The organism is Pseudomonas sp. NPDC088890 (assembly GCF_044900155.1).
Lineage (GTDB): Bacteria > Pseudomonadota > Gammaproteobacteria > Pseudomonadales > Pseudomonadaceae > Aquipseudomonas > Aquipseudomonas urmiensis.
Genome location: NZ_JBJDNG010000002.1, coordinates 372,303 through 427,080 on the forward strand (window position 1 = coordinate 372,303; position 54,778 = coordinate 427,080).

56 protein-coding genes (2 of these 56 only partly in view) are annotated in these 54,778 nt (G+C 63.9%); 30 read left to right on the forward strand and 26 right to left on the reverse strand.

The window, feature by feature from the left end; all coding sequences use genetic code 11:
• Positions 1–126, forward strand: partial view of an SDR family NAD(P)-dependent oxidoreductase gene (locus ACI2JX_RS06575; RefSeq protein WP_404689682.1) — the final stretch only. It extends 615 nt beyond the left edge of the window; 126 of the gene's 741 nt are visible here — the last part of the coding sequence; the start codon falls outside the window, past its left edge; it ends in the stop codon at positions 124–126.
• Positions 127–140: 14 nt separating this feature from the next.
• Here the strand turns inward: ACI2JX_RS06575 and ACI2JX_RS06580 are convergent, their stop codons facing one another.
• Complete coding sequence (locus ACI2JX_RS06580) at positions 141–1,076, reverse strand: LysR family transcriptional regulator (RefSeq protein ID WP_264234403.1); 936 nt, start codon at positions 1,074–1,076, stop codon at positions 141–143.
• Positions 1,077–1,197: 121 nt separating this feature from the next.
• Between ACI2JX_RS06580 and ACI2JX_RS06585 the strand changes: the two genes are divergently transcribed.
• Complete coding sequence (locus tag ACI2JX_RS06585; RefSeq protein ID WP_404689683.1) at positions 1,198–2,319, forward strand: alkene reductase; 1,122 nt, start codon at positions 1,198–1,200, stop codon at positions 2,317–2,319.
• A 340-nt stretch (positions 2,320–2,659) separates the two neighbouring features.
• Here the strand turns inward: ACI2JX_RS06585 and ACI2JX_RS06590 are convergent, their stop codons facing one another.
• The 3 genes from ACI2JX_RS06590 to ACI2JX_RS06600 are packed head-to-tail and all read right to left on the reverse strand — an operon-like array spanning position 2,660 to position 5,235.
• On the reverse strand, positions 2,660–3,409 hold the full coding sequence (locus ACI2JX_RS06590; protein WP_404689684.1) for an ABC transporter ATP-binding protein: 750 nt from the start codon (positions 3,407–3,409) through the stop codon (positions 2,660–2,662).
• 3 nt (positions 3,410–3,412) lie between these two features.
• Positions 3,413–4,243 carry an ABC transporter permease gene (locus tag ACI2JX_RS06595; RefSeq protein WP_264234406.1) on the reverse strand — a complete coding sequence of 277 codons (831 nt, stop codon included), beginning with the start codon at positions 4,241–4,243 and terminating at the stop codon, positions 3,413–3,415.
• Entirely contained in the window at positions 4,243–5,235 is a 993-nt protein-coding gene (locus tag ACI2JX_RS06600) for an aliphatic sulfonate ABC transporter substrate-binding protein (protein WP_312155061.1), read from the reverse strand. The genes ACI2JX_RS06595 and ACI2JX_RS06600 overlap by 1 nt, the downstream gene beginning before the upstream one ends.
• A gap of 280 nt (positions 5,236–5,515) precedes the next feature.
• On the opposite strand from ACI2JX_RS06600, the gene ACI2JX_RS06605 reads away from it, so the two are divergent.
• Positions 5,516–6,340, forward strand: coding sequence for a substrate-binding periplasmic protein (locus tag ACI2JX_RS06605; RefSeq protein ID WP_404689685.1), 825 nt, complete (start codon positions 5,516–5,518; stop codon positions 6,338–6,340).
• 2 nt (positions 6,341–6,342) lie between these two features.
• On the opposite strand, the gene ACI2JX_RS06610 is transcribed toward ACI2JX_RS06605, so the two are convergent.
• Both ACI2JX_RS06610 and ACI2JX_RS06615 read right to left on the reverse strand, forming a co-directional pair.
• The gene (locus ACI2JX_RS06610) at positions 6,343–6,507 is read right to left on the reverse strand and encodes a hypothetical protein (RefSeq protein WP_225915593.1); all 165 of its coding nucleotides are present in this window, start codon (positions 6,505–6,507) and stop codon (positions 6,343–6,345) included.
• 139 nt (positions 6,508–6,646) lie between these two features.
• Positions 6,647–7,249 carry a TetR/AcrR family transcriptional regulator gene (locus ACI2JX_RS06615; protein ID WP_264234409.1) on the reverse strand — a complete coding sequence of 201 codons (603 nt, stop codon included), beginning with the start codon at positions 7,247–7,249 and terminating at the stop codon, positions 6,647–6,649.
• Between the two features lie 120 nt (positions 7,250–7,369).
• Here ACI2JX_RS06615 and ACI2JX_RS06620 point away from each other — a divergent pair, with 120 nt between their 5' ends.
• A complete protein-coding gene (locus ACI2JX_RS06620) occupies positions 7,370–8,569 on the forward strand; it encodes an MFS transporter (protein ID WP_404689686.1) in 1,200 nt (399 codons plus the stop codon).
• A gap of 151 nt (positions 8,570–8,720) precedes the next feature.
• Here the strand turns inward: ACI2JX_RS06620 and ACI2JX_RS06625 are convergent, their stop codons facing one another.
• Positions 8,721–9,545, reverse strand: coding sequence for a sugar phosphate isomerase/epimerase family protein (locus ACI2JX_RS06625; RefSeq protein ID WP_404689687.1), 825 nt, complete (start codon positions 9,543–9,545; stop codon positions 8,721–8,723).
• A 327-nt stretch (positions 9,546–9,872) separates the two neighbouring features.
• Between ACI2JX_RS06625 and ACI2JX_RS06630 the strand changes: the two genes are divergently transcribed.
• From ACI2JX_RS06630 to sodC, 6 genes are all read left to right on the forward strand, one after another.
• Positions 9,873–10,727 carry an IclR family transcriptional regulator gene (locus tag ACI2JX_RS06630; protein WP_264234412.1) on the forward strand — a complete coding sequence of 285 codons (855 nt, stop codon included), beginning with the start codon at positions 9,873–9,875 and terminating at the stop codon, positions 10,725–10,727.
• Positions 10,724–12,427 (forward strand): FAD-dependent oxidoreductase, encoded by a 1,704-nt coding sequence (locus ACI2JX_RS06635; RefSeq protein WP_404689688.1) that lies wholly within the window; start codon positions 10,724–10,726, stop codon positions 12,425–12,427. The genes ACI2JX_RS06630 and ACI2JX_RS06635 overlap by 4 nt, the downstream gene beginning before the upstream one ends.
• A gap of 93 nt (positions 12,428–12,520) precedes the next feature.
• Complete coding sequence (locus ACI2JX_RS06640) at positions 12,521–13,036, forward strand: sigma-70 family RNA polymerase sigma factor (protein ID WP_368971259.1); 516 nt, start codon at positions 12,521–12,523, stop codon at positions 13,034–13,036.
• Positions 13,033–13,980, forward strand: coding sequence for a FecR domain-containing protein (locus ACI2JX_RS06645; RefSeq protein WP_404689689.1), 948 nt, complete (start codon positions 13,033–13,035; stop codon positions 13,978–13,980). Before ACI2JX_RS06640 ends, ACI2JX_RS06645 begins: the two co-directional genes overlap by 4 nt.
• A 66-nt stretch (positions 13,981–14,046) precedes the next feature.
• Complete coding sequence (locus ACI2JX_RS06650) at positions 14,047–16,443, forward strand: TonB-dependent siderophore receptor (protein ID WP_404689690.1); 2,397 nt, start codon at positions 14,047–14,049, stop codon at positions 16,441–16,443.
• Positions 16,444–16,569: 126 nt separating this feature from the next.
• Positions 16,570–17,085, forward strand: coding sequence for a superoxide dismutase [Cu-Zn] SodC (sodC, locus tag ACI2JX_RS06655; protein WP_264234417.1), 516 nt, complete (start codon positions 16,570–16,572; stop codon positions 17,083–17,085).
• 33 nt (positions 17,086–17,118) lie between these two features.
• On the opposite strand, the gene ACI2JX_RS06660 is transcribed toward sodC, so the two are convergent.
• On the reverse strand, positions 17,119–18,708 hold the full coding sequence (locus ACI2JX_RS06660) for a rhodanese-related sulfurtransferase (RefSeq protein WP_404689691.1): 1,590 nt from the start codon (positions 18,706–18,708) through the stop codon (positions 17,119–17,121).
• Positions 18,705–19,313, reverse strand: coding sequence for a cysteine dioxygenase (locus tag ACI2JX_RS06665; RefSeq protein WP_264234419.1), 609 nt, complete (start codon positions 19,311–19,313; stop codon positions 18,705–18,707). The genes ACI2JX_RS06660 and ACI2JX_RS06665 overlap by 4 nt, the downstream gene beginning before the upstream one ends.
• A gap of 259 nt (positions 19,314–19,572) precedes the next feature.
• Between ACI2JX_RS06665 and ACI2JX_RS06670 the strand changes: the two genes are divergently transcribed.
• The 6 genes from ACI2JX_RS06670 (at position 19,573) to ACI2JX_RS06695 (ending at position 26,111) form a co-directional block, all read left to right on the forward strand.
• Positions 19,573–20,643, forward strand: coding sequence for an LLM class flavin-dependent oxidoreductase (locus tag ACI2JX_RS06670; RefSeq protein ID WP_264234420.1), 1,071 nt, complete (start codon positions 19,573–19,575; stop codon positions 20,641–20,643).
• 81 nt (positions 20,644–20,724) lie between these two features.
• Positions 20,725–21,681 (forward strand): ABC transporter substrate-binding protein, encoded by a 957-nt coding sequence (locus tag ACI2JX_RS06675; protein ID WP_404689692.1) that lies wholly within the window; start codon positions 20,725–20,727, stop codon positions 21,679–21,681.
• Positions 21,678–22,145 carry a tripartite tricarboxylate transporter TctB family protein gene (locus ACI2JX_RS06680; protein ID WP_264234422.1) on the forward strand — a complete coding sequence of 156 codons (468 nt, stop codon included), beginning with the start codon at positions 21,678–21,680 and terminating at the stop codon, positions 22,143–22,145. The genes ACI2JX_RS06675 and ACI2JX_RS06680 overlap by 4 nt, the downstream gene beginning before the upstream one ends.
• 9 nt (positions 22,146–22,154) lie before the next feature.
• On the forward strand, positions 22,155–23,657 hold the full coding sequence (locus ACI2JX_RS06685; protein ID WP_264234423.1) for a tripartite tricarboxylate transporter permease: 1,503 nt from the start codon (positions 22,155–22,157) through the stop codon (positions 23,655–23,657).
• A 148-nt stretch (positions 23,658–23,805) separates the two neighbouring features.
• Positions 23,806–24,768: a Bug family tripartite tricarboxylate transporter substrate binding protein gene (locus tag ACI2JX_RS06690; protein ID WP_404689693.1), complete on the forward strand. Its 963-nt coding sequence runs from the start codon at positions 23,806–23,808 to the stop codon at positions 24,766–24,768.
• 20 nt (positions 24,769–24,788) lie between these two features.
• Positions 24,789–26,111 carry an LLM class flavin-dependent oxidoreductase gene (locus tag ACI2JX_RS06695; protein ID WP_404689694.1) on the forward strand — a complete coding sequence of 441 codons (1,323 nt, stop codon included), beginning with the start codon at positions 24,789–24,791 and terminating at the stop codon, positions 26,109–26,111.
• A gap of 24 nt (positions 26,112–26,135) precedes the next feature.
• Here ACI2JX_RS06695 and ACI2JX_RS06700 read toward each other — a convergent pair whose 3' ends face one another.
• Together ACI2JX_RS06700 and ACI2JX_RS06705 are read right to left on the reverse strand one after the other, a co-directional pair.
• Positions 26,136–26,729 (reverse strand): DUF4157 domain-containing protein, encoded by a 594-nt coding sequence (locus ACI2JX_RS06700; RefSeq protein ID WP_404689695.1) that lies wholly within the window; start codon positions 26,727–26,729, stop codon positions 26,136–26,138.
• Positions 26,716–27,279, reverse strand: coding sequence for a TetR/AcrR family transcriptional regulator (locus tag ACI2JX_RS06705; protein ID WP_186553470.1), 564 nt, complete (start codon positions 27,277–27,279; stop codon positions 26,716–26,718). Before ACI2JX_RS06705 ends, ACI2JX_RS06700 begins: the two co-directional genes overlap by 14 nt.
• A gap of 89 nt (positions 27,280–27,368) precedes the next feature.
• Between ACI2JX_RS06705 and ACI2JX_RS06710 the strand changes: the two genes are divergently transcribed.
• Together ACI2JX_RS06710 and ACI2JX_RS06715 are read left to right on the forward strand one after the other, a co-directional pair.
• The gene (locus tag ACI2JX_RS06710; RefSeq protein WP_404689696.1) at positions 27,369–28,100 is read left to right on the forward strand and encodes an SDR family oxidoreductase; all 732 of its coding nucleotides are present in this window, start codon (positions 27,369–27,371) and stop codon (positions 28,098–28,100) included.
• A 27-nt stretch (positions 28,101–28,127) separates the two neighbouring features.
• Positions 28,128–28,718 (forward strand): 2-hydroxychromene-2-carboxylate isomerase, encoded by a 591-nt coding sequence (locus ACI2JX_RS06715; RefSeq protein ID WP_368971248.1) that lies wholly within the window; start codon positions 28,128–28,130, stop codon positions 28,716–28,718.
• Between the two features lie 139 nt (positions 28,719–28,857).
• Here ACI2JX_RS06715 and ACI2JX_RS06720 read toward each other — a convergent pair whose 3' ends face one another.
• From ACI2JX_RS06720 to ACI2JX_RS06745, 6 genes are all read right to left on the reverse strand, one after another.
• A complete protein-coding gene (locus ACI2JX_RS06720) occupies positions 28,858–30,090 on the reverse strand; it encodes a DUF1835 domain-containing protein (protein ID WP_404689697.1) in 1,233 nt (410 codons plus the stop codon).
• 145 nt (positions 30,091–30,235) lie between these two features.
• Complete coding sequence (locus ACI2JX_RS06725; protein ID WP_264234430.1) at positions 30,236–30,529, reverse strand: hypothetical protein; 294 nt, start codon at positions 30,527–30,529, stop codon at positions 30,236–30,238.
• An 8-nt stretch (positions 30,530–30,537) separates the two neighbouring features.
• Entirely contained in the window at positions 30,538–31,083 is a 546-nt protein-coding gene (locus ACI2JX_RS06730) for a cupin domain-containing protein (protein WP_186553465.1), read from the reverse strand.
• 108 nt (positions 31,084–31,191) lie between these two features.
• A complete protein-coding gene (locus ACI2JX_RS06735; RefSeq protein WP_404689698.1) occupies positions 31,192–32,397 on the reverse strand; it encodes an MFS transporter in 1,206 nt (401 codons plus the stop codon).
• Between the two features lie 86 nt (positions 32,398–32,483).
• A complete protein-coding gene (locus ACI2JX_RS06740) occupies positions 32,484–33,017 on the reverse strand; it encodes a cytochrome b (protein WP_404689699.1) in 534 nt (177 codons plus the stop codon).
• The gene (locus tag ACI2JX_RS06745) at positions 33,014–34,066 is read right to left on the reverse strand and encodes a catalase family peroxidase (protein ID WP_404689700.1); all 1,053 of its coding nucleotides are present in this window, start codon (positions 34,064–34,066) and stop codon (positions 33,014–33,016) included. Before ACI2JX_RS06745 ends, ACI2JX_RS06740 begins: the two co-directional genes overlap by 4 nt.
• Positions 34,067–34,191: 125 nt before the next feature.
• Between ACI2JX_RS06745 and ACI2JX_RS06750 the strand changes: the two genes are divergently transcribed.
• Positions 34,192–34,713 carry a sigma-70 family RNA polymerase sigma factor gene (locus tag ACI2JX_RS06750; RefSeq protein ID WP_404689701.1) on the forward strand — a complete coding sequence of 174 codons (522 nt, stop codon included), beginning with the start codon at positions 34,192–34,194 and terminating at the stop codon, positions 34,711–34,713.
• Positions 34,710–35,462 carry an anti-sigma factor family protein gene (locus tag ACI2JX_RS06755; RefSeq protein WP_404689702.1) on the forward strand — a complete coding sequence of 251 codons (753 nt, stop codon included), beginning with the start codon at positions 34,710–34,712 and terminating at the stop codon, positions 35,460–35,462. The genes ACI2JX_RS06750 and ACI2JX_RS06755 overlap by 4 nt, the downstream gene beginning before the upstream one ends.
• Before the next feature lies 1 nt (position 35,463).
• On the opposite strand, the gene ACI2JX_RS06760 is transcribed toward ACI2JX_RS06755, so the two are convergent.
• Positions 35,464–36,192, reverse strand: coding sequence for a DUF899 domain-containing protein (locus tag ACI2JX_RS06760; RefSeq protein WP_368971243.1), 729 nt, complete (start codon positions 36,190–36,192; stop codon positions 35,464–35,466).
• A gap of 218 nt (positions 36,193–36,410) precedes the next feature.
• Complete coding sequence (locus tag ACI2JX_RS06765; RefSeq protein ID WP_368971242.1) at positions 36,411–37,070, reverse strand: HAD family hydrolase; 660 nt, start codon at positions 37,068–37,070, stop codon at positions 36,411–36,413.
• Positions 37,071–37,163: 93 nt separating this feature from the next.
• On the opposite strand from ACI2JX_RS06765, the gene lexA reads away from it, so the two are divergent.
• From lexA to ACI2JX_RS06785, 4 genes are read left to right on the forward strand one after another with little or no spacing between them, the layout of a single operon-like run.
• The gene (lexA, locus tag ACI2JX_RS06770) at positions 37,164–37,781 is read left to right on the forward strand and encodes a transcriptional repressor LexA (RefSeq protein ID WP_186553457.1); all 618 of its coding nucleotides are present in this window, start codon (positions 37,164–37,166) and stop codon (positions 37,779–37,781) included.
• Entirely contained in the window at positions 37,781–38,398 is a 618-nt protein-coding gene (imuA, locus tag ACI2JX_RS06775) for a translesion DNA synthesis-associated protein ImuA (RefSeq protein ID WP_368971241.1), read from the forward strand. Before lexA ends, imuA begins: the two co-directional genes overlap by 1 nt.
• A gap of 9 nt (positions 38,399–38,407) precedes the next feature.
• Positions 38,408–39,826 (forward strand): Y-family DNA polymerase, encoded by a 1,419-nt coding sequence (locus ACI2JX_RS06780; RefSeq protein ID WP_404689703.1) that lies wholly within the window; start codon positions 38,408–38,410, stop codon positions 39,824–39,826.
• A complete protein-coding gene (locus tag ACI2JX_RS06785; protein ID WP_404689704.1) occupies positions 39,823–42,903 on the forward strand; it encodes an error-prone DNA polymerase in 3,081 nt (1,026 codons plus the stop codon). The genes ACI2JX_RS06780 and ACI2JX_RS06785 overlap by 4 nt, the downstream gene beginning before the upstream one ends.
• A gap of 93 nt (positions 42,904–42,996) precedes the next feature.
• Here the strand turns inward: ACI2JX_RS06785 and ACI2JX_RS06790 are convergent, their stop codons facing one another.
• Together ACI2JX_RS06790 and ACI2JX_RS06795 are read right to left on the reverse strand one after the other, a co-directional pair.
• Positions 42,997–43,818, reverse strand: a complete 822-nt coding sequence (locus tag ACI2JX_RS06790; RefSeq protein WP_368971238.1) for an aldo/keto reductase — start codon at positions 43,816–43,818, stop codon at positions 42,997–42,999.
• Complete coding sequence (locus ACI2JX_RS06795) at positions 43,806–44,711, reverse strand: LysR family transcriptional regulator (RefSeq protein WP_404689705.1); 906 nt, start codon at positions 44,709–44,711, stop codon at positions 43,806–43,808. The genes ACI2JX_RS06790 and ACI2JX_RS06795 overlap by 13 nt, the downstream gene beginning before the upstream one ends.
• A gap of 120 nt (positions 44,712–44,831) precedes the next feature.
• On the opposite strand from ACI2JX_RS06795, the gene ACI2JX_RS06800 reads away from it, so the two are divergent.
• The 3 genes from ACI2JX_RS06800 to ACI2JX_RS06810 all read left to right on the forward strand — a co-directional run bounded on the left by ACI2JX_RS06800 (position 44,832) and on the right by ACI2JX_RS06810 (position 47,791).
• Complete coding sequence (locus ACI2JX_RS06800) at positions 44,832–45,530, forward strand: CoA transferase subunit A (RefSeq protein ID WP_264234443.1); 699 nt, start codon at positions 44,832–44,834, stop codon at positions 45,528–45,530.
• Between the two features lie 34 nt (positions 45,531–45,564).
• A complete protein-coding gene (locus tag ACI2JX_RS06805; RefSeq protein ID WP_186553450.1) occupies positions 45,565–46,221 on the forward strand; it encodes a CoA transferase subunit B in 657 nt (218 codons plus the stop codon).
• Positions 46,222–46,372: 151 nt separating this feature from the next.
• Positions 46,373–47,791, forward strand: a complete 1,419-nt coding sequence (locus ACI2JX_RS06810; RefSeq protein ID WP_368971236.1) for a short-chain fatty acid transporter — start codon at positions 46,373–46,375, stop codon at positions 47,789–47,791.
• A 42-nt stretch (positions 47,792–47,833) separates the two neighbouring features.
• Here the strand turns inward: ACI2JX_RS06810 and ACI2JX_RS06815 are convergent, their stop codons facing one another.
• The gene (locus ACI2JX_RS06815; RefSeq protein ID WP_404689706.1) at positions 47,834–48,727 is read right to left on the reverse strand and encodes a dihydrodipicolinate synthase family protein; all 894 of its coding nucleotides are present in this window, start codon (positions 48,725–48,727) and stop codon (positions 47,834–47,836) included.
• 33 nt (positions 48,728–48,760) lie between these two features.
• Positions 48,761–49,543 (reverse strand): aldolase, encoded by a 783-nt coding sequence (locus tag ACI2JX_RS06820; protein ID WP_368971234.1) that lies wholly within the window; start codon positions 49,541–49,543, stop codon positions 48,761–48,763.
• A 155-nt stretch (positions 49,544–49,698) separates the two neighbouring features.
• On the opposite strand from ACI2JX_RS06820, the gene ACI2JX_RS06825 reads away from it, so the two are divergent.
• Together ACI2JX_RS06825 and ACI2JX_RS06830 are read left to right on the forward strand one after the other, a co-directional pair.
• Positions 49,699–50,241: a helix-turn-helix domain-containing protein gene (locus tag ACI2JX_RS06825; protein WP_404689707.1), complete on the forward strand. Its 543-nt coding sequence runs from the start codon at positions 49,699–49,701 to the stop codon at positions 50,239–50,241.
• A gap of 10 nt (positions 50,242–50,251) precedes the next feature.
• A complete protein-coding gene (locus ACI2JX_RS06830) occupies positions 50,252–51,034 on the forward strand; it encodes a helix-turn-helix domain-containing protein (RefSeq protein ID WP_404689708.1) in 783 nt (260 codons plus the stop codon).
• Between the two features lie 104 nt (positions 51,035–51,138).
• Here the strand turns inward: ACI2JX_RS06830 and ACI2JX_RS06835 are convergent, their stop codons facing one another.
• Entirely contained in the window at positions 51,139–51,723 is a 585-nt protein-coding gene (locus tag ACI2JX_RS06835) for a LysE family translocator (protein WP_404689709.1), read from the reverse strand.
• A gap of 277 nt (positions 51,724–52,000) precedes the next feature.
• Here ACI2JX_RS06835 and ACI2JX_RS06840 point away from each other — a divergent pair, with 277 nt between their 5' ends.
• A complete protein-coding gene (locus tag ACI2JX_RS06840) occupies positions 52,001–53,572 on the forward strand; it encodes a TerC family protein (protein ID WP_404689710.1) in 1,572 nt (523 codons plus the stop codon).
• On the opposite strand, the gene rarD is transcribed toward ACI2JX_RS06840, so the two are convergent.
• The gene (rarD, locus tag ACI2JX_RS06845; RefSeq protein WP_264234451.1) at positions 53,535–54,422 is read right to left on the reverse strand and encodes an EamA family transporter RarD; all 888 of its coding nucleotides are present in this window, start codon (positions 54,420–54,422) and stop codon (positions 53,535–53,537) included. The genes ACI2JX_RS06840 and rarD overlap by 38 nt on opposite strands.
• Before the next feature lie 33 nt (positions 54,423–54,455).
• Positions 54,456–54,778 carry the end of an EAL domain-containing protein gene (locus ACI2JX_RS06850; RefSeq protein ID WP_404689711.1) on the reverse strand. 1,258 nt of this gene lie beyond the right edge of the window, so the window shows 323 of its 1,581 coding nt (coding positions 1,259–1,581); its start codon lies off the right edge, out of view — the gene reads right to left on this strand; its stop codon occupies positions 54,456–54,458.

A 54,778-nucleotide genomic window follows, 5' to 3' on the forward strand; every position in this document is an offset into this window, starting at 1 on the left:
ATCCCCATGGGGCGCTTCCTCAAAGCCGAAGAGATCGCCAACATGGTGACTTGGATCGCGGGGCCGGAATGCAGCTTTACCACAGGCTTTGTCTTCGATCTGAGCGGGGGTAGGGCGACTTATTGAGGCCGCTGTTTGCTTCACGGGACACTGCGGTTGTGCGTGCCATGCGACGCCAAGCGTGGCAGCAGGTAATCGAGCAGGGCCCTGACCTTAGGCAGGCTCTCGCGGCTCTTGAGCCATACCAGGTTCATCGGCAAGCCATCGGTGGCCAGCTGTGGCAGCACCTCGACCAGCGCGCCTGAATCGAGGTGGCGCTGCGTGAGCCAGGTCGGCAGCTGGCCGATGCCATGCCCAGCCAGCACTGCCGCGACTTCCCCTTCACCATCGCCAACGGCAATGCGCGCCTGCACCGTTCGGCGCTCCATCTCGCCCGGCTGGCGCCCTTTGAAATACCAGGGGCTGACCAGCCCGTCCGCCTGGCCGTAGCCCACGCAGTGGTGTGCATCCAGATCGCGCTCGCTGCGGGGGACGCCATGGCGCTCAAGGTAGGCGGGCGCTGCGCAAAAAATCAGCCGTTGCGCGCCGAAGTAGCGATGGCCGAGGTTCGCCGGCCACGCATCCGGCCCGCCTATGCGCACGACGATATCGATGCCTTCGTGAACCGGATCGACGAACCGGTCCGAGAACGAAATGTGCGGCTGCAGCAACGGGTGCAAGCCAATGAAATCGAGGATCAGCGGCAGCACGTGCATCCTGCCGTAGGAGGCCGGCAGGTCGATCCGCACTTTGCCGTGCGGCTCATTGCCCGCGCTGACCAGCGCGTGCTCGACCTCTTCCAAATCTGCCAGTACCGCAGTGCAGGTGCGATAGAACGCGGTGCCTGCTTCTGTCAGTGACAGCTTGCGGGTGGTGCGGTTGAACAGGCGCACGCCCAGTCTGCCTTCCAGACGCGCGACACTTTTACTGACCGCTGAACTGGTCAGGTTGAGCCGCTCTGCTGCTGCGGTAAAGCTGCCAAGGTCAGCAGTCGCGACGAATACGTCGATGCCCTTGAGCCGTTCAGACGAGTACATGCCACGCTCCAATTGATGAATCAAATTCCATTCACTTGAGAAATCTTTGCGCAGATAACCGAAGATTTCTTCAATAGGCTAACCCACACGCAGTATTACTCACTACCTGTGGAGACCTTTCGTGAGCCTGTTCAGCGCATTTCAACTCGGCGATACCGTACTTCGAAACCGCTTCGTCATGGCCCCGATGACCCGTTCGCGTTCACCGGGCGATGTCGCCAATGCACTAACCGCGCTGTACTACACCCAGCGCGCCAGCACCGGCTTGATCGTGTCCGAGGGCACGCCGATCTCGCGCGAGGGCCAGGGTTACTTGTTCAACCCAGGTATCTACACCCCTGAACAGATCGCCGGCTGGCGCCTGGTGACTGATTCGGTACACAGCGTTGGCGGCAAGATCTTCGCCCAGCTGTGGCACGTTGGGCGGGTGTCGCACACCTCGATCCAGGAAGGTGGCAAGGCACCGGTCAGTTCAACCAGCAAAACGGCTGAGGGCGCGTTCGCCTTTGGCTATGCCGACAACGGCGAGCCAGGTTTCGTCTCGACCTCGCAACCACAAGCGCTGTCGAGCGAAGCGGTCGGCCGGGTGGTGCGCGATTTTGCCCAGGCTGCGGCTAATGCGATTGAAGCGGGCTTTGACGGCGTGGAAATTCATGGCGCCAACGGTTACCTGCTGGAGCAGTTCCTCAACCCCAAGGTTAATGACCGCACTGATCAGTACGGCGCGCAGAACCTGGATAACCGCCTGCGTTTCGTCTTCGAAGTGGTCGACGCCGTGTGCCAGCGTATTGGCGCCGGGCGCGTGGGTATTCGTTTCTCGCCGTACGGGCAGTTGATGGACATGCCGCTGTACGATGAGATCGACCAGACCTACAGCGCGCTGTGTGCCGGCTTGGGCGAGCGCGGCATTGCCTATGTCCATGTGATGGACCAGACCCACTTCTTCCTGCGTGCCGAAACGGCCGTAGCGCGCGAAGATGCGCTCAAGGCGTTGCTGGTCAGTTGCCGCAAAGGCCTCAAGTCGACCCGCTTGATTCTGGCCGGTGACCTTACCCTGCAACGTGCGCAAGCGCTGGTGGCGTCGGGGCTGATCGACCTGGCTGGGTTTGGCCAGCCATTCATTGCCAATCCGGATCTGGTTGCACGGCTGGAAAATGGCTGGCCGCTGGCGGTGGCGAACAAGGACACCTACTACGGTGGTGGCGCAGAAGGCTACATCGACTATCCGCCATATCTGGGCTGAGGACGGCGTTTCAGGGGCCTACCGTTGTGCTGCTGGAGTGGTTGTCTGGGCTGGCCCCATCGCGGGGCAAGCCCGCTCCTACGCAGGCGGCGCCACACCGGTGGGAGCGGGCTTGTCCCGCGATAGGGCCACAGCAGGCGGCGTGTTCGTGTGTACTCAGGCAAAACGGTCCCAGGTTGGGACATCTGGGGCGACTTCACGCCAGAGCAACCTCTAGGGCACGAAGAAGGGCCACTCGCGGTCGCGGAGGCTGGCCGGCATCTGGCGATTCTGGGTACATGCGCCGCATTCTTGGGTCAGCCAGCGGATGAGCGGATGGGCGAACCGCAGTGCTCAATGCTCAAATCACCCGCGCACTGTGCAACGCCTCCAGCGCCTCACCGCGCAACCGTGCCAGGCGCTCGTCGCGGCGGTCGCGTGGGTAGTCGAGTTTGACCCGCAACTCGCGGCACACCGTACCTGGGCGATTGCCAATCACCAGCACCCGATCACTCAGGTACAGCGCCTCGTCCACATCGTGGGTTACCACCAGCAAGGCAATCCGGTGCCGACGGGCCAGGTCCAGGAGCAAGTCTTGGAGCTTGAAGCGGGTAAAGGCATCGACTGCGCTGAACGGTTCATCCAGCAACAGCAACTGCGGTTGCCCGTACAGCCCGCGGGCGATCGCTACCCGTTGCGCCATGCCGCCTGACAAGGCCTTGGGCAGGGCAGCGGCAAAGCCATCCAGGCCGACCTCTTCGATCAGCCCCGCCACACGGGCGCGGTCATAGCCTTGGTCTTGGCTAAAGCCGATGTTTTCGGCCACGCTCAGCCAGGGCATCAATCGCGGTTCCTGGAAGACGAAACCGACCTGCTCGGGCCGGCTGTGCAGTACGCCGGTAAAGTCCTGATCGAGTTGTGCCACCAATCTGAGGAGGGTGCTCTTGCCGCAGCCGCTAGGGCCGAGCAGGCTGACGATTTCACCCGGTTGCAGTTGTAGCTGGACTTGCCCCAGCACTTGGGTCGCACCGAACGCTTTGCCTTCCACCTGCAGGTCAAGCAGCGGTTCAACGGGCGGGGCTGGCTCGGCAATGCGCAGAGGTTGGTTCATGCTTCAGACTCCTGTATCCGTACCGTCGAACGTGTCGCGCCAGGTCAGCCAACGCTGTTCCAGGCTGGCCAGCAGGCCATCGCTGAGCTTGCCCAGCAGCGCCAGGACAATGATCGCCGCCAGTACCAGATCTGGTCGTGAGGTTTCCCGGCCATCGCTGAGCAGGTAGCCAAGGCCACGGGTCGCGGCAATCAGCTCGGCGGCAACCAGGAACATCCAGCTCAGGCTCAGTGCGCTGCGCAAACCGGTGAATACGCCCGGTAGGGCGGCCGGCAGCAAAATACGTCGGGCCAGCCGCAACGGGCTGAAGCCATACATGCGCCCAACCTCAACCAGCTTGCGATCGATATTGCGGATCGCTGCCACGCCATTGAGGTACACCGGAAAAAACGCGCCAATGGCAATCAATGTGACTTTCGAGGTTTCGCCAATCCCCAGCCACAGCAGCAACAGCGGCACCCAGGCCAGGCTGGGAATCGCTCTCAGGCTGGCAAAGGTGGGCTCAAGCCAGGCTTCGGCCTCGCGGCTAAGGCCAACCCAGGCGGCAAACAGTAGCCCAAGTGCCGCACCGATGGCGAAGCCGGCCAATACCCGAGACAGGCTGGCACCGATGTGTTTCCACAACGCACCATCGGCCAGGTGCAGCAGGGTCTGGGCCACTTCGCTCGGAGCCGGCATCTGGTAGGCGGCGATCCAACCAAGGCGCACCACAGCTTCGAGCAGCAGGATGATCAGCACCGGCAGGGCCAGGCCCTTGGCTCGGCGCCGCCAACGGCTCGGTTGCACGGCAGGCGCAATTACCCCCGGCGCCAGGGTCTTGCTGGAGGTGCTCATCACTGGATGCTGGCCTTGGCGAAGGATGGATCGATCAGTTGGTCGATCACCTGATTGACGTCAACACCACGCTTGACCAAGGCTTCGGACACCAGAATGGGGGCTGCTGCCTTGGAGGCGCTGATGTCCTGATCAGTCAGTTGCGGCGCGGAAAGGTCGGTCCGCGACAGCTGCAGTTTGGCCACATCCAGCGGCAACTTGGACTCATCGGCCAACAGCTTGGCGAACTCATCAGGGTGGGCGATGGCCCAGTGGCGCGCCTGTTCGTAGGCTTTGATCACTGTGGCGATAGTCTGTGGGTGTTGCTGGGCGAACGTGTCGGTGACGCTGACCACGCCATAGCTGTTGAAGTCTTTGTTGCGATAGAGCAGGCGCGAACCGGCTTGAAGTTCGCTGGCGGCCATGTGCGGGTCCAGGCCTGCCCAGGCGTCGACGTCGCCTTTTTCCAAAGCGGTGCGCCCGTCCGGGTGTTGTAGGTGCAGCAGTTCGACGTCGTCCTTCTCGATGCCGGCCTTGGCCAGGGCGCGCAGGGTGAACAGGTACGGATCAGTGCCCTTGGTGGCAGCGATCTTTTTACCTTTGAGCGCTTCGAGGTTTTGTAACGGCGAGTCTTTGCTGACTACCAGTGCAGTCCATTCGGCGCGGCTGTAGACGTACACCGACTTGATCGGGCTGCCGTTGGCGCGGGCCAGCACGGCCGAGAGGCTGGCCGACGAGCCGAAGTCGGCGCCGCCGCTGTTGAGATACTCCAGCGAGCGGTTGCTGCCTTGGCTGAACACCCAGCTCACTTTCGAGTCGGGCAGGGCTTTTTCCAGCCAACCGAAATGCTTCAGGACCAGGCTCACGGGTGAGTAGTAGGCGTAGTCCAGGCGCACTTCCTTGGGGGCGGTTTCAGCCTGGGCGCTGGGGTTCAGCGCCAGCGCGAACAAGCCAGCGGCGGCCAGGGTCTTGAGGGCGTGGGGAAGGGACAGGGCGAGGGGGGGCAGGCGCATCGGCAAGATCCAAACAGTCGAAGAGGATCAACACCGATTGCATGGGGCATGCCATTCGGCCATCTCCCAGCTGGACGGGGCTCGGCGGCGGGGTAGGGAGCAACTGACTGTGGCGTGAGGCGCAGTCTGTTGATTCGCTGTTGCCTGGCCAACAGTGTGTGCGGCTGCATGCCTGCCGCCACGCGACTGTGCATTAGGTACTGTGAGGGCCCGCTGGCGGCCGGCGGATTCTGGTCCAGACTGGTTGAACTCCCCTGTCATTGATGACGTAGGCTCGCACATGATCGAGCGCCGCCCCGGGCGGTTGTGGTTGCTGCTGCTGTGTTGGGTGTTGACGCCCAAGCTGGCCCTGGCAGCCGACGACTGTCGACACCTGACCGCCACAGGCAATCCTGAATATCCCCCCTATCTGTGGCGTGACCCAGACAACCCAGAGCAGCTGATCGGCGCCAATGCCGACTTGCTCAAGCACATGGCCAAAACGCTTGGGCTTCAGGTGCAGGTGGTCTATAGCGGCCCCTGGTCACGAGCCCAGGAAGATGTGCGCACCGGCAGCATCGACATGATGGCCGGCTACTTCATCACCCAAGCCCGTCAACAGACCATGGACTTCATCAAGCCCGCGTTTCTCTCGACCCCCAGCGTGGTCTGGGTGCGCCAGGGTGAAGGCTTTGCCTATCACGGCTGGGCCGACCTCAAAGGGCGCAATGGCGGCACCTTGGTCAACAACAGCCATGGCCAGGCCTTCGACGACTACGCCAAGGCCAACCTCAAGCTCGAAGCGGTGCCCAGCGCCAGCCAGGCGTTCCAGAAATTGGTGCACAAGCGCAACGACTACCTGATCTATGAGCACTATCCAGGCATGGCGCTGGCGCAGTCATTGGGCCTGGGCAAGCGGTTGCAGGTCCTGGACCCGGCGGTTTCCAGTGAGGGATTGTACCTGGCGCTGTCGCAGGCATCGCCCTGCAACCAGCCACGGCTGCGCGAGCAGCTGGCGCAGAAGATGACAGAGATCGTCGCCAGCGACTTACCCCAGCAATGGCTGCAGCGAAATCTGCAATTGTGGCAGCGCCAGCAGCCGCCGCGAGTCGAGCCCCAGCACTGAACTCAACCGATCCCCGCTTGATTTCGCCGCAGGCACTCTGCTTCGGCATCGGCGCGCAAGTTGAAGGTTGGCTTGAGCCTCATTTTCTCAACGTTGTCGTAGAGGTCGAAGCCGGTGCACAGGCCCGAGTAGAAACGCACACCTCGCTCAAGGTATGGCTTTTCCATAGGCATAGCCGGAACTACAACGAAACGCGGTCGCATGTTAAGTGCCTCCCCAGGCAATTGAATTAACTATTAGCTTCGGACATGCAAGCTCGCAAGAAGGCTCATGCTGGGGCGACCGACGGTATTATTCTGTTTCGCTCTAAGCTTGAGCGGTTGGCAATGGTCGCCGAATGCCGTCGAGCAGCAACTGCACCGCGGCCAACCCTTGCTCAAGTCGCTCAGGTTGGTCAGCGCCATTGGCAATCCACAATGCGGTTTCCGCCAAGGCGCCTTGAATCATCGATGCCAAGGCTTGGGGGGCGGTAGCGACGACGATGTGGTCGGCCATCAAGCCTTCGAGCAGCACCTGCAAAGAACCCACGCAGTGCAACTGTGCCGCTGGCGTGGGGGCGCCAAGCACGGCGCGTGCATCACGTAGCACGATGCGTTGAATTTCAGGTTCGCGGGCCATCTCAAGGTAGGCGCGACAACGGCTGCTGAACCCGGCCCAAGGGTCTTGGGCGTGGTCCGATATGGCTTGCAGGCGGGCGTCCATCTCGGCGTCGATGTGCCCGACCACTGCTTGGAACAAGCCCTTTTTATCGCCGAAATGATGATACAGCGCACCACGGGTCAGGCCGGCTTGGGCGGTCAGGTCATCCAGTGAGACCTCGCTATAACCCTGCTCGCTAAATACCCGGCGTGCGGTTTCGATGAGTAGGGCGCGGGTCTGTTCCATCTGCGCGCGGGTGCGTCTGACCATGCTGTCTCCTGGGTGAAAGGCTTTACATACGATCCGTATGATAATAGAGTTTTTAAACATACGGTGTGTATGTATAACTCGGCCTAGCGTTTCGGGCACTCTCGATAAGGATCATCGGGCATGGCAAATCCATACCGCGAGTTGTTTCAAGTGCCGGGCGCCAAGGGCTTTACCCTGGCCGGGCTGTTGGCCCGTCTGCCATTGCCCATGACCGGCATCGGCATCATCACCATGCTGTCGCAACTGCGCGGCAGTTATGCGCTGGCCGGCGCGGTGTCGGCCACTTTTGTGCTGACCTATGCAGTACTCTCGCCACAGGTTTCACGCTTGGTTGATCAACACGGCCAGCGGCGGGTATTGCCGCTGGCCGCTGCGCTGAGCGTGCTGGGGATTTTGCTGCTGCTGACTTGCAGCTATTGGCAGGCGCCGGTCTGGGCGCTGCTGGCCAGCGCGGCGTTGGCCGGCTGCATGCCGAGCATGTCGGCCATGGTGCGCGCGCGCTGGACGGCGCTGTATCGCGGCCAGGCCAATCTCCAGACGGCCTACGCGTTAGAGACGGTCCTCGATGAAGTGACCTTCATCGCCGGCCCGCCGTTGTCGGTCGGTTTCAGTGTGGTGCTGTTTGCCCAAGCAGGGCCGCTGGTTGCCGCCCTGTTGTTGGCCATCGGCGTGTTCGCGCTGGTAGCCCAGGTGGGTACTGAGCCAGCGCTACAGCCAAGGGCGGCGACAGCACAGCGGCAAGCCTCGGTCTTGCGTCTTGGCGGTGTGCAGCTGTTGGCGCTGTTGATGGTCGCCATGGGGGTGATCGTAGGCACTGTCGACATCGTCAGTGTGGCCTTCGCCGAGCAGCAGGGCAGGCCGGCTGCGGCCAGCCTGGTGTTGTCGTGTTACGCCATGGGCTCGTGCGCGGCTGGGCTGGTGTTCGGTGCACTCAAGCTGCAATCGCCGTTGCCCAGATTGCTTTTGCTCGGTGGGTTGGCCACGGCGGTGACCACCTTGCCCTTGTTATGGGCGGGGAACATCGCGGGCCTGGCCGTGGCTGTACTGGTTGCAGGGGTGTTTTTTGCCCCGACCATGATCGTGGCGATGTCGCTGGTCGAACGCATCGTGCCTGACAGCCAACTGACCGAGGGCATGACCTGGTTGTTGGCGGGGCTGAATGTCGGCGTGGCGTTCGGCGCGGCGGGGGCGGGGCAGATGGTGGATCTGCGGGGCGCCAATGCCGGTTTTCAGCTGGCGTTGGCGGCGGGCGCGGCGGTTTTTCTGGTGGCGCTTTTAGGCTATCGGCAGATGCGAGGGCAGGTGGCGCGGTGCGCGTGACAGTGAGCGAAGGGGCGCAGTTATCTTGTGTGGCAATGCCGGCCTCATCGCGGGCAAGCCCACTCCTACAGGATCGTGTGCGCTACAACGGCTGTGATCGGCTCGGACACTGTGGGAGCGGGCTTGCCCGCGAAGAAGCCAGCGCGGTGGCTCAGCGGCTTTGCAGCAGCGCGCAGGTTTTGTCGAGTGCCATCTTGGCCCGCTCGAAGGCGCTGACGCCTTGTTCGAGCAACTGCCGGGTGGGGATCTCAAGGCTCAGCGCGATGGCCTCAGGCAGGGCGCTCAACAACCCGTGCAGGTCGCAATCGCCGTCGCCGGGGAAGCGCCGTTCATTACGTGCCTGGCGCAGGATCTCATCCATGTCATCCGGGCGTGGGCCGGCCACATCGCACAACTGCGCATAGCGAAAGCGATGCGGCTGTTGTGCTACGGCGCTTGCCAGCTGCGCCAGTGACGAGCCGGAGCGATCGAAGTGAAAGGCGTCGACCAGTACCCCGGCGTTGCTGCGCCCGGCGCGTTCGACAATTTGCAAGGCCTGGGCCAGATCGCGGGCGTCGGTCCAGGGCATGAACTCCAGGTGCGGGTAAATGCCAAAAGGCTTGGCCAGATCGCACAGCGCGGCGAAGTTCTCCGTCAGCCGCTGTTCATTGGCATCGTTGCCCGCGACCAGCAGTCCGCTCGCGCCAAACTCGGCGCCGACTTCGAGCAGGGCGCGAAAATCTGCCACTTGCGTGTCTGCCTTCAAGCGCAGGATTTCCACGTCCAACACCTTCACTCCGGTGTCGCTCAGGCGCTGGTGGGTCTGGCGGCGTAAGCCGGCATCGGCCATCAACGGGAAGTGCTGCTCCTGCGCGGTTGCCGGCTCCAGGCGCAAGCCTACGTGACTGTACCCGGCGCGGGCGGCGACCTCGACCATGTCAGGTGGGGACAGCTCCAGGACGGTCAGGGCAGCCAGGGAAAATACGCGATCGCTCATGCTCGACTCTCGTTCTCGGTTCGCAGAAATGCGCTTCGCCCGCGCCCTGCCAGGAGGTGCCAGGAGCGGTTGTCTTTTTAGTTAGAACTGAGTTCCAGTTTCAAATCAAGGGAAAAAACCCTTCGCCGGATAAATGCCAGTTTCGGCCGTTTTTTGCGTTCGGTAACCGCACTCATACTGCACTTGGCGGATTGACTTGCAGCCGTTTCGCCCAGCAAAAACGGGCTAATTGACACTGCGGGCGAAACTGGAATAGTTTTCCAGTCACTTCGAAAAACCCTCTGCCAGTCAATCCGCGGCGCCCTCTGCGCCAAGCAGGAGACCGTTATGCCAAGCGCTGTGAGTAACACCGAATCAACTTACGCAGGCTTGCTCGAGCGTGGCTTGGCGATCCTCGAAATGCTCGCCAGCAGCGCTCAAGGCATCGCCCTTAGCGACATCTCGGACACCTTGCATATACCCCGCAGCGCTACCCACCGGCTGTTGAACACCCTGTGTGAAAACGGCTACGTGCGTCAGCAACAGGAGCGTGGCACCTATGTGCTGACTTCCAAGCTGCAGGTGCTGGCGTTCACCCACCTGGGCGCCGATGGCACGGTCGATGCGGTGCAGCCGGTGCTCAATCGCCTGGCCGCCGAGGTGGGCGAGCTGGTGCGTCTATCGGTGGTGGACGAGGACTGCTTGACCTGGGTGGCCCGCGCCCAAGGCGCGCGCGCCGGGCTGCGCTATGACCCTGATATGGGCATGGAAGCCAAGCTCTCCTGCTCGGCCAGTGGCTACGCGTGGCTGGCGACCCTGGATAACCAGCGCGCGTTGGCACTGGTTGAGCAGCAGGGTTTTGGTCGAGCTGAACACTACGGTCCTAACGCGCCCCAGAGCGTAGAAACGCTGCTGCCGAGAATCGAATCGGCGCGTACCTTGGGCTATGCGCTGGCGATTCAGACTTTCGCCGATTGGATGGCGGCTATCGCCGTGCCGCTGTTGCATCCGCGCAGTGGCAAGGCGATTGGCGTGCTCAGCGTTGCTGGGCCGGTGTTTCGCCTTGGCGAAGCGCGGTTGCACCAGATCGCCCCGGCGTTGCTCGCGGCAGTCGCCGAAATCCAGCAGTTGATTCCTGGCTCGCCCGCCCTGATGAGCCCAGGGCTTGCGGCCATCAACGCCCAACAGGGGACTCAAGCGTGAAGCGTCTGGAGTGTGACTTGCTGGTGATCGGCTCGGGCGCCTCGGGCTTGGCCGCAGCGGTAACCGCTGCTCACCAGGGGCTTAAGGTCATCGTGGTGGAAAAGCACGCAACGTTCGGCGGCGCCAGCGCCTGGTCGGGTGGCTGGCTGTGGGTGCCTGGCAACCCGTTGGCCAAGCGCGCCGGCATCGATGAAGACCCGCAGCAGCCGCGCACTTACCTCAAGCACGAATTGGGCGCGCGCTACGATGCTGAGCGAATCGATGCATTTCTCGACAATGCACCGCGCATGGTGGCGTTCTTCGAGCAGCACACCTGCGTGAAATGGCTCGATGGCAATGCCATTCCCGATATCCATGGCAACGTACCGGGCGCAGCGCTGCAGGGGCATCAGGTGATCGCAGCGCCTTATGACGCCAGGCAGATGGGTACGCTGATTCGCCGTATGCGCAAGACCCTGCGCGAGACATCATTCCTGGGTATGCCGATCATGGCCGGCGCCGACCTGGCGGCGTTTCTGAGCATGACCCGTTCGTTCAAAGCGTTCCTGCACGTGAGCAAACGCTTGATCAGGCACCTGCGCGATCTGGTCGTGCATGGCCGCGCCATGCACCTGGTCAACGGCGTAGCGCTGGTGGGGCGCCTGGCCAAGTCAGCGGTCGACCTGGGCGTGGAGCTGATCGAATCCGCGCCGGCGCGCCAACTGATTTTCGAACAAGGCCGGGTGCTGGGCGCGCTGGTCGACAGCCCGGACGGCCCACTTCACATCCATGCCAGCAAGGGTGTGGTGCTGGCGGCGGGCGGCTTTGCCAACGACAAGGCACGGCGCCAGGCCCTGTTCCCACGCACCTTTGCAGCGAACGATCATCTTGCCTTGCCGCCAGAAGAATGCTGCGGTGATGGCATCAGCCTGGGCGAGTCAGTCGGTGCGGTGCTAGAGCTCGACGTCGCCTCGCCAGCGGCGTGGGCGCCGGTTTCGCTGGTACGCCACGCCGATGGCAGCAGCGGACATTTCCCGCACATCATCGACCGGGCCAAACCCGGCCTGATCGGCGTGCTGTCCACCGGCAAGCGTTTCGTCAATGAGGCCGACGGCTACTACGACTACACCGCGGCCATGGTCGCCGCAGCTCCGGCGGATGAAGAGGTGGCCTCGTGGCTGATCTGCGATCACCGCTTCCAGCGCCGCTTCGGCCTGGGCTATTCCCGCCCGTTCCCGCTGCCGGTTGGGCCGGCTGTGCGCAGCGGCTATTTGCAGCGCGCAGACAGCATTGAAGCCCTGGCCAAGGCCTGTGGCATCGATCCGCCAGGGTTGCTAGAAACCGTGCGCGACTTCAACACCCATGCGCGCAAAGGTGAAGACCCGCAATTTGGCCGCGGTTCGACGCCGTACAACCGCAAGCAGGGTGATCCGCTGGTTACCGAGGGCAACCCCTGTGTGGCGCCTATCGAGCACCCTCCGTTCTACGCGGTAAAAGTGCGGCCCGGCAGCTTTGGCACCTTCGCGGGTCTAAAAACCAACGGCCATGCGCAAGTGCTGGATCGCACCTCAGCGCCCATCGCCGGCCTCTATGCCGTGGGCACCGACATGGCCAGTGTCATGGGCGGCTTCTATCCCTCCGGCGGGATCAACCTGGGGCCGGCGATGACCTTCGGTTATATCGCCGGGCGGCATGCTGCGGGGGTGCACCACAGCCGGTAGTGGTCTCGCACGTGTGTGTAGGCTATTGGCGCTGGCGCGACAAGCAATTAGAATCACTCGCATTCATGTTTCCACTCCCTAGTGTGCCAACGAATGCCTGACTCTGCCGCGGCACCCCAAGCGTCCCTCAGCACCCTCTATCGCGACCACCGCAGCTGGCTGGAAAGCTGGCTGCGCAGGCGCTTGGGCGACAGCTGGGAGGCTGCCGACCTGGCTCAGGACACCTTCGTCCGGGTGCTGGCCGCCCAGCACACGCAAACCCTGCCGAGTCTACGTGAGCCGCGGGCCTATCTGCTGACCGTGGGCAAGCGGCTACTGGTCAATCATTACCAGCGCCGTAGTCTTGAGCGAGCTTACCTGGAAGCGCTGGCCAACCTGCCGCAGGCGCTAGCGCCGTCGCCGGAACAGCGCTGGTTGCTGCTGGAGACCTTGCACGCGCTGGATGAACTGCTCGATGGCCTGCCACGCGCGGTGCGCCAGGCGTTTCTTTGGTCGCAACTCGAAGGTGTCGACTACAGCACCATCGGCGAGCGTCTGGGCGTCTCCGAACGTACCGTCAAACGCTACATGGCCAAGGCCTACGAGCATTGCCTGCTGGTGGACCTGTGAGCGCCCAGGTCGATGCCCAGGCGCGCCAACTGGCTCGTGAAGCCGCGCACTGGCTGACCCTGTGCGATGCCGGCGAGCTGGACGCCGAGCGGGCTGCGGCGCTGGCGCAATGGCGTGGCCGCAGTACTGCACATGAGGCGCTTTGGCAAAAAGCTGCGGCGCTGCGCCAGCGTTTTGCCGCAGTGCCTGCGCCGCTGGCGGTGGCCTGCCTTGACCGCCCACAGCTGGATCGACGCAAGCTGCTCGCCCAGGCGTTGGCCCTGGGCGCGCTGGCGCCGTTGGCCTGGCTCGGCTACCAGCAGTTGCCCATGCAGCGCTGGCGCGCCGACCTGCGCACGGCCACTGGCGAACGGCGCACCTTGCAGTTGGCCGATGGCAGTCGGCTGCAGCTCAATACTGCCAGTGCGGTCAACCTCGAGATCATCGAAGGGCTTGCCCGCGTGCAACTGCTGGAGGGCGAAATCGCCCTCGACAGCGTTGGCCCTGTGCAGGTGAGCCTGCCGCAAGGCTTGGCAGTGGCTACTCGCGCGAGCTTCTGTGTAAGGCTGCAAGCACAGGGCTGCCTGGTGTCGGTTAGCCAGGGGCACGTCAGCTTGCAGCCGCTGCGCGGCGCGCCGGTGCAACTTCACAGCGGGCAGCAGGCGTTGTTGTCGAGCAGCGGGGTAGGCCCGACGCGAGCTTTCGATGCGCTGTTGCCGGGTTGGCGCCAAGGCCTGTTGATCGTCGACAACCAGCCGTTAGGCGACTTTTTGCGGGAGCTGGACCGCTACCGACCCGGCCTGCTGCGGTGGGACCCGCTGCTCGAGCGCCTGGCGGTGACCGGCACCTTCCAACTGGACGACAGCGAACGCATCCTCGCCCTGCTGGCCGCCAGCCTGCCGCTCGAGGTGCATTACCGCAGCCGTTATTGGGTGTCGCTGACGCCGCGCAAAAAAATTGCCTGACGCCTGTCCCCTTTTTCCGACTCGCTTGTCATCAGTGGCATCACTCCTCCAACAAGAGCGCTTCGGATGTCCCTCAAGCCCATGCTTCGCCCTTTGAACGCGCAACTGCTGCGCGCCGGTCTCGTGTTCGTCCTCGGCTTGCCTGGCGCAGGCTGGGCAGAGGATGCGCCGCGGCGTAGTTATCAGATTGCGGCGGGCAGCCTGAGCAATGCCTTGACCCGCTTTGCCGGCCAGGCCGGGGTCAGTTTGTCGGTGGACCCGGCGCTGGTGGCCGGGCGCAGCAGCGCCGGGTTGCAGGGCGAGTTTGCCGTGGAGGAGGGCTTCAATGCACTGCTGCGCGGCTCGGGCCTGATGCTGGTCGCGGCGGGTGCGGGCAGCTATACCCTGGCCCGCGAAGCGCTGCAGGATGACCCTGCGCATGTGCTGCCCAGCACCACCATCAATGGCCAGGGCCTGGGTGCTGGCGACGATGCCTATGCCGGCGGGCAGGTCTCACGGCGCGGCAAGCTGGGCATGTTGGGCGAGCGTGATTTCATGGAAACCCCGTTCAGCATGACCTCGTACACCAGCGAGGTGCTGCAGAACCAGCAGGCCAGGACCCTGGCCGACGCTGTGGCCAACGACCCCTCGGTGCGCACCACCAACCCCTCTGGTGGGCGCTTCGAGCAATTCTCGGTGCGTGGATTCAGCCTGTACAACAGTGACGTTGCCTACGGTGGCCTGTATGGCGTGCTGCCGACCTATTCGATCGACATGGAGATGGTCGAGCGGGTCGATATTCTCAAAGGCCCCGGCGCCTTGCTTGGTGGCCTGGCGCCCAATGGCAGTGTCGGCGGTGGGGTCAACATCGAACCCAAGCGCGCCGGCGACGCGCCGCTGACCGAGTTCACCGCGCTGTACGCCTCGACTGGCCAAGGGGGCGGCCATATCGACATCGGCCGCCGCTTCGGCCCAGAGCAGCGCTTTGGCCTGCGTTTCAACGGCGTGCGCCAGGCGGGCGATACCGAGTGGGATCATCAGTCCGTCGAGCGCGAGGCGTCGGTGCTCGGTTTCGATGTTCGCGGGGAGCGAGCCCGGCTGTCGTTGGATGTTGGCCATCAGCAGCGCGATGTCGACGGCACGATGGAACGCGTCAGCTTGAATGCAGGGGTGAAAGTGCCGGATGCCGAGGACGTTCACAGTAACTTCGCCCAGCCATGGACCTATTCGCGGGCCAAGGACACCTTCGGCGCCTTGCGGGGCGAGTTCGATGTCAACGACAACTTCATGCTCTACGGCGCGCTGGGTGCGCGCAAGGGCGACTATGACTTTCTGCGCCACGCCGTGCAGTTGGTCAACGATGCCGGGCGCTTCACCGTTAGCCCCAGGACCTTCCAGCGCGAAGAGGAGGTGGTCACCGGCACTGTCGGTGTGCGCAGCTGGTTCAACACGGGTGCCGTGGGCCATACCGTGAACCTCAGCCTCAATCGCTTCGACATGACCTTCGACAACAGCGGGGCTCGCTACCGCAATGGCGTGAGCAATCTGTTCGACCCGGTGACCCTGCCCGCGCCGGGCACGCCGACCCGCGCCGATAATCCGACACACACCGAGACTGTGCTTTCCAGCCTGGCCTTGGCCGATACCTTGAGCTTTGCCGATGATAGCGTGCTGCTAACCCTCGGCGCCCGCCTGCAACGGGTGGAGGTGAACAGCTCCGAGCCTGGCGAACAAGACCAGGTCTACGATGAGCGCGCCACCTCGCCGGCGCTGGGGTTGGTCTGGCGCACCAGCGAGCAACTGTCGCTGTACCTCAACTATATGGAAGGCCTGACCCAAGGCCAGCAGGCACCGGAGACGGCAGCCAACTACGGCAAGGTATTTGCGCCTTATCGCAGCAAGCAGGTCGAGCTCGGCGCCAAGTACGACCTGGGCAGCTTCGGCGCTACGCTCAGCCTGTTTCGCATCGACAAGCCGTCCTACTACACCGACAGCCAGAACAACCTGCGCGCCGACGGCGAGCAGCGCAACCAGGGCCTGGAGCTCAATGTGTTCGGTGAGCCGCTAGCCGGGGTGCGGCTGTTGGGCGGCGCGATGTTGCTCGACGCCAAACAGACCCGCACCGCTGAGGGCCGCTTCGACGGCAATCGCGCCATTGGTGCGCCCGTGGTCAATGCCAACCTGGGCGTTGAGTGGGATTTGCCCTACGTCCAAGGCCTGACCCTCAGTGCGCGGGCGATCCACACCAGCAGCCAGTACCTGGATGCGGCCAACCAGCAGAAAGCCGAGGCCTGGCAGCGCTACGACCTGGGCGCGCGCTATGCGCTCAAGTTGGGCGACAAGGATGTGACCCTGCGCGCCAGCGTCGAAAACGTGTTGGACAAGGCCTACTGGGCCTCGGCCAACGTTCCGGAGGGCACCGCCACCGGCCTGACCCTGTCCACGCCCATGACCTGGCTGGTATCGGCCACCGTCGGCTTCTGAGTCAGCCAGCGCATGGGTTAAGTGTTTCAGACTGTAGCTCGATGGAATCGCGGCACAGCGTTGCAGTCTCACTGCTAACGCTTGCGGCGATCATGCCCAACGCCATTTCAGCCATGGAGAAGACTGATGAAAACCCTGTTGATGACTGCATTGCTCGCCAGCGCAGGCCTGGCCCAGGCGGCACAAACCGTAGAACTCAAGCTCGCCGGAGCCGATGGCCCGGGTAAGTCGATTGGCACCGTGAGCATCGAGCAGAGCAAGTATGGCGCGGTGCTCACCCCCGACCTCAAGGACCTGCCGCCAGGCGTGCATGGCTTTCACCTGCATCAAAACGCCTCCTGCGCGCCGGCAGAAGAAAATGGCAAGGCGGTTGCCGCAGGTGCAGCGGGCGGCCACTGGGATCCAGACGCAACCAATGCGCACAAGGGGCCGTACGATGACAGCGGCCATCGCGGTGACCTACCGGCGCTGTATGTCGGCGCCGATGGCAAGGCCACCTACCCGGTGCTGGCGCCGCGACTGAAGCTTGCCGATTTCAAGGGCCATGCGCTGATGGTGCATGCCGGCGGCGACAACCATAGTGACCATCCGGAAAAACTCGGTGGAGGTGGCGCGCGGGTTGCCTGCGGTGTCGTCGAGTAAAGGCAAGGGGCCGCATTAGCGGCCCGTTTTTTTTCAGGCTTGTAGCACGCGGAAGCCGTGGGTGCCATCGCGCTCCAGTTGCGCGATCAGGCCGAACTCCCAATCCAAGTAGCCCTGCATGGCTTCACGCGGGTTATCGGTGCCTTCATAGGGGCGGCGATAGCGATCGGTGCGGGGCACGGCCAGATGGCTTTCGCCGGTTTCCAACGCCAACCCTGCGCTGATCCAGCGGGCGGTGCCGCCTTCGAGTAGATAGACCGGCTTTTGCGTCAGTGCTTGCAGGTCGACCGCAGCGAAGCGCGCCAGCAGGCTGCTGCCGCAGGTCAGTACATAGCGCTCGGCGACCGGCAGTTGCTCCAGCGCTGCCGGCAGTTGGGCGCGGATGGCCCAATGGGCGCCGGGGATGTGCCGCTTGACGTAGTTGGCACTGGTGGTGAAGTCGAGCACCACGGTGCCTGGCTGCTCAAGCCAGCTGGCCAGCTGGTCGACGCCAATCTCGTTGACCTGGGGCAGGTCAGGCAAGGGCGCTTGCCAATCGCCGCGCTCGCTCAAATCGGCTGGGCGAAGGTCATCGAGCACAGCCACCTGCCAACCCAGCTGCGCCAGCCACGAGGCGCTCATGTTGGCGCGCACGCCGTCATCGTCGAGCAACACGATCCGCGCCCCACGCACGCTGGCGACATGATCGGTTTCCTGCACCAACTGGCCACCTGGCACCGAGCGGCTGCCGGGCAGGTGGCCAGCTGCATATTCCTCTGGGGTACGCACGTCGAACAGGTAGGTGGTGCGCGCGGTTCCAGCCTGCCAGTTGTGCAAGCCCTGCAGGTCGAGGCGCAGCACGCCCGCCTTGTCAGCCACCTGGCGGGCTTGCTGCGCCGCGTTGCGGCGGGTGCTATCGCTCACTTCGCTGAACTGCCGCGCTTGACCGTGGGCCAGTTGTTGCCCGGCCAGGGTCCAGCCGATGGTGCCATTGCGCAGGGCGGCTACCGGGTTGGGGATGCCGGCATTGAGCAGGGATTGGGTGCCAATGATGCTGCGCGTGCGCCCTGCGCAGTTGACGATGACCTGGGTGTTGGGGTTGGGCGCCAGCTCAGCGACGCGCAACACCAGCTCTGCTCCCGGCACACTGATGCCACCAGGAATGCTCATGGTCTGGTACTCATCGAAGCGGCGGGCGTCGAGCACCACCACATCGGCCTTGGCATCGAGCAGTGCCTGGACCTCTTCGGCGCCCAGCGACGGCGTGTGCCGAACGCTCTCTACCAGTTCGCCAAAGGCCTTGCTCGGCACGTTGACGTCACGAAACAGCTCACCACCAGCCTCGCTCCAGCCGGCCAGGCCGCCTTCGAGCAGGGCGACATCGCTGTAGCCGAGCGTCCGCAGGCGCTTTGCAGCGATGGCGGCCAGCCCTTCGCCGTCGTCGTAGAGGGTAATGGCAGTATCGCGGCGCGGCACGCGGGCGTAGATCTCCAGCTCCAGCTTCGACAGCGGGATGTTGGCGGCGAACAGCGGGTGGTGTTGGGCGAACGGATCCTCTTCGCGCACGTCGATCAGCGCCAGCTCTTCGAAGGCCAGCAACGCACGGCGGATATCAGGGTAACTGCGGGTAGTGATTGTGCTCATGGGGCGAAATTCTCTTTGGACAGGTCCCAGATATTGGGCAGTTGGCTATTGCAATAGCCGGAAATGAAGGCTTTCTCGCTGCCGTCCACGGCGTACACCGCACGCTGCACCGCACCGATGTTGGCGCCGTAGACGTGGATGCTGATCGACACTTGGTCGGCGAAGGCATTGCTCACCTGGTGGATGTCGCCAATGCGCGGCGAGACCGCTTCTACCTGGCCTGGGTCCAGGCGAATCGGCGCACCCACAGCTACCAGGGGGCCTTGTTCGCTTTGGGCAAAACCCTGGGAGTACTCGGCGCCGCGTAGCATGCCGATCAGCCCCCAAACCCGATGGTCGTGGATCGGCGTGCGCTGCCCCGGCCCCCAGACGAAGCTGACTACCGAGAAGCGCTGGCGCGAATCGCAATGCAGCAAGTATTGCTGGTAACGGTCCGGGTCAGGCTGGGCCAGCGCCTCGGGCAGCCAGTCGTCGTGGGCGACCAGGCTGCGCAGCAAGCTTTGGCCCTGGTCGAGCAGGGTGGCTTCGTCGGGGTGTTGTTCGAGCAGCTCGGAGAGGGCGCCGATGAACTGACGCAGGCGCTCCAGGCGTAACGGTTGGCTCATGGTTCAGGCTCGCTCTGACGGTTGAAGGTAACCCTAGCAAACCCGCTTGATATTCTCAAAATGCAAAATGTGCATAAGCTAATATGCAAATACTGCATTTACAGCGAGGTGATTTTGTTCTGAAATCTATGCATGTCGAATGCATGAGGTTATGCCTAAAACGAATTTCACAAGGTAACAGCAAGTCGATAACTTATAAGCATTCGATTATTTAGATTTAAAAAGCATATCTCTCTTTCGCCAAGGTAAGGTCCTTCCCATGAGCGTTCAATTCATCGGCATGATTGGCCATCGGCTGTCTTCGGAGATCCTCGCCCCGCAAGGGCCGATCTTCGACAAGGCCTACATCACCCAGTCTGCGCGCATCCACGAGCAGGCCGGCTTTGACCGCATTCTGGTCGGCTACTGGTCGGATCAGCCAGACGGCTTCTTGGTCACCGCGCTAGCGGGGCAGGCGACTTCGCGTATTCACTTCCTGTTGGCCCATCGCCCAGGGTTCGTCGCGCCGACCTTGGCCGCACGCAAGCTGGCGACGCTTGAGCACTTGCTCGATGGTCGCTTGGCGGTGCATGTGATCAGCGGTGGTAACGACGTCGAGCAGCGCAAGGATGGCGACTACCTGGAGCATGATCAACGCTACGCGCGCACCGACGAGTTCCTCGATGTGGTGCGCAAGGTTTGGACCAGTGAAGCGCCGTTCGATCACGCCGGCACTCACTACCAGGCGCAGAACGCCTTCTCGGCGATCAAGCCGCTGCAACAGCCTCACTTGCCGATCTACTTCGGCGGCTCGTCCTCCGCCGCCCTGGCGGTGGCCGGCAAGCACGCCGATGTGTTCGCCCTGTGGGGCGAGTCGCTGGAGCAGACCGCCGAGACCATCGCTGCGGTGCGCGAGCAGGCTGCGCAGCATGGCCGCGAGGTGCAGTTCAGCGTGTCGTTCCGGCCGATCATTGCCGCCACCGAGGAGGCCGCCTGGGCCAAGGCCGAAACCATCCTTGGCCAGGCGCGCCAGCGCATCGAGCAGGCCGGGCCGGTGATTGCCAACAAACCGCAGAGCGTCGGCGCCCAGCGCCTGCTCGAGACCGTGGCCAAGGGCGATCGGGTCGATGAGCGGCTGTGGACCGGCATCGCCGGATTGGTCGGGGGTGGGCACAACTCCACGGCGCTGGTCGGCACGCCGGAACAGGTGGCTGATGCCTTGCTCGCCTATTACCAGCTGGGCGTCAGCACCTTCCTGATCCGCGGCTTCGATCCGCTTACCGATGCCGAGGAATATGGCCGCGAGCTGATTCCGCTGACCCGCGCCAAAGTCGCTGCACGCAACGCCTGAACCCTTCTTCTAATCGATAGCGACGAGACCGCACGCGCGGATCGCCACCTGCTGTGTCGCAAGCGGCACCTGGAGACGAACGTGCGTTACCTGAAAACCTGGGCCGCCGCTGTGCTGGCCACCACCCTGAGTGTCAGCGCCGCCGCGCAGACCCTGGTCGTCGGCGATCAGAGCTTCAATGCCCGCGCCGTGATGGAAGCGGCCGGGGTGCTCGACGACCTGCCGTATACCCTGGAATGGAAGCAGTTCACCGCAGGCTCGCCGGTGGCCGAGGCGCTCAACGTCGGCAGCCTCGATATCGGCCTGCTGGGCGATGCGCCGCCGCTGTTTCTCGGTGCTCTGGGCGCGCCGATCAAAGTGATTGCAGTGACCCGGCAGAACCTTGGCGGGGTGGCCATCCTGGCGCGCAAGGACTCCTCGATCCACAGCCTGCAAGACCTGCGCGGCAAACGTGCGGCGATCTGGAAAGGTTCGTGGAGCCAGCAGCTATTGTTCAGCGCGCTGGACAAAGCCGGCGTACCGCGTGACTCGCTGGAGCTGCGCTACCTCAGCGCGCTGGACGCCTCGCACGCGCTCGATGGCGGCTCGGTGGATGTGATTGCCACCTGGGAGCCCTATGTCACCCAGCAGGAGCGCCAGGGCGCGCGGGTGCTGGCGACCGCCGAAGGGCTGATCCCGGCGCAGAGCTTCGTGGTCGCCAATGCCAAGGCAGTCGACAGCAAGCGGGCGCAGATCAACGATTTTCTTCAACGGATGAAAAAGGCCCGTGACTGGACCTTGAAGGATCCGGTCAACACCGAAGCCTATGCCGATGCCTGGGCCAAGCGCACCCGCGCCGACCGCGATATTGCCCGGGTCTGGTTCGCCCGTGCGCGCACTGAGCTAGCACCACTTAGCCCACAGGTGATCGTCGATGCGCAGAAGACCGTGGACTTCTTCGCAGGCCTTGGGCTGATCAAGGCCTATCCAGCGGCCGACCTGTTTGACAGCTCGTTTGCCGCCGCACTGCAACCGGCCACCGCGCAGGCCAAGCCATGAACAGCCTGCGCCTGGGGCTTGGCGACGCCCGTGAGGTGATCGCCGGTGGCCTGTTTTTGTCCTTCGCCACGCTCGGCGTGGTGCTGGCCAGCGATTATCCGCTGGGCTCGGCCATGCGCATGGGCGCAGGTTACTTTCCATTGCTGGTATCGGCGGTCTTGGGCGTGCTGGGCGTAGCCCTGCTGCTGCGCGGGTTGACCGTGCGCGTCGAGGCGCAGGCAGCCGACCGGCTCTTCAGTTGGCGGCCGGGGCTGTTGGTCAGCGGCAGCATCCTGGCCTTTGCCTGGTTGCTGCCAAGCCTGGGCCTGGCCCTGGCAACGCTGCTGATGACCGTGCTCAGCGGCCTGGCCCGACGCCAGGCGCGTGTCGGCGAGCTGGCGCTGCTGGGCCTGGCGCTGGGTGCGTTCAGCGTACTGGTGTTCGCCTACGGCCTGGGCTTGAACCTGCCCGTGCTGCCGACTTGAGATACCGATATGGAACTGCTTAACCACCTCGGCCTGGGCTTTGAGGCCGCCTTTACCCTGAACAACCTGCTGTACTGCCTGATTGGCGTCACCCTCGGCACCCTGGTCGGGGTTTTGCCGGGCCTGGGGCCGGTGGCGACCATCGCCATGTTGCTGCCGATCACCTATGGCCTGAGCCCCGCAGCGGCGCTGATCATGCTGGCGGGGATCTACTACGGCGCCCAGTACGGCGGTTCGACCACGGCCATTCTGGTCAACCTGCCGGGCGAGTCGTCGTCGGTGGTGACGTGCCTGGACGGCCACGCCATGGCTCGTCAGGGCAGGGCCGGGGCGGCCTTGGCGATTGCCGCGATCGGCTCGTTCGTGGCCGGCAGCCTGGCGATCCTGTTGCTGGCGGCGGCGGCCACGCCGTTGGCCGCCTTCGCCTTGAAATTCGGCCCAGCCGAGTACTTCTCGCTGATGCTACTGGGGTTGGTCGCGGCCATCGTGCTGGCCCAGGGCGATTTGCTCAAGGCCTTGGCCATGACCATCCTCGGCCTGCTGCTAGGGCTGGTGGGTAGCGACGTCAATTCGGGAGTGGAGCGCTTTACCTTCGGCCTGCCGCAATTGTCTGACGGCATCAGTTTCGTGGTGATCTCCATGGGCCTGTTCGGCATCGCCGAGATCATCTTCAACCTTGAGCGCGAACAGGCCGGCAGCAGCCAGGTTGCCGCGGTTGGCCGCCTGTTGCCGAGCCGCGACGACTATCGACGCTCGTGGAAGCCGATCCTGCGCGGTACTGGCTTGGGCGCGCTGCTGGGGATCTTGCCGGGGGGTGGCGCCATGCTCGGCGCGTTCGCTGCCTACCTGGTGGAAAAGCGCCTGGCCAAGGATCCGTCGCGTTTCGGCCAAGGCGCCATCGAAGGCGTCGCCGCGCCAGAGTCGGCCAACAACGCCGGTGCCCAGACCTCGTTCATTCCGATGCTGGTGATGGGCCTGCCCTCCAACGCGGTGATGGCGCTGATGGCGGGGGCGATGATGATCCACGGCATCGTTCCCGGCCCGCAAGTGATCGACGAGCGCCCAGAGCTGTTCTGGGGGCTGGTGGTGAGCATGTGGATCGGCAACCTGTTGCTGCTGGTACTCAACCTGCCGTTGGTGGGCATTTGGGTGCGGCTGCTGCGGGTGCCGTACCGGTTGCTGTATCCGGCGATTTTACTGTTCTGCTGCATCGGCGTGTACAGCCTCAACAACAGCCTGTTCGACGTGGTGCTGAGCATGGCCTTCGGCCTGCTGGGGTATCTGTTCATCAAGCTGCGCTGCGAACCGGCGCCGCTGTTGCTGGGCTACATCCTCGGACCATTGCTGGAAGAGAACCTGCGCCGCGCGATGCTGCTGTCGCGCGGCGATGCGACGGTGTTTTTCACCCGCCCCTTGAGCCTGACCCTGCTGGTCATCACGGCGCTGTTGGTGTTGCTGCTGCTGTCGCCACGGCTGCGGGCCACGCGCAAGGTGGCCTTCAGTGAGGACTGAGGGGGTTGCTAGGGCGCCAGCGCGGGGCAAGCCCGCTTCCTATGCAAGCAGCGCGGTGTGGGTGCGGGCTTGCCCCGCGATAGCGCCAGAAGGGTCGTAACAGACCATCAAACCACATCAAAAAAATGATCAAAAAAATGAGCCAACCATGAACTTAAAGAAACTCATCCTCGCCACCCTGGCCCTAAGCGCCGCCACCTTGGCCCAGGCCGACAACTGGCCCAGCCGCCCGCTCACCCTGATCGTGCCATTCCCCCCGGGCGGGGCTGCCGACACCGTTGGCCGCTACTACGCCGAACAGCTCTCGACTTCCCTAGGCCAACCGGTGGTAGTCGACAACAAGCCCGGCGCCGGCACCGCGATTGCCGCTGAAGCCGTCGCCAAAGCCAAGCCCGATGGCTACACCTTGTCGCTGGCCACCGCTGGCCAGTTGGCGATCCTGCCCAACTTGCAGGCAGTACGTTACGACCCGATCAAGGACTTCACTCCAGTGGCCGTGTTGGCCTCGGTGCCCAACGTGGTCGCGGTAGGGCCCAAAACCAAGGTCGACAGCCTGCAGGCGCTGATCGACCAGGCCAAGGCCAAGCCCGGCGCGCTGAGTTATTCCTCCTGCGGCAATGGCACGCTCTGCCACCTGTCTGGCGAACTGCTGAAGAACCTGGCCGGGGTCGACCTGCTGCACGTGCCGTACAAAGGCAGTGCTCCGGCCGTGACCGGGTTGCTCGGTGGTGAAGTGGATGTCGCCGTCGACACCCTGACCGTGCTCGCCCCACAGATCCAGGCTGGCAAGCTCAAGGGCCTGGTGCTGACCAGTGCCGAGCGCTCACCGCTGCTGCCCTCGGTACCCAGTGCCAACGAAGTCGGCCTACCGGGCTTCGTCGCTTCCGGCTGGTTCGGCATCGTCCTGCCCAAAGGCGCCGAGCCGGAACTGGTCGAACGCCTGAACAATGCCATCGAGGTGATCGCCGACAAGCCAGAAACCGCCGAGCGCTTCGGCCAGCAGGGCATCAGCGTCGAGCGCAGCAGCCCGGCCGGTTTTGCCCAAGTGATCGCCGCCGACAAGGCGCGCTGGGGCGAGGTGATCCGCACCGCCCAGGTTCATATCGAATAAGCATCAGGAGCCGATCAGCCATGCGCAACCGACAGATCAAATTGGGTGCCCTGACCATGGGTTGTGGCGGCCCAGGCCGGCACAACCTCTGGCTCGACCCTGAGCTGCCAGCCGATGCCAGCGTCAACATCGACTGGTACATCGACATCGCCCGCCAGGTCGAAGCGGCCTTGTTCGACCTGATGTTCATCGTCGACAGCCAGTACATCACCCCCGGCTCGCCGTCGCATTACCTCAACCGCCTGGAGCCGCTGACCCTGCTCTCGGCGCTGGCGGTGAGCACTCGTCACCTGGGCCTGGTCGGTACCCTGACCACCTCCTACAACGAGCCGTACAACGTCGCCCGGCGCTTGGCCTCGCTGGACCTGATCAGCAAGGGCCGCGCAGGCTGGAATGTGGTCACCAGTGGCGATGCCGGCACGGCAGGCAACTATGGCCGTGACGAGCACTATGACTACGACACCCGCTATGCGCGGGCGCAGGAGCATGTCGAGGTGGTGCAGGGGCTGTGGCACTCCTACGAGGACGATGCGTTTCCCCGTGATCGGCGCACTGGTCAGTTTCTCGATCCGAGCAAGCTGCATGCCCTGAATCATAAGGGCACGCACTTTTCGGTAGTGGGGCCGCTGAACATCCAGCGCTCACCCCAGGGTCAGCCGGTGATTTTCCAGGCGGGCGATTCCGAACAGGGGCGGGCGCTGGGGGCGGCCACGGCCGATGTCATCTTCACCCACGCCGCGAGCATCGAGCAGGGGCAGGCGTTCTATCGCGATGTCAAAGCCCGCGCCCAGCGTCTGGGGCGCGATCCGGAGCAACTGCTGGTGTTGCCCGGCGCGGAAATCTATGTTGGCGACACCGATGAACATGCCCGCGAAATCGAGCGGCATTACCATCAGCTCGATCACAGCTTCGAACTGGCGCTCAAGGAGTTCGGGCGTAATTTCGGCTGGCACGACTTCAGCCAGTACGAGCTGGATGCACCTTTCCCGCAACAGAGCCTGGAGTACGCGCGCAGCAGCTTTTTCACCAATGCCAAGCGCATTGCCGAGCAGGCCCGGGACAAGGGCTTGAGCCTGCGCCAGGCGGTCGAGTTCGGTCGCCAGCTGCGCCCAGGGGCGTTCGTCGGTTCGGCGCAGAGCGTGGCGGCGAAGATGACCGAATGGTTCGAGGCGCGGGCGTTGGATGGCTTCAACATCTACATCGGCCATCCGGAGCAGTTGCGCCGCTTTACCCAGGAGGTGGTGCCATTGCTGCAAGAGCGTGGGGTGTACCGAACGGCCTATGAAGGAACGACCCTGCGCGAGAGCCTGGGGCTTGCGATTCCCCGCTTCAGCGCCTGCTGACGTCAGCCTGCGACGGGCTGGCGCTCAGCGCGCTTGCCCCGAACGGCGCTCGCGCAAGGCCTTGGCTACTTCGGCTTCGACTTTGTAGGCCGGCGCCTCCAGCTCGTCGTAATTGCGCGTGTAGCGCCGGGCGAACTCTTCCACGCCCAATTGTTGATACTGCTGAACATGCTTGAGCTCATGGGCCCACAGCGCGACATTGTCGTCGGCGTCCTCGGCATGGCGAAAAATGATGGTGTCGATCAGGGTCACCGCGTTGACATCTGGGTTTTGCAGCAGGGCATTGGCGGCGCTGATTTGCTGTTCATTGCCGACCCGAAAGCGCGCAGCATCGAGCACGGCGAAGTCGTACCAGCTTTCGAGCTGGGCACGGATATGCAGCGGGATTGGCTCGGTGCCCTGGGCGTTGGCTTCATCACGCGCCTGGCGCAGGGCGAAGACCAGGCTGGAGGAGGTCATCAGCTCGACATCCTTGAGGATCTGGCCCGCCTGCCCAGGGTCGATCGGTGCGCAGAAACAGCCCATCAGGCACACCTGGTACTGCCCTGGCGGGCACGCGTTATCGGCTGCGGCGGGCAACGCCAGGGCCAGGCCCAGCAGCAGGCTAGCGCGTTTCATTCAGCGCCCTGCCAACCAAACTGCGGCTGGCCTCCAGGACCTGGCCTTGGACCTCTGCGCTGGCCAGCATGCGCCCGACCACCAGCGCACCAACGCATTGGCTGATCAGTGCCCAGGCCAGCTCGGGGTCTTCCAGGGTGCTACTCCAGGCGCTGTGCAGGGCCACCAGCCAATGCTCGGCTTGTTCGCGCACCGGCAGCTCGGCGCGGGCGATCTCCACGCCAAGCGGTGGCAATGGGCAGCCGCCCTCGGCATCGCGCAAGTGGGCCAGGCTCAGGTACTGCTCAAGGCAGCGGGCCAGACGCTGGCGGTCGGCGCCGCGCTCGGCCAGGCGGGCGAGGGGGCTGTTGCTCAGCTCGCGGCGCACCACTTCGGTGAACAGATCGTCCTTGGAGGCAAAGTGGTTGTAGAAGGCGCCGCCGGTCAGGCCGATGGCATTCATCAGCCCGGCAACGCCCGTGGTGGCAAAGCCGCCGCGTTTGGCCAGCGCGCCGCTGCTGGCCAGCAACTTCTCGCGGGTCTGCTGCTTGTGTTCAGTGGAGTAGCGCATGTGAAAACCTCAGCGCGCGGGCTTGACGATGGGGGCGATCATAACATAGCGTTCGTTTACTAAATGATCGTTCATCAATGGAGGTGTGCGTGACAGAACAACAAAAAGTCGTGCTGGTGATTGGGGCCGGTGATGCCACGGGCGGCGAGATCGCCAAGCGCTTTGCCCGCGAGGGCTACATTGCCTGTGTCACCCGGCGCAGCGCCGACAAGCTGCAGCCCTTGGTGGACGAGATCCGTGCTAGCGGCGGTCAGGCGCATGGGTTTAGCTCTGATGCGCGCAACGAAGAGCAGGTGGCGACGCTGATCGAAACCATCGAGCGCGATATCGGTGCCATCGAAGCGTTTGTCTTCAATATCGGCGCCAATGTGCCGTGCAGCATTCTCGAAGAGACCCCGCGCAAGTTCTTCAAGATCTGGGAGATGGCCTGCTTTGCCGGATTCCTCACCGCCCAGGCGGTGGCCAAGCGGATGGTCAGCCGCGAGCGCGGCACTATCCTGTTTACCGGCGCCACCGCCGGCACCCGCGGCGCTGCCGGTTTTGCCGCCTTCGCGACGGCCAAGCATGGCTTGCGGGCGCTGGCCCAGAGCATGGCCAGGGAGCTGGGGCCGCGCAATATCCATGTCGCCCACGTGGTGGTGGATGGTGCGATCGACACCGCGTTCATCCGCGACAACTTCCCTGAGCGCTACGCCCTCAAGGACCAGGACGGCATCCTCGATCCTGCCCATATCGCCAACAGCTACTGGTTCCTGCATGCCCAGCCGCGTGATGCCTGGACGTTCGAGCTCGACCTGCGCCCGTGGATCGAGCGCTGGTAAAACCTTCTCACGAACAAGGACAGCAGCATGAGCAAACGTGTCGAGTTTTTCTTCGATCTGGGCAGCCCGGCCAGTTATCTGGCCTGGACCCAGCTGCCGGCACTCTGTGCGCGGCATGGCGCCGAGTTGGTGTATCGGCCAATGCTTCTGGGCGGGGTGTTCCAGGCAACCGGCAATGCCTCGCCGGTGATGGTGCCGGCCAAGGGCAAGTACATGTTCGTCGACCTGCAGCGTTATGCCGAGCGCTATGGCGTGCCGTTTGGCCTGCCGCCGGGTTTTCCGATCAATACCCTGGGCTTGATGCGTGGGCTGGTTGCCAGCCAGTTGCATGCACCTGAGCGATTCGAGGCGCTGCTGGCGGTACTGTTCAAGGCGCTCTGGGCGCAGCGGCTCAATCTGGGTGATGCGCCGGTGCTCGATGCCACGTTGGACGCCGCTGGCTTCGATCCGCAGCAGTTCCGCGCGTTGGCCAGTCAGGTCGAGGTCAAACAGGCGCTCAAGCAGGTGACCGAAGAAGCGGTGGCGCGCGGCGTGTTTGGCGCGCCGACCTGCTTTGTCGAGGGGCAGATGTTCTTTGGTCAGGATCGCTTGGATTTTGTCGAGCAAGCGCTGGTGTGAGCGGTCTGGGCTGATCTGTTAGTGGCGGCCTCTTCGCGGGCAAGCCCGCTCCCACAGGGTCCGCGCTGATCTGTAGGCTAGCGGGGAACCTGTCGGAGCGGGCTTGCCCGCGAAGAGGCCGCTGCTGATTGAACTCAAATCAGCCGCGCCAAACCGGTTGGAGGGCTTCATCCAAAGCCCAGTGGCCTTCACCGGGCTGCAACCGCACACCGCCCACCCAGCGCTCGCAGTCGATCAGGTCCAGGCCATAGGCTTGCCCGGCCAAGACCTGCTCACCCAGGGCTGTAAGGCTGATGGTGCGCTGCGGCCAGGCGAGCTGGGCATCGGCCTGGTCAATCAGCGGTCGAGGGCCGTCGATCAGTGGCCGCAGCAAGGCATGGAACATCATGTCACCGAGAAACGGCAGCGGCTCGCGCTCCATCATCAGTAGCGCAAACACCTTGCCCATCGGCATCGGTCCGTGATCGCGCAGAATCTGCAGGGTCAGGCGTTCTGTCAACGACAGCCCGTCGCTGATAGCGGGCAATTCCTGCAATTGGCGCAGCAGCGCTGGGCCGAGCAGTGGCAGGGCGGCGTGGCGAGCATGGGCCAGTGCCGCCCACGCCTGGGGTGAGGGGGCGCGATACGCAGCCCAAGCGTCACGGGCCAATATCAGCATGGCAGCGTCCACTGGCCTGCGCTGGGGCCACAGCCAAGCCAGCACTTCGGGCGCCAGTTGGCCGATGCCGATGAAACGCTGCACCCCGGGCACCTGGTCGATGGCGATCAGGCTGAGGTTCTCCGGCACCTGCTCAAGCTGGGCCAGCACCCGCAGCAAAAACAGCTGGTCATAGGCGTCGGCTTCACACCAGAGCACACCGGGCATGCGCTGACTCAAGCGGGCCAGGGCAGCATATTCAGCTTCCTGGCGCTGGCGGGTTTGCTCAGGGGCAATATTGAACGCGTGGCTGATGAAGTTTGCCCGTACGGCGCGGTAGCTGGGGCCATCGAGCTGCGGCACTGGGCCCATGCACAGCGGGTCGGCGTACATCTGCAACTGGCCTTTGAAACCGGCCACTTGCAGGCTGTGCTGGATGTCGTTGCCGCAGCGCCAATGGCAGGTGTCGGGGGTGTCGCTGGCGACGAAGCCAGGGTGCTTGAGGGCAAAGGCGAGGGCGTCGCAGTGGGCCTTGAGCTTGGGCCAGCTGGCAAAGCCCAGATCGCGCGCGATCAGGTATTGGGCATCGGCCAGGCGCGGCGGACGCTGCGGGTCGAGGCTGCGCAGACGCTCATCGACCTGGCCACTGCGCAGGCGCTGCAGCAGCTCTTTGGCACGTTTGCGTTGTTGTTCGAGATTGAGACGGCCGTTGTCGGGCTGGGTAGTAACAGACATGCGAACTCCTTGGCGAGCCTTGTCCGCTGTCAGGCTGGAGTCGTCATGGGCGATGTTCCAAGCAGGTTCCTGGGCGCAGCCCTTTCCGCGGACGGGAGGCGTCGGAGTGCGCCGCTGGCGACTATAAGCGCCTGGCGACGGCGGTTCAAGCCTGGGCTAATAGGCGCTCGATCTGGGTGCGCTCCCAGATGCTCAGCAGGTCGACTGGATTGGTGCCGTAGCGCTGCCAGCGCTCGACCGCCCCTTCAACCCCTTGCGGGCTGCGGCAATGCAGGCAAAGGGCAAGCCCTTCGCGGTCGAGCACCAGGGTCAACTGCCAGCCGCCGCTCTCTATCTCGATTTGCCCGCCAAGGTGGCGGGCGCGGATGTCGACAGGCTGTACGCCAAGCGCAGCATCACGCAGGCATTGATAGACCTCGCGGCTGGTCGGCGCATCCATGGCTTGGGTCAGAAGTTGGCCGGGGTGTTGGCGCTGATGATCTCGGCCTCGTCCTGGCCGATGTTCTTGAAGCTGTGCGCCAAGGTGGTGGGGATGTAGTAGCCATCGCCAGAGTTGAGCACGCTGACCTGGCCATCGACCCACAGCTCGATGGTGCCACGGGTCACCAGGCCACATTCCTCGCCTTCGGCGTGAACGATCGGCTCGCCCGAGTCTGCACCTGGGGCATACAGCTCACGCAGCATGCGCATCTGCCGGCCCTCGACGCTGGCGCCGACCAGCAGCATGCGCAGGCCGTTACGGCCCAGGTCGGGCTGCTCGCCGCCACGGAACACGAAGCGCTCTTCGCGCACCGGCTCGTCGAAGCTGAAGAACTCGGCCAGGGACATGGGGATCCCTTCGAGCAGTTTTTTCAGGGAGCTGACCGAAGGGCTGACGCGGTTCTGCTCGATCTGCGAGATGGTCGAGTTGGTCAGGCCGCTGCGACGAGCCAGCTCCCGCTGGGAGAGGTTGTTGCGTTCACGCACCAGTTTGAGTCGTGTCCCCGTGTCCATAGCCGCCTTTTTTAACTGAAAGAGTGTGCAGGTAAAGTGTTTTCACAGGTGTAAAAAATAATAAGCGACGCATTAAAACACACTCTTGGCGGTCACGCGCAGTGCTTCTCAGCGGCGCGGCTCAGCGGGCATCGGCCATAGCCCGACCAGCAGTAACAACACCGCCACGGCGACGAACGGCAGGCGTGGATCAAGGGCGTAGACCAGGGTTCCGGCCAGCGGCCCGATCACCGCGCCCATGCCTTGGGCGGCGCCAATGGAGCCTGCAGTGGCGCCTTGTTCAGAGGCGTGCATGGCATTGGCGGCCAACGCCGAGAACGCCGGGAAGACAAAGCCCATGCCGGCGGCGGCGATGAAGAACGAGGCCCACAGCCACTCGGCACTGCCCGCCAGCGCCGCGGTCGCGAAGCCCAGGGCTGAGATGCTGGCACCCACCCGGATCATCTTCAGCGGCGGCCACTCCAACCGGCGCAGGAGGATCTGCGACAGCATCAGCGCCACGCCGACCGTGGTCAGGGCGATGCCAGCGGCCTGGGCGGCTTGGGTCGAACCCAGTTGCAGGCGGTCGAGGGCAAAAAAGCCGACGGTGATCTGCGATACCGTTACGCTGAGCATGGCGCTGAACGCCACCAACAGTGGCCGGCGCAGGCGTGGGTCGGCCAGGCGCACCGGGTTTGGCGCATGGACCTGCGCCAGCGGCTGGGGCTTGAGCTTGAACAGCAGCACCACAAACGCCGTCGCTGGTAGCAGCGACATGATCCAGAACGGCATGCTCAGGCTGTGCCGGGCCAGCAGCGCCGCCACGGCAGGGCCGAGCACCAGGCCGACGGCATTGGCCGCGCCCAGCGCAGCCATGGCGCGGGCGCGCTGCTGCGGTTCGACATGGTCGGCAACCAGGGCGTTAGCGGCTACTGGCAAGGCGGCGTAGAAGGCGCCGATCATGCCGCGGGCCAGCATCAGGCCGAGAAACGCCAGTGACGCCCCCGGCAGCCAGCGCAGCGCGCCGTCGATGAACAGGCACAGCAGCCAATAGGCGAGGGTAAAACCAGCACAACCCAGCAGCAGCACGCGGCGCCGGCCATAGCGGTCGGCGGCGCGCCCCCAGGGACGGGCGAGCATCACCCAGACCACCCCGGCCACAGTCACCGCAGCGCCGGCTTGCCAGGTGGCCAGGCCGAGCAGGCGGGCGATCGGGCCGATCAGGGCGACGAAGGCCATCATCGACATGGTGCAGGCCATGTTGACCAGCAGCAGTGGGCGCAAATCCAGGGTGCTAACGGGTTTCAGGGAAGCAGGATCCTTTGCGGCATTCATGGGCAGTCCAGGGCGATACGACGAAATGAGCGCCGATGTTAGTAATAATTATTTACATTTGTCGACCCTGGCCGCTCATTCAGCGCTCATTCGCTGCGACGTACAGGTCCTGGCCACATGCTACGCAACACGCCATCGCGGCGCACCAGGGCATGCACCAACGCCGCGCCCAGGTGCAGCACAACGGTGGCGAACAACAGATAGCCGGCCCAGCCGTGAGCACTGCGCAAGATCGCGTACAGCTGCAGGTCGTGCGGCGCAATCGCTGGCAATTGCAACGGCCGTGGATAGCCGCCGGCCGAGAGCATCGCCCAGCCCAGCAGCGGCATCGCCAGCATCAGTGCATACAGCAGCAGATGCGAAGCGCCGGCGGCCAGGCGCTGGAGTGGCGGTATATCGCTGGGCAGTGGTGGGTGCGGCAGGGTCAGGCGCAGGGCAATGCGCAGTAGCACCAAGCCCAGCAAGGCCAGGCCCGTGGCTTTGTGCAACTCGACCATCACGGGGTGGCGCAAGGACAGGTCGCCGACCATGCTCACGCCGATCAACAGCATGGCCACGATCAGTACGGCCATCAGCCAATGCAGCAGACGGGCTAGGGGGTGGAAGGTGGTCGGTTTCATGGGCGGGCTCCGCTGTCGAGCGATTCGCGGCTGCGCCGATTGAAGGATTCTGAATACGCGGCAGAGCGAGCGGCCAGGATCGGATCGGCGGAAGGCTCGATGCCATGGGGAAGGATCAGCGGGTCGAAGTTCAGGTCGCGGCAAGCACCTTGTTCGGGGGCATCGACGGTTTCGATGACCAGGGTGCCGGCGTCGATACTGCGCCGTTCGGCAGGCCAGGGTCGGGCGGGGTCGTCCACCGCATCGCCAGGCTCGGCCAGCACCAGGCGCAAGGTCCAGCGCAGCGGGCCTTGCTTCAGGCGCTGGGCAAGGTCGTGCTGCAGGTAGCGGTTGTCCTCGACCTGGGCGGGCAGGGCGGCGAACGGCGTCTGCGCCTCGACCTGCCAGCGCACCGGCTGCGACCTGCCGTTCGCGTCGATCAGGCGAAAGGCATTGATGCTGTGATAGTGGGTGCTGGCGAAACTGTCGCTGGGCTTGTATCCAGCCGCCCACTGGCGAAACGCCGTGCTCTCGGGATGCGCGGCGAAGAATGCCTGCATCCGCGCAGGATCGGGCTTGCGCGTGGCAGGGTCGGGGGTCATGGCCAAGACCTGCTCATAAAAGGCTTCGGGAGTACTTACTGCCAACACTGGCGGATTGTTCATGCCGGTGCGCCACACCTGGCCATCATCGCTGGAAAACTGTAGCGCCAGGCTACGCACCGGCACCCCGGTATCGGGGGTGTAGGGGTTGGCGCCGCCAATGGCAAAGCGGCCGATCACCGGCACTCGCGGCTGGGCGAATACCCGCGCGCTGGACAGCGATGCGGCCTGGCCGCTGCTCTGGAAATAGCCGCTGACGCACACGCCCTTGGCGTGGTTCTTGCGATAACCCGGATGATGTCCGGCCTGGGCTTCGAAGGTGTCGATGATGCGTTGCGGGGTTAGCGCGGGGCTACCGATCCAGCCAGCGGCGTAGGCAAAGCCTGCGCTCACGGCCAGCAGGCCGGCGCCAATGCCGGCCAGGCGCCAGGCCTTGGCGGGGCCGCTCAGGGGTGTGTGCATGTGCAAGGTCCGAGTGGGTGAATGTGCCGGTACGACGTAGCAGGGGGAAATTTATTCCACCGGCTTGGGAATAGATTTCGTCGCAAAGCGTCTGCCCCTTACACTGACAGCCCATGGGCCGGGACCTCACCATGCACGATCTGGACGAACATCAGTGGCGCGAGCTGCTCCGGCGTCTGCGCCGCTTCGCCTTGTGGCTGACCCGCGAATCGGCCAGCGCCGACGACCTGGTCCAGGCCACGGTCGAGCGCGCCCTGAGCCGTGGCCGCCAGCAGCGCGAGGCCGACGCCCTGCGGCCCTGGCTGTTCACCATCCTGTACCGGCTGTTTCTCGATGGTAAACGCCGTGATCGCCTGCACGCCCGCTGGCTGGCGTGGTTCGGCCGGGCGCAGCAGGGCAGTGAGCCGCTGGGCGACAACACCGAAGACATCATCCTCGCCCAGGCCGATCTGCAGGCCTTTGGCCAATTGTCAGCCGAGCAGCGCGCCTTGCTGTTGCTGGTGAGCGTCGAGGGGCTGAGCTACAAAGAGGCCGCCGTGGCCCTGAACATTCCCATCGGTACGGTGATGTCGCGCTTGTCGCGCGCCCGCGCCGCGCTGCGTGACCTGACCGAGGGTAACCCGACGCCCCCGGCCTTGCGGAGACTCAAATGACACGCCTGATCCCCACCGAGGACGAGTTGCATGCCTACGTCGACGAGCGCCTGGAGCCTGCCCGTCGGGCAGCAGTGCAGGCGTGGCTGGCGGCCAATCCACACGAGGCTGCGCGGATCGAAGCCTGGCGCAGTGACGCCCGCCGCTTGCGGGCAGCCTTGGCGGGGATAGGCGAGTTGGCGCCAGGGCCGCACCTGGATCTTGCTCAGGTACGACGGCGTTTACGTCAGCGCCGTCAACGCCGGCTGGCCAGTGCCGCGGTGCTGCTGCTGGCGCTCGGGGTAGGTGGGCTGGGGGGCTGGCAGGCGCGCCAGGCCACGCTGGTTGCCGGTGACCTGCCGATGGCCGATGCGGTACAGGCCCACCGCTTGTTCGTCGGCACCAGCGCCTTGGACATCCAGGCCAGCGATCCGGCCCAGTTGCAGGCGTGGCTGGGCCGGCACTTCAACCGCGTTGGCCAGTTACCGGACTTGGCAGGCTATGGCTTTCAGCCGGTGGGCGCGCGGCTTTTGAGCAACGAGCAGGGTCCTGCGGCGCTATTGGTGTTCCAGGACCGCCAGGGCGAGCGCATCAGTCTGTTCCTGCGCTCGCCCGGTGAGCGTTTTGACAAGATGCCCAGCGGCCAGCGCACCGATGGCCAGCTGGAGGCGCGTTATTGGTCGCATGGTGCCTATAACTTCGCCTTGGTCAGTGCGGCGGACGATCACCGCAGCGAGTCGCTGCGCCAGGTGTTGGGTGTGAGTTTGTGATTCAGTCATGGCAGCAGTGCGGCTTAACCGGCTGCTGCTCATAGCGATCATGGTGACGCACCCAGTCCATCGTCCCGCCTTCATTACGTCCTAGCGGGGCCAGGTCGAGGAAGTTGTACGCCCCGACCAGGATGTCCAGCCCACGGGCGTAGGTCGAGTAGGTGTGATACAGCTGGCCATCAGCCGCCCGGTAGAACGCGCTCAGGCCAGGCAGCTCGCTCTCATCGCCCTGGTAGGGTTCATAGTTGTACTGCTCGCTGCCATCGGTGGCGACACTGACCGCAAAGTCGCGATTGAAGCTGCTGCCGTGCGAAGAGTACCAGGGGAATTGCCAGCCCATGCGCCTGCGAAACGCCTGGAACTCGGGGTAGGGCGCCCGAGACACCGCGACCAGCGCCACATCGTGGTGGGCCAGGTGCAGGTTGGCACCGTCGAAGTGATCGGCAAGGAATGAACAGCCAGGGCAGCCTTCGCTCCAGCCTTCAACGAACATGAAATGGTACAGCAGCAACTGGCTGCGCCCGCCGAACAGCGCGGCCAGATCGACTTCGCCCTCAGGGCCATGGAAGCGATAGTCGTGCTCAAGCTTTACCCAGGGCAGGGCCTGGCGGGCGGCACTGAGTTCATCGCGTTGGTGGGTGAAGGCCTTCTCATGCAGCCACAGTTGACGGCGCGCGGCGAGCCATTGGCTGCGCGAGACCACCTCGTGCTTGGGATCGGAGTTGCTCATGGCGTGGGCTCCAGGCTGTGGGGTTCAGCACTGGTCGAGCGGCGAGCGGGGGATTCGACAGGTTGGGATTGGGTAAGCGACGGACGGGTATTGGAGTGGCGGCGCCCGAAAACGCCGTCGAGATCGAGCGCCGCCGGCCCCCACATGGGCCTATGTGATTTGGCTGGGTAATCCTGGGGCAGGGTGACAAATTGCAATCGCGATTGTGAGTTCAATGTTCAAGGATGCATGGATTCAATCAACGCCCAAAGCCGCGGATCATTGAAATCGTCGATCACCAATTGCGCCCCAGCAGCCAGCAAGCGCTCTTGGGTCTGCGTGGTGGCAATGCCCACGGTAAAGATCCCGGCGCCGCTGGCAGCCTGTACGCCGGGCAGGGAATCTTCGAACGCCAACGCTTGGCTGGCACTGGCATTGAGCTGCTGCAGGCCAGTGAGGTAGGGCAGCGGATCAGGCTTGGGTCGGGCCAGCTCCTCGGCCACCAGCACATGCTCGAAGCGCTCGCCCAAACCCATGGCATTGAGCATGTGCTCAGCGTTCAGGCGTGGTGCATTGGTCACCACGCACATGCCGATGTGCTGCGCCTGGGCATGTGCGAGCAGGCGCAACAGGCCTGGCAGCGGTTGCAACTGCGGCGACATCTCGCGGAACAAGGCTTCCTTGCGGTCGGCAAGTGCCTGGCACTGCTGGCTCGTGGCCTGTGGAAACAACTCCTTGAACAGCGCGCCATTGGCTCGTCCACTGACCTGGGCAGCGAACTGGGCCTGGCTCAGCTGGCGCCCGTCGTACTCGTGCAACAGCTGGCGGAAGGCTTGCAGGTGCAAGGTGTCGGTATCGGTGAGGGTGCCATCGAGGTCGAACAGCAGGGCTTTGAGCATGGGGCTTCCAAGGGCTTAAACGTTTAATCCTGAGCATCATAGCCAAAGCCGACGACGAAGGGGGCTGTTCAGTGTTCTATAAAAAGAGTACAAATGTGCTCCATGGACACTATGACCCCCAAACGCCGCGCCATCCTGGCCTTCATCCGTGAACGCATCACCGATCACGGCCAACCGCCGAGCCTGGCCGATATCGCCGAGCGCTTCGGTTTTGCCTCGCGCAGCGTGGCGCGCAAGCACATCACCGCCCTGTGCCAGGCTGGATACATCGACGTCACGCCCAACCAGGCGCGTGGCATTCGCCTGGCCGAGCCGTTGCGCCGCCCGGAAATCCTCGAACTGCCCGTGCTCGGCCAAGTGGCCGCCGGTGCGCCGATCGGCCCTGACCTGGACATCCACGAACAACTGCTGCTCGACCCCAGCCTGTTCCGTCGCACCCCCGATTACCTGCTCAAGGTGCGCGGAGAGTCGATGATCGATGACGGCATCTTCGATGGCGACCTGGTCGGCATCCGCCAACAAGGCGAGGCCCGCGATGGGCAGATCGTCGTCGCCCGGCTGGACGGCGAGGTGACCATCAAGCGTCTGCAACGTACGCCCGGCGGTTATCGGTTGCTGCCGCGTAACCCGGCGTACGCTCCGATCGAGGTAGGGCCTGAGCGTGAGTTGGTTATCGAAGGTGTGTTCTGCGGCCTGTTGAGGCGTGACTGATGGGCGCGGTAGTCGATCTGGACGGCTTGCTCGATCAGCGGCGGATCTGGCGTGGTCGGCAAACCCAGGCACGCCCGCTCGGCCTGCAACCGACCGGGCATATGAGCCTGGACCAGCGGCTGCCGGAAGGCGGTTGGCCTGCTTCGGCGCTGAGTGAGTTGCTGCTGGCCAGCCCCGGCTGTGGTGAGCTGCAGTTGTTATGGCCAAGCCTGGCGCGGTTGACTGCTGAAGGTGGCCGGGTGGTGCTGGTAGCGCCGCCGTTCATCCCTTACCCACCTGCCTGGCAAGCGGCGGGGGTCGATTTGCGCTGGTTGGTGCAGATCGAAGCTGAGCCCGCAGACGCGTTGTGGGCTGCCGAGCAATGTTTGCGCTCCGGCAGTTGCGCTGCGGTGCTGTGCTGGCCGGAGCGTGCCGATGACCGGGCCTTGCGCCGTTTGCAGGTGGCCGCCGAGACCGGCCAGGCGCTGGCCTTTGCCTGCCGACCGCAGCAGGCTGCGCACAACCCTTCACCTGCGGCGTTGCGCCTCGCGATCGATACCCGTCCGGCCCAATGGCGGGTGCTCAAGTGCCGGGGTGGCATGCCGCCTGCTGCGCCCATCGCCTGCTCAGGCCGGTGAGGGTGGAGCATGCTTTGGGCCTGCATTGTCTTCCCTCAGCTGGCGCTGGATACGGTATTGCGCGAGCGTGATGAGCCCGACTGCGCCTTGGTCTTGATGGGGGGGGCGAGCCAGCGCCGCGTGCTGCAATCGGTCAACTGCGCAGCAGCGAAGCTGGGCCTGCGCGCCGGGCAGACGCTGACCGCCGCACGGGCGCTGGCCGATGGCTTTACTTGCGTTGAAGTCGACCCTGCGCGGGTTGATCAGGTCCAGCAACTGTTGGCCGCCTGGGCCTATCGCTTCAGTGCCCAGGTGAGCCTGCATTATCCACGCGCCTTGCTCCTGGAAGTGGGTTCAAGCTTGCAATTGTTCGGGCCGTGGCCGCTGTTCGAAGCGCGCCTGCGCCAGGAGCTGGAGGCGTTGGGCCTGCGGCACCGGATTGTCGTTGCCAGCAACCCGGTGGCGGCCCGGATGCTCGCCAATGCCCATGACGGCTTGGCGGTGACCTGCGCCGAGCAGACCCGCGCCGCCTTGCTGCAGCTACCTATTGGCAAGATCGGTCTTCCCGCCGATGCCGCCCAGGCCTTCATCCGCATGGGCTTGCGCCGCCTCGGCGAGGTCTTGGCCTTGCCGCGCGAGGCGCTGGCTCGACGCTTCGCCGCTCAGGTGCAGCTGCACCTGGATCAATTGCTGGGCGTGCGCAACGTGGGCCTGGATTTCTATCAACCACCGGATCGCTTCGAAACGCGGCTAGAGCTGAATTTCGACGTCGAGTCGCATCAGGCGTTATTGTTCCCCTTGCGGCGGATGATCGGCGACCTGGCTGCGTTTCTAGCCGGACGCGACTGCGGCGTGCAGCGTTTCGAGCTACACCTGGAGCACGTCGAAGGGCCAGACACGCAGCTCATGATTGGCCTGCTATCAGCCGAACGCGATGCGGCCCTGCTCTTTGAGCTGGCGCGGGGGCGGCTGGAGCCGCTACGCATCCCGGCACCGGTGCGTAATCTGCGCCTGCTGGCCGAAGACTTGCCGGCGTTCGTGCCTCAGCATCAGGCCCTGTTCGACCCCAGGGCACAGCAGACCCAACCTTGGCCGCAACTACGCGAGCGGTTGCGCGCACGTCTGGGTGACGAGGCGGTCAAGGGCCTGCGCGCCGAAGCCGATCACCGCCCGGAGTGCGCCTGGCAGTTGACCGACCTGGGCGCGTGCGGGGCATTGCAAGTCACTCCAGGCAGTCGTCCGGGCTGGTTATTGGCGGCGCCGCAGCGGCTGCCGGAGTCTGGCGTTCAACTGTTGGGACAGGCCGAGCGCATCGAGTCGGGTTGGTGGGATGGTGGCGATGTGCGCCGAGACTACTACCGCATCGAAACCCGCGAAGGCTTGCGCGGCTGGGCTTATCAAGACCTCGCCGCCCCCGGCCCGCTGTGGCTGCAAGGCTGGTTCGCATGACTGCGCTGGCTTACGCCGAACTGCACTGCCTGTCCAACTTCAGTTTCCAGCGCGGTGCTTCCAGCGCCGATGAACTGTTTCGACGGGCCCGTGAGCAGGGTTATCAAGCCTTGGCCATTACCGATGAATGCACCCTGGCAGGTATCGTGCGCGCCTGGCAGGCGGCCAAGGCGCATCAACTGCGCTTGATCGTCGGCAGTGAGATGCGCGTGCAGAATGGCCCTAAACTGGTGTTGCTGGTCGAGGATCTCAGTGGCTATCAAAGCCTGTGTGCGCTGATCACCCGAGCTCGTCGGCGTGCACAGAAAGGCGAGTATCAGGTACTGGCCGATGACCTTCAGGCTCACGCCAAGGGCTTGCTCGCGCTGTGGATCCCAGACGATCCAGATGAGCCTGCAGCGGGCCAATGGTTGCAGTCATTGTTTGCCGAGCGCCTGTGGCTGGCGGTGCACCTGCATCGGGGCAGCGATGATGCCAGCCGGCTGGCGCGCCTGCGTGCACTGGCCGCTCGGCTGGGGATTGGCGCGGTGGCCTGCGGCGATGTGCACATGCATAGCCGCGGTCGGCGCGCCCTGCAAGACTGCATGACCGCCGTGCGCCAGCATTGCAGTATGTCTGAGGCGGGCCGTTATCTGTTCGCCAATGGCGAACGCCACCTGCGTCCTTTGGCGCAATTGAGCGAGTTGTATCCGCCCGAGCTGCTCGCTGAAAGCCTGGTCATCGCCGAGCGCTGCCAGTTCAACCTGGGCGAGCTCAAGTACCAGTACCCCCGCGAGCTGGTACCAGCAGGGCACAGCGCGGCCAGTTGGCTGCGTCACCTGTGCGAGCAAGGCTTACCCAAGCGTTGGCCGAATGGCCCTGACGCCAAAGTGTTCGAGGCTTTGGAGCGAGAGTTGGCGCTCATCGAGGAACTGGGTTACGAGAGCTATTTTCTTACCGTTCACGACATCGTCGCTTTTGCCCGCAAGCAGTCGATCCTCTGTCAGGGCCGCGGTTCGGCGGCCAACTCGGTCGTGTGTTTCGTACTCGGTATCACCGAACTCGATCCGATGGAGCACCACTTGTTGTTCGAGCGGTTTCTGTCCCGCGAGCGCAACGAGCCGCCGGACATCGACGTCGACTTCGAGCACAACCGCCGCGAGGAAGTCATCCAGTACGTGTTCCGTCGTTATGGCCGCCACCGCGCCGCGCTGACAGCGGTGGTCAGCACCTATCATGCTGCCGGTGCGGTACGCGATGTGGCCCGAGTGCTGGGGCTGCCCGCCGATCAGGTCGACGCGTTGGCCAAGTGTTGTGGCCGCTGGAGTGATCGTATCCCCGATGCCGAGCGCCTGGCCGAGGCCGGCTTCGAGGCCCAGAGCCCGTCGCTGCGGCGCATTCTGGTGCTGGCCGGGGAGTTGATCGGTTTTCCCAGGCACCTGTCGCAGCATCCCGGTGGCTTCGTCATTTCCGAGCAGCCGCTGGACCAACTGGTGCCGGTGGAAAATGCCGCCATGCCCGAGCGCACGGTAATTCAGTGGGACAAGGACGACCTGGACCTGGTCGGGCTGCTCAAGGTCGATGTGCTCGCCTTGGGCATGCTCAGTGCCTTGCGTCGCTGTTTCGATCTGATTGCGCTGCATCGTGGTCGGCAGTTGAGTTTGGCCACCATTCCCAGTGAAGACCCTGCCACCTACGCCATGATCAGCCGCGCCGAGACCATGGGCGTGTTCCAGATCGAATCGCGGGCACAGATGGCCATGCTGCCGCGCCTGAAGCCGACCACGTTTTACGATCTGGTCATTGAAGTGGCCATCGTCCGCCCGGGGCCGATCCAGGGCGACATGGTCCACCCTTACTTGCGCAGACGTCTCAAGCAAGAGCCGATTAGCTATCCCTCGCCAGCCTTGAAAGCGGTCTTCGAACGCACCCTGGGCGTTCCGCTGTTTCAGGAACAGGTGATGGAACTGGCCATGGTCGCCGCCGACTACACCCCTGGCGAGGCCGATCAGCTACGCCGCAGCATGGCCGCCTGGAAGCGCCATGGCGGGCTGGAGCCGCACCGCGAGCGGCTGCTCAAGGGCATGCTGCGCAATGGCTACGAGCTGGCGTTCGCCGAGCGCATTTTCGAACAGATCAAAGGCTTCGGCAGTTATGGCTTCCCCGAGTCGCATGCGGCCAGTTTTGCCTTGCTCTGCTATGCCAGCAGCTGGTTGAAATGCCACGAACCGGCGATCTTCACCTGCGCCCTGGTCAACAGCTGGCCGATGGGCTTCTACAGCCCTGATCAGTTGCTGCAAGAAGCCCGTCGCCAGGGCATCGAGGTGCGCCCGGTGGATGTCTTTCACAGTGACTGGGATTGCACGTTGGAGCCGTTGGGGCAGGGCGCTTTGGCGATTCGCCTGGGGCTGCGGCAGATCCGTGGGTTTGCCGAAGTCGATGCCCGCCGGCTCGAGCACGCCAGGGCGCAGCGGCCCTGGCGCGATGTCGAAGACTTGTGTCTGCGCGCTGAGCTCGACAGCCGGGCGCGCACCCGGCTGGCCGATGCCGGGGCGTTGCGAGCGCTGGCCCAGAATCGCCATCAAGCGCGCTGGCAGGTGGCTGCGGTGCAGGCGCAATTACCCTTGTTCGCAGAGGTGCAGGCCAGCCCTGAGCGCGCGGTGGCGCTGCCCGCGCCGACAGTGGGCGAGGATCTGCTGGCGGACTACGACACCCTCGGCACCACACTTGGCCCCCATCCGTTGACTTTGCTCAGGCCACGCTTGCGGGCGTTAGGCTGTCGCAGTTCGAGTGAACTGGCCGATCTTGAGCATGGCGATCACGTTGCGGTGGCGGGGTTGGTGGTGGGCCGCCAGCGGCCACAGACGGCCAGCGGGGTGACATTCGTCACCCTTGAAGATGAGTCGGGGATGGTCAATGTGGTGGTCTGGCGCGAGCTGGCCGAGCGCCAACGACGGGCGCTGGTGGGCTCGCAGTTACTCAAGGTCAGCGGCAGGCTGGAGCAGGAGAATGGCGTCAGGCACCTGATTGCGCGCAAGCTGGAGGACGTCAGCCCGCTGTTGCTGGGGCTGGATGTGCGTAGCCGGGATTTTCATTGAGGTCTTGTGCTCTACAGTACCGCCCTCATCGCGGGGTTTTGTGGGAGCGGGCTTGCCCCGCGATGAGGCCGGCACTGACAAACAACTACTCGCTCAAACCATCGCCAACCGCTGCTTGCGTGTCGGCGCTGGAAACGCCTGGTCAATCGCCCGCAGATCCTCTTCGCTCAATTTCAATGAGGCCGCCCCCGCATTGAGCTGCACATGCCGCGGGTTGACCGCCTTGGGGATGGCAATCACCCCATCAGAGCGGGTCACCCAGGCCAAGCTGACTTGCGCAGGAGTTGCCCCATGGCGCTCGGCAATTTCGGCCAAAAGCGGATGCTTGAGCAATCGCCCGGCCTGCGCCAGCGGGCAATAGGCCATGGTCGGCAAGCCATTGGCCTGGCTCCAGGGCAGCAGGTCGAATTCGATCCCGCGCTCAGCCGGGTTGTACAGCACCTGATTGGTGGCGCAGTCGCTATTAGCCAGTTCATGCAAATCGTCGAGGTCGAAGTTGGATACCCCCCAACGGCGAATCTTGCCTTGCTCGCGCAGACGCTCGAAGGCCTCCACGGTTTCTTCCAGCGGATACTGGCCGCGCCAGTGCAACAGGTACAGGTCGATGCAGTCGGTGCCCAAGCGCTTGAGGCTGCGTTCGCAGGCCAGCGGTAGACCACGCTGGCTGGCGTTGTGCGGGTAGACCTTGCTGACCAGAAACACCTGCTCGCGACGGCCGACCATGGCTTGGCCGACGACCTCTTCGGCGCCACCCTCAGCGTACATTTCCGCAGTGTCGATCAGGCTCAGCCCCAGCTCGATGCCTTGCTGCAGGGCGGCCACTTCGGCGCCGCGCCGAGCAGGATCTTCACCCATGTACCAGGTGCCCTGGCCAATGGCCGGAACGCTTTTGCCTGCAAGCTTCACTGAACGCATGTCACCTCCGGTAGATGGGTATTGCACAACACGACCTCGAGCAGCGCCTCGGCTGCGGTGGACAGTTTGTGGTCGCTTAGCGCCATGACGCCGATGCGCCGCTCAACGCTCGGCTCGACCAGGGCCACGCAGCGCGCACCGAGCTCTTGCATCTGGTTGATGCACAGCGCCGGCACCGCGCTGACCCCCAGGCCATTGGCAACCATGCGGCCGATGGTCGACAGTTGATGGCTCTCGAACGCCACTGTCAGCTTGCCGTGCCCGGCGGCAATGTTCTGCTCCAGCAGCAAGCGCACCGCCGACGGGCGTTGCAGGGCGATGAAATCTTCGTCCAGCAGTTGCTGCCAGGTAACTTGCGGCTGTTGGGCCAGCGGCGAATCGCCCGGTACCACGGCGACGAAGCGATCCAGGTACAGCGGATGAAAGCGTAGCCCATCGAGGTTGTCCGGCTCGAAGCCAATGCCCAGTTCGACGCGCCGGTGGCGTACCAGTTCCAGCACCTGTTCGTTGATCACGTCATGGACGGTAACGTTCACCTTCGGATAGCGCTGGCGGAACACCTTCAGCGACTGTGGCAGCAGGTTGCCGGCAAAGGCGGGCATGGCCGCGACCGACACCCGGCCAAGCTGCAAGGTAAAGCGCTGGCGCAGCATTTCTTCGGTGTCGTCCCAATCGGCCAGCAGGCGCCGGGCCAGCGGCAGCAGCACCTCGCCTTCTGGGGTCAGGCTGACGCTGCGGGTGGTGCGGGTGAGCAGGGCGCCGCCGAGGTTATCCTCCAGCGCCTTGATGGTCAGGCTCAACGCCGGTTGCGAGACGTGCAGGTGCTCGCCGGCCTGGGCGAAGCTTTGGTACTTGGCCACGGTGATGAAGGCGCGTAGCTGCTTGACGTTCATGCGGGGGCTCGACCTTTTGTTTTGGAAAAGTTATCAATCGATGACGAAAACAAAATTAACAAATCAGTCGCCAGCGGTGAAGATGGCTGCACGCACAAACAACTACAAAGGCGGATCAGCATGGCCGGACTGGACAAGCGCGTTGCAACCTACGAACAGGCCCTCGAAGGCCTTACCGACAACATGACGGTACTGGCCGGCGGCTTCGGCCTGTGCGGCATCCCCGAGAACCTCATCGCGCAAATCAAGCGTCTGGGCGTCAAGGGCCTGACCGTGGTTTCCAACAACTGCGGCGTCGATGGCTTTGGCCTGGGCGTGTTGCTCGAAGACCGGCAGATCCGCAAGATGATCGCCTCCTACGTCGGCGAGAACGCCGAGTTCGAACGCCAGCTGCTCAGCGGCGAGCTGGAGGTCGAGCTGACCCCACAAGGCACCCTGGCCGAAAAAATGCGCGCCGGTGGTGCTGGCATCCCGGCTTTCTTTACCGCCACCGGCTACGGCACCCCGGTTGCCGAAGGCAAGGAAGTGCGCGAGTTCAACGGGCGCAAGTACATCCTTGAAGAAGCCATCACCGGCGACTTCGCCATCGTCAAAGGCTGGAAGGCCGACCACTACGGCAACGTGGTGTACCGCAACACTGCGCAAAACTTCAATCCACTGGCAGCCACCGCCGGCAAGATCACCGTGGTCGAGGTCGAGGAAATCGTCGAGCCTGGCGTGCTTCTGCCCAGCGAGATCCACACCCCGGGCATTTATGTCGACCGGGTCATCGTCGGCACCTTCGAGAAGCGCATCGAAAAGCGCACCGTCAAGGCCTGAGCGCCGTCCACAAAACAACAAAGAGATCCAGACCATGGCACTGACCCGCGAACAGATGGCTCAACGTGTTGCCCGTGAACTGAAGGACGGCTATTACGTCAACCTCGGCATCGGCATCCCGACCCTGGTGGCCAACTACGTACCTGCCGACATGGACGTGATGCTGCAATCGGAAAACGGCCTGCTCGGCATGGGCGAATTCCCCACTGAAAGCACCCTCGACGCCGACATGATCAACGCCGGCAAACAAACCGTCACCGCCCGCCGCGGTGCCTCGATCTTCGATTCGGCGCAATCGTTCGCCATGATCCGTGGCGGCCACGTCGACCTCACCGTGCTGGGCGCGTTCGAAGTGGACGTGGAGGGCAACATCGCCTCCTGGATGATCCCCGGCAAGTTGGTCAAGGGCATGGGCGGGGCGATGGACCTGGTTGCCGGCGCCGACAACATCATCGTCACCATGACCCACGCCTCCAAGGATGGCGAGTCCAAGTTGCTGTCGCGCTGCAGCCTGCCGCTGACCGGTGCTGGTTGCATCCGCAAGGTGTTGACCGACCTGGCTTACCTTGAGATCGAAAACGGCGCGTTCATCTTGCGCGAGACGGCCCCAGGGGTGAGCGTCGAGGAAATCATCGAGAAGACCGCAGGCAAGCTGATCGTAGCCGATGATGTAAAGGAAATGACCTTCTGATAGCCGCTTGAGTACCGTGGGAGCGGGCTTGCCCCGCGATAGCGTTGATCGGGACAACTGGGTTGTCTGTCGGCACGCTATCGCGCGGCACGCCCGCTCCCACGGTTTTTGCGTTTGTAACAGCCAATAAAATCAATAAAAGGAAAATCCCGTGGCCGCTGAAATCCAAGACAGCCGCTCCGCTCGCTTTGCCCTGCGCTGCTCGAACTGGGCTGAACGCTGGTTCCCTGATTCCTGGGTGTTCGCCGCCTTGGCGGTGGTGCTGGTGTGTTTCGGCGCACTGGTGATGGGCGCCAAGCCTACCGACACCGCCAAGGCCTTTGGCGATGGTTTCTGGAGCCTGATCCCGTTCACCATGCAGATGGCTTTCGTGGTCATCGGCGGCTATGTAGTCGCCAGCTCCCCCCCGGCGGCGCGGCTGATCGATCGCCTGGCGCGTATCCCCAAAAATGGCCGCTCGGCGGTGTGCTGGGTGGCGCTGATCTCGATGCTCGCCTCGCTGCTCAACTGGGGCCTGTCGCTGGTGTTCGGCGGCTTGCTGGTGCGCGCGTTGGCCCGTCGTGCCGACCTGAAGATGGACTACCGTGCAGCAGGCGCAGCAGCCTACCTGGGCCTGGGGGCGGTGTGGGCGCTGGGCCTGTCGTCCTCGGCGGCGCAGCTGCAGGCCAACCCTGCCAGCCTGCCACCGTCGATCTTGTCCATTACCGGGGTGATCCCGTTCACCGAAACCATTTTTCTTTGGCAATCCGGCGTGATGCTGGCGGCGCTGGTGATCGTCTCCCTGGTGGTCGCCTATGCCACCGCGCCTGGCCCGGGTAGCGCCCGTAGCGCCGAGGCGTGCGGCGTCGACCCAAGCTTCAGCGCGCCGCCACCGCCGCAGCGCACCCGTCCAGGCGAATGGCTGGAATACAGCCCGATCCTGATCCTGCTGTTGGTGGCGCTGGCCGCCGGTTGGCTGTACCAGGAGTTCGCGACCAAACCTGCGATCACCGCTATCTCCGGCCTGAACACCTACAACCTGCTGTTCATCATGCTCGGCGCCTTGCTGCACTGGCGTCCGCGCAGCTTCCTCGATGCGGTGACCCGCGCCGTGCCGACCACCACTGGGGTGCTGATCCAGTTCCCGCTGTATGGCTCGATCGCCGCCATCCTCACCCAGGTCAAGGGCGTGGATGAGCAGACCCTGGCCCACCACATCTCGACCTTCTTCGTGCAGATCGCCTCGCACGACACCTATGCCGTGCTCATGGGGGTGTACTCGGCGGTGCTGGGCTTCTTCATCCCGTCCGGTGGCGGCAAGTGGATCATTGAGGCGCCCTACGTGATGCTGGTGGCCAATGACCTGCAGTATCACCTGGGCTGGGCCGTGCAGATCTACAACGCCGCCGAGGCGCTGCCGAACCTGATCAACCCGTTCTACATGCTGCCGCTGCTCGGGGTGCTAGGGCTCAAGGCGCGCGACCTGATCGGCTTCTCGTTCGTCCAGCTGTTGGTGCATGTGCCATTGGTCCTGGTGCTGCTTTGGGCGCTGGGCACGACGCTGCAGTATGTGCCGCCTGTGATGCCTTGATTTGTGAGTTAGATTCTGGGGCCGCAACGCGGCCCCAAAATCTCAAAGCGCTACGCCGAGCTCATCCAACAGTCCGCGCAACGTCGCGCGTCCTTGTTCATCCAAGCCAAACACCGGCCGCCGCGGTTCGCCCACCGCCAGCCCCGTCAGCGCCAAACCGGCCTTGATAGTGGCCGGCAATCCACCCTTGAGAATGAAGTCGAGCATCGGCAATTGCTGGTAGAACAGCGCTTTGGCCTGCTCCAGGTCACCTGCTCGAATCGCCTGGTACAAGCCCAGGTTGAGCGCGGGTATCAGGTTGGGCGCCGCCGTGCACCAGCCTCTGGCGCCCGCCACGAACGCCTCCAGGGCCAGCGGGTTACAGCCGTTATAAAACGGTACCTGGCCTTCGCCGCGCAGCTGTAGCTGGTGCATGCGCTGAATGTCACCGGTGCTCTCCTTGACCATGGTGACATTCTCCACCTCGCGCACGATGCGCAAGATCAACTCGACCGGCATGTCGGTGCCACTGGTGGCAGGGTTGTTGTAGAGCATGATCGGCAGGTCGACGGCAGCGCCAATCGCCCGGTAGTGCTGGAGTATTTCCGTGGCGCTGAGCTTCCAGTAGGCAGACGGCAAGACCATGACGGCATCGGCGCCATGGGCCTGGGCGAAGCGTGCGCGGCGGATGGCACCGGCAGTGGTGAGGTCGGAGACGCTGACGATGCTCGGCAGCCGCTTGCCAATCTGCGCCAGGCTGTACTCGGCCACTTGCTGCCACTCAGTGTCACTGAGGTAGGCGCCTTCACCCGTGCTGCCCAACGGGGCGATAGCGTGCACTCCCGAGGCGATCAGGCGCTCGATGGACTGGCCCAGCGCCGGCAGGTCGAGTTGGGCGCCGTCGTTGCTGAACGGGGTGATGGTGTAGCCGATGATGCCGTGAAATTCTGTAGTCATGATTGTGGGCTCCGCAGGCAAGGCATTGAAAGGTCAGTTCAGGCAATCGGCATGGATACGCAGGGTTTGGCGCGCGTAGTAGTTGAACGTAGCGGCGTGACGCTTGGGTCGGTCGATCCAGTCGTGAGCTTCGCGGCCCAGCGCCGCGGCGATTGGCTTGATGGTGCCGGCCGCCATCGCCAGCAGTTGCAGGCGTGCGGCGCGTTCGATCAATTGGGCGTACACGCAGGCTTGCTCGACGCTGCTGCCAGTCGACAGCTGGCCATGGTGCGAGAGCAGGATGGCGCGTTTGTCACCCAGCGCCTGGCTGATGATCTCACCTTCTTCGTTGCCAACCGGCACTCCTGGCCAGGCCTCAAGGAACGCGCAGTCGTCATACAGTGGGCACAGGTCCATGTGCGAGACCTGCAACGGCACCTCCAGCATCGACAACGCGGCAACGTGAGTGGGGTGGGTGTGGATGATGCAATTGACGTCCGGGCGAGCACGGTACACCCAGCTGTGGAAGCGGTTGGCCGGGTTGGGCATGCCCTGGCCTTCCAGCACTTGCAGGTCTTCGTTGACCAGCAGCAGGTTACTGGCGGTGATTTCGTCGAAACCCAGGCCCAATTGCTGGGTGTAGAAGGTGCCTGGCTGCGGGCCGCGGGCGCTGATCTGTCCGGCAAGGCCCGAGTCATGGCCATGCTCGAACAGAATTCGGCAGGCCAGGGCCAGCTTTTCCCGTACAGTCCACGTATTATCGGCGAGCGAGCCTTGCATCTGCGTCAGGGCCTGGCGCACCAGTTGGTCTTTGCTGTGAGTCAGGGTCGTTGCCATGGGGGAGGGTCCTCGGTGGCGTGATGGTAGAGGTCAGTGCTTGCCCGCCTAACTGCTTTGGTCGGTGGAAGGGCGGTCAATCACATGACACAAATGATCTTATATGACACAAAGTGTCATGCGCAACTGCGTTTTGCCTGGGAAAGCCGCGTCACATGTCTATCCGACTGAAACTGCTGAGAAAAAAACTCGGGATTACCCTGGAGGTGCTGGCTGACAAGGCCGGCATGACCAAGAGCTACCTGTCCAAGGTCGAGCGGGGGCTCAATACCCCGTCCATCGCCACGGCGCTCAAGCTTGCCCGGGCGTTGAACGTCAATGTCGAAGAGCTGTTCGCCGATGACCCATCGGGCGAGGCGCGTTACAGCCTGGTGCGCGGGACGGAGCGCCAGGCACTGGTAGGCAGCGGTGAGGGGCCGGGCTACGCGGTGTTGACCTCGCAGGTCGGCCTGCGCAGTTTGTTGCCGTTCATGATCCAGCCGCCGAGCGAATTCAGCGACCCGACCTTCAAGGCGCATGAGGGTGAAGAGTTTCTGTTCGTCCACCAGGGCCAGGTCGAGGTGGACTTCATGACCGAGCGGGTGCTGCTGGAGCAGGGCGATGCCTTGCACTTCAATGCCCAGACGCCGCACCGCCTGCGTTCGGTCGGGCCACAGCAGGCGCAATTGCTGGTGGTGGTACAAGGCAGCGGCGAGTGAGGGCAGGGCGATGATCGAGGTGTCGCGGTTCTGGCGTGATCCGGCCTTGCCGTTCGTCGAAGCGCGGCGTGTCGGTGATGGGCGCCAAGTCTGCTATGGCGCACATTCTCATGAGAGTTTTTCCATCGGTGTGATCACCGGCGGGCGCAGTACCTATGTGACCGGCGACAGCTGTCGCGAAGTCGCAGCGGGGACGACGGTGCTGATGAAGCCGGGCGTGGTGCACACCTGCAATCCGATCGAAGGCCAGCCTTGGTCGTATGTGATGTTGTTCGTCGATGTGCCGTGGTTGCAGGCCCAGGGGATCGACCTGCCGGATGCAACGCTGAGTACCTCGCCAGCTCTGTACAGCCACTTGTTGCAAGTGCTGGCGGGGTTGTTTGATGGCGACACGCCAGGTCGTGAGGCGTTGTTAGCGGGTTTCTTTCAGGTATTGCCGGGCTACCTGGATCGCCCCTCGGTCACTCGATCTGTGCAGCATCCGCGCCTTGAGGCCGCAGCTGCGTTCATCCGCGCGCATCGGCTGGATCCGTTGACCCTTGAAGAAATCTGCGCTGCAGCCGGCCTTTCGCGTGCTTACTTGATCCGCGCGTTCCGCCAGCGTTTTGGCCTTACGCCCCATGGCTATCTACTTGATCAGCGCGTGCAGCATGCGCGTGCTCAACTGCGTGTGGGCCGGCCGATCGCCGAGGTGGCGCTGGAGGCGGGGTTTGCTGACCAGGCGCATTTGCAACGGGCGTTCAAGCAGCATCTGGCAGCAACGCCTGGACATTATCGCCAGGCGGTCTGGTGAGGGTGGCTGTTCGCAGGTAACACCGATCCCACCACTGCCGCTACAGCGCGAGCCCTGTAGGCGCGGGCTTGCCCGCGAACAGGCCGGTACACGCAATAATTTCATCAGCCCCCAATCAGATAGAGGGCACTGGCAACCAGTAGCGCGGCCAGCATGCGATTGAACCCCCTCATGTACCTTGGATTGCCCAGATACTGACGAATCACACTCCCAGCCCAGGCCCAGCTGGCGATCGACACGAAGCAGATCGGCCCATAGATCCAGATAAACAGCCACAACAGCTGTTGTTCTCCACTGGTATAGGCGCCCACCCCAGCCAGCGCCGCCAGCCAGGCTTTCGGGTTGAGCCATTGCATCGCCGCACCGTGCCAGGCCGACGGTGCCCGCAACTCCCCCTGGTTGCCCAGTCCACCCGTGTCAGTGGCCAGTCGCCACGCCAGGTACAGCAAGAACAGCACTCCACCCCAGTGCAGCCCCAGACCGATCAGGGGCCAGCGCACTAACAGTTCATGCAGGCCCAGGCCAACCACAATCAATAGCAGGCAAAAGCCCAAGGTGGCTCCCGCCACATGCCTCAGGCTGGCGCGCAGGCCATGGCGGGCCCCGCTGCCAAGCGCGACGATATTGACTGGCCCCGGTGAAATCGAAGCCGCCAGGGCGAAGGCGGCCATGGACAATGACAGGCTCATGGATGACATCTCGTGTTGGAAGATGTCCGCTATCCTGATCAGCAAGCGCGGCGGTGTATTGAATAAAAGTGCCCTGATAGGGTCGCTGCATGCACCGCTGTTACAGGTTTTGTAATAGTTTCGCGCTGTGAGAAAAAGCGTCTGTGATTGTAGGATCTCCATCCGTATTTTCTATCAAGGTATGTATGAGCACCTTCTCGGAGCCCCCCAGTTTCAGGCCATTCTGGCCTTCCTTCTCCCCCCGTCCTCGTGACGCTTGCTTCGTGAGTACCCGCTAATGGAATGGCTAGCCGACCCCACGGCCTGGCTGGGCCTGCTGACGCTTATCGTCCTCGAGCTGGTACTGGGCATTGATAACCTGGTATTCATCGCCATTCTGGCTGACAAGCTGCCCCCGCATCAGCGCGACCGCGCGCGGGTAATCGGCTTGACCTTGGCGCTGGTCATGCGCCTGGGCTTGTTGGCGAGCATCTCGTGGATGGTCACCCTCACCGCGCCGCTGTTCGAGATCTTCGACAAGAGCTTCTCGGGCCGCGACCTGATCATGCTGTTTGGTGGTGTGTTCCTGTTGTTCAAGGCGACCATGGAGCTGCACGAACGGCTTGAGGGCCATGTCACCCAATCCAGTGGCACCCTGCGTCATGCCGCGTTCTGGCCCATCGTGGCGCAGATCGTGGTGCTCGATGCGGTGTTCTCGCTCGATGCGGTGATCACTGCGGTAGGTATGGTCGAGCATCTGTCGGTGATGATGATTGCGGTGATCTTCTCGATCGGCATCATGATCGTCGCCAGCAAACCGCTGACCCGCTTCGTCAACGCCCACCCCACGGTGATCATGCTGTGTCTGGGCTTCTTGATGATGATCGGCTTCAGCCTGACCGCCGAAGGCCTGGGCTTCCACATCCCGAAAGGCTACCTGTATGCGGCAATTGGCTTCTCGATCCTGATTGAGCTGTTCAACCAGTTGGCCCGTGCCCGCCGCAAGCGCAGCTTGCAGCAGCACCGGCCACTGCGTGAGCGGACCGCCCATGCGGTACTGCGCCTGATGGGCGGTCGCCGGGTCGAGGCCGACGAGGTCGGTGAAGAGATCGCCGACCTGGTCGAGGGTGGCGAAGAGCAGGTGCTGTTCGATCGCCGCGAACGGGTGATGATCAGCGGCGTGCTGAACCTGGCCGAGCGGCCGATTCGCACGGTGATGACGGTGCGTGCCGAAGTCGATGCGATCGACCTGGCGCAAGCGCCCGAAGCCATCACCCAGGCCCTGGCCAACTCGCCATACTCGCGCCTGCCGTTGATTCGCAATGGACGTATCGAGGAACCGTTGGGCTTTGTGCACAAGAAGGAGTTGCTCAAGGAGCTGCTCGACGGCAATCAGCCGGACCTGGAACGCATGGCCCGCGCGCCGCTGAACCTGCTGGAAAGCTTCACCCTGCTCAATGCCTTGGAACAGATGCGCAACCAGTCGACGCACATCGCTTTCGTGGTTAACGAGTTCGGTGATTTCACCGGCGTGCTGACCATGACCGACATCCTTGAGTCGATTGCGGGCGAGCTACCCGACGCCAGCGAGGTCGAGGGCCCGGCGATCATCGAGGAGGAGGGTGGCTTCGTCGTCAGTGGCGCCTTGAACCTCAGCCAGGTGCAGGCGCGCATTGGCTTCAGCGCGCGTGCCACCGAGGACTACCAGACCCTGGCGGGCCTGGTGATGAGTCTGCTGGATCGGCTGCCGGTGGTCGGCGACCGCCTGGCCTGGAACGGCTGGAGCATGACCGTGGTGGCGGTGGAGGAGCGCCGTGTGCGTCAGGTGCGCCTTACACCGAACGCCGACGTTGACGCAGCAGGTGCTTGAAGCCTTCAAGCACTAGCACCAGGACGGCGGCCCAGATCGGCAGGTAGGTCAGCCACTGGTCGGGGCCGATGGTCTCGCCCAGTAGCAGGGCCACGCCCACCAGCAACACCGGCTCTACATAGCTGAGCAGCCCGAACAGGCTGAACGGCAACAGCCGACTGGCCAGCACGTAGGCGATCAGGGCGCAGGCACTGATCGCCCCGAGCAGCGGGATCAAGCCGTACAAACCAGGGTGTTCGACCAGGTCAGCCGCCGACAGCGGCCCCTGGATCACGAAGTACAGCGCCCAAGGTAGCAACAGGCACATGTCGCACCACAGCCCGCCCAGGTGATCGGTGCGGCAGCGTCGGCGCAGCACGAAGTAGATCGGGTAGCCGATCATCACCAGCAGGGTTTCCCAAGCGAAACTGCCATTCTGATACAGCTCATGGCCCACCCCCAGGGCTGCGCAGCTCACCGCCACTTTCTGCAAGCGCGACAGACGCTCGCCGTACACCAGGCGCCCGGTCATGACCATGGCCAGCGGCAGCAGGAAGTAGCCCATCGACACCTCAAGGCTGCGCCCATGCAGCGGCGCCCAGAGGAACAGCCACAGCTGCACGCCCATCAACCACGAGGTGCCGACCATGCCGAGCAGCAGCATTGGCGTTTCTCGGACCCTGGCCAAAAGCTCGCCGACCCGCTTCCAGTCTTTGCTGACCAGCATGAACAAGGTCAGGCAAGGCAGGGTCAGCAAGGTCCGCCAGCCAAAGATCTCCTCACCGTCCAGCGGTGCCAACAAGGAGGTGTAGAAATACATCACGGCGAACAAACACGACGCCATGACCGACGAAAGAATGCCTTTTGACACGAATGCCTCGGTTACAGGAGATGAGCGGGTGGATCAGCCGCGCATGATCTCAGGGCGCGCTGGTTGCGGCAACCGCGAGCTTTGTGCAGCCAAGGCACGCAGGAACTCATCCAGCGGCATCGGCCGGGCGAACAGGAAGCCTTGCTGGAAATCTACCTGGCGCTGTTCGAGGTAATCGCGTTGGGTCTGGGTCTCCACCCCCTCGGCGACAATGCCCAGGCCTAGCTTGGTCGACAGCTCGATGATGCTGTCCAAGATGTGCTGGGACAGCGCATCGCCGCCGATCATGGCGACGAAACTCTGGTCGATCTTCAGGTAATCGACGTTGAACTGGCGCAGATAATTCAGGCTGGACT

Coding starts and splice junctions, on each gene's coding strand:
- ACI2JX_RS06825 (WP_404689707.1), top strand. CDS start 49,699: ATGTCTATCCGACTGAAACTGCTGAGAAAAAAACTCGGGATTACCCTG.
- ACI2JX_RS06830 (WP_404689708.1), top strand. CDS start 50,252: ATGATCGAGGTGTCGCGGTTCTGGCGTGATCCGGCCTTGCCGTTCGTC.
- ACI2JX_RS06795 (WP_404689705.1), bottom strand. CDS start 44,711: ATGAACGTCAAGCAGCTACGCGCCTTCATCACCGTGGCCAAGTACCAA.
- ACI2JX_RS06595 (WP_264234406.1), bottom strand. CDS start 4,243: ATGAGCACCTCCAGCAAGACCCTGGCGCCGGGGGTAATTGCGCCTGCC.
- ACI2JX_RS06730 (WP_186553465.1), bottom strand. CDS start 31,083: ATGGACACGGGGACACGACTCAAACTGGTGCGTGAACGCAACAACCTC.
- ACI2JX_RS06785 (WP_404689704.1), top strand. CDS start 39,823: ATGACTGCGCTGGCTTACGCCGAACTGCACTGCCTGTCCAACTTCAGT.
- ACI2JX_RS06800 (WP_264234443.1), top strand. CDS start 44,832: ATGGCCGGACTGGACAAGCGCGTTGCAACCTACGAACAGGCCCTCGAA.
- ACI2JX_RS06665 (WP_264234419.1), bottom strand. CDS start 19,313: ATGAGCCAACCGTTACGCCTGGAGCGCCTGCGTCAGTTCATCGGCGCC.
- ACI2JX_RS06620 (WP_404689686.1), top strand. CDS start 7,370: ATGGCAAATCCATACCGCGAGTTGTTTCAAGTGCCGGGCGCCAAGGGC.
- ACI2JX_RS06720 (WP_404689697.1), bottom strand. CDS start 30,090: ATGTCTGTTACTACCCAGCCCGACAACGGCCGTCTCAATCTCGAACAA.
- ACI2JX_RS06835 (WP_404689709.1), bottom strand. CDS start 51,723: ATGAGCCTGTCATTGTCCATGGCCGCCTTCGCCCTGGCGGCTTCGATT.
- ACI2JX_RS06625 (WP_404689687.1), bottom strand. CDS start 9,545: ATGAGCGATCGCGTATTTTCCCTGGCTGCCCTGACCGTCCTGGAGCTG.
- ACI2JX_RS06705 (WP_186553470.1), bottom strand. CDS start 27,279: ATGCGCTACTCCACTGAACACAAGCAGCAGACCCGCGAGAAGTTGCTG.
- ACI2JX_RS06790 (WP_368971238.1), bottom strand. CDS start 43,818: ATGCGTTCAGTGAAGCTTGCAGGCAAAAGCGTTCCGGCCATTGGCCAG.
- ACI2JX_RS06695 (WP_404689694.1), top strand. CDS start 24,789: ATGCGCAACCGACAGATCAAATTGGGTGCCCTGACCATGGGTTGTGGC.
- ACI2JX_RS06780 (WP_404689703.1), top strand. CDS start 38,408: ATGCTTTGGGCCTGCATTGTCTTCCCTCAGCTGGCGCTGGATACGGTA.
- ACI2JX_RS06815 (WP_404689706.1), bottom strand. CDS start 48,727: ATGACTACAGAATTTCACGGCATCATCGGCTACACCATCACCCCGTTC.
- ACI2JX_RS06725 (WP_264234430.1), bottom strand. CDS start 30,529: ATGGATGCGCCGACCAGCCGCGAGGTCTATCAATGCCTGCGTGATGCT.
- ACI2JX_RS06820 (WP_368971234.1), bottom strand. CDS start 49,543: ATGGCAACGACCCTGACTCACAGCAAAGACCAACTGGTGCGCCAGGCC.
- ACI2JX_RS06700 (WP_404689695.1), bottom strand. CDS start 26,729: ATGAAACGCGCTAGCCTGCTGCTGGGCCTGGCCCTGGCGTTGCCCGCC.
- ACI2JX_RS06715 (WP_368971248.1), top strand. CDS start 28,128: ATGAGCAAACGTGTCGAGTTTTTCTTCGATCTGGGCAGCCCGGCCAGT.
- ACI2JX_RS06740 (WP_404689699.1), bottom strand. CDS start 33,017: ATGAAACCGACCACCTTCCACCCCCTAGCCCGTCTGCTGCATTGGCTG.
- ACI2JX_RS06735 (WP_404689698.1), bottom strand. CDS start 32,397: ATGAATGCCGCAAAGGATCCTGCTTCCCTGAAACCCGTTAGCACCCTG.
- ACI2JX_RS06805 (WP_186553450.1), top strand. CDS start 45,565: ATGGCACTGACCCGCGAACAGATGGCTCAACGTGTTGCCCGTGAACTG.
- ACI2JX_RS06755 (WP_404689702.1), top strand. CDS start 34,710: ATGACACGCCTGATCCCCACCGAGGACGAGTTGCATGCCTACGTCGAC.
- imuA (WP_368971241.1), top strand. CDS start 37,781: ATGGGCGCGGTAGTCGATCTGGACGGCTTGCTCGATCAGCGGCGGATC.
- ACI2JX_RS06630 (WP_264234412.1), top strand. CDS start 9,873: ATGCCAAGCGCTGTGAGTAACACCGAATCAACTTACGCAGGCTTGCTC.
- ACI2JX_RS06580 (WP_264234403.1), bottom strand. CDS start 1,076: ATGTACTCGTCTGAACGGCTCAAGGGCATCGACGTATTCGTCGCGACT.
- ACI2JX_RS06690 (WP_404689693.1), top strand. CDS start 23,806: ATGAACTTAAAGAAACTCATCCTCGCCACCCTGGCCCTAAGCGCCGCC.
- ACI2JX_RS06610 (WP_225915593.1), bottom strand. CDS start 6,507: ATGGAAAAGCCATACCTTGAGCGAGGTGTGCGTTTCTACTCGGGCCTG.
- ACI2JX_RS06685 (WP_264234423.1), top strand. CDS start 22,155: ATGGAACTGCTTAACCACCTCGGCCTGGGCTTTGAGGCCGCCTTTACC.
- ACI2JX_RS06590 (WP_404689684.1), bottom strand. CDS start 3,409: ATGAACCAACCTCTGCGCATTGCCGAGCCAGCCCCGCCCGTTGAACCG.
- ACI2JX_RS06600 (WP_312155061.1), bottom strand. CDS start 5,235: ATGCGCCTGCCCCCCCTCGCCCTGTCCCTTCCCCACGCCCTCAAGACC.
- lexA (WP_186553457.1), top strand. CDS start 37,164: ATGTGCTCCATGGACACTATGACCCCCAAACGCCGCGCCATCCTGGCC.
- ACI2JX_RS06660 (WP_404689691.1), bottom strand. CDS start 18,708: ATGAGCACAATCACTACCCGCAGTTACCCTGATATCCGCCGTGCGTTG.
- ACI2JX_RS06750 (WP_404689701.1), top strand. CDS start 34,192: ATGCACGATCTGGACGAACATCAGTGGCGCGAGCTGCTCCGGCGTCTG.
- ACI2JX_RS06640 (WP_368971259.1), top strand. CDS start 12,521: ATGCCTGACTCTGCCGCGGCACCCCAAGCGTCCCTCAGCACCCTCTAT.
- ACI2JX_RS06680 (WP_264234422.1), top strand. CDS start 21,678: ATGAACAGCCTGCGCCTGGGGCTTGGCGACGCCCGTGAGGTGATCGCC.
- ACI2JX_RS06650 (WP_404689690.1), top strand. CDS start 14,047: ATGTCCCTCAAGCCCATGCTTCGCCCTTTGAACGCGCAACTGCTGCGC.
- ACI2JX_RS06615 (WP_264234409.1), bottom strand. CDS start 7,249: ATGGTCAGACGCACCCGCGCGCAGATGGAACAGACCCGCGCCCTACTC.
- ACI2JX_RS06605 (WP_404689685.1), top strand. CDS start 5,516: ATGATCGAGCGCCGCCCCGGGCGGTTGTGGTTGCTGCTGCTGTGTTGG.
- ACI2JX_RS06765 (WP_368971242.1), bottom strand. CDS start 37,070: ATGCTCAAAGCCCTGCTGTTCGACCTCGATGGCACCCTCACCGATACC.
- sodC (WP_264234417.1), top strand. CDS start 16,570: ATGAAAACCCTGTTGATGACTGCATTGCTCGCCAGCGCAGGCCTGGCC.
- ACI2JX_RS06840 (WP_404689710.1), top strand. CDS start 52,001: ATGGAATGGCTAGCCGACCCCACGGCCTGGCTGGGCCTGCTGACGCTT.
- ACI2JX_RS06760 (WP_368971243.1), bottom strand. CDS start 36,192: ATGAGCAACTCCGATCCCAAGCACGAGGTGGTCTCGCGCAGCCAATGG.
- ACI2JX_RS06670 (WP_264234420.1), top strand. CDS start 19,573: ATGAGCGTTCAATTCATCGGCATGATTGGCCATCGGCTGTCTTCGGAG.